Here is a 57,048-nt window from a genome sequence, read left to right on the forward strand (position 1 = left end):
TTTTGTTTATACGCCCCCGGCCGCCAACCGCCCGGGGGGGGGGGCGGGCGGTGTCCCCCCCCGGCGCGCACCCCCGTGCCCGCCGCGGCGCCGCGCCCGGTGGGGGGGGCGGGGCCGCGGCGCAGCCGTGCGTGCCAAACGCCCCGGGGGCGGGCCCGGACAACGGGCCGCCCCCGGGGCGTCGGTGTCGTGCGCGCGGCACGGCGGGCCGGTCAGGCGCCGCGGTCGAAGAGCTTGACGCGCAGCGGCTCCCGGGCCGGTACGTCGACCGGGTCCTGCGGGGAGAGGGTGAGGACGAACCCGCCGATCGCGATGACGGCCATGATGGCGACGGCGAGCGGGACGACGAACTGGGAGGCGGGCAGGCCGGCGGGCAGGAGCCGGTCGTCCAGCCGGACGGAGACGGAGGCCATCCCGGTGTAGTGCATGGCGGTGACCGCGACCCCGGCGATCAGGGAGGCGACCAGCGAGGCGGCGAAGCCGGTGATGTTGAGGGTCATCCACAGCGCCGCGGTGGCGGCGGCCACGGCGATGGCGATGGAGACGGCCACCAGGACGGGGTCGTAGGAGACCACGCCCTGGACCTGCATGGCGGCCATGCCGAGGTAGTGCATGGCCGCGACGCCGCAGCCGGTGACGGTGCCGCCGATCAGCAGGGAGGCGAGCGTCCTGCGGCGGTAGCCGACGTACAGGACGCCGGCGCCGACGACGACGATGGCCAGCAGGAGGCTGCCGAGGGTCTCGGGGACGCGGTAGACGACGGACGAGCCGGTGACGGCGAAGCCCATCATCGCCATGAAGTGCATGGTCCAGATGCCGCAGCCGAGTTCGACCGCGGACAGCAGCAGCCACCCCAGGCGGCGGGCCGGCGGCAGGGTCAGGGCCCGTACGGTGCAGCGCAGTCCGAGCGCCGCGCCGGTGCAAGCGATGAGGTAGGACAGGACCGGGTTGATCCAGCCGTAGTGGAACCCGTCGATGTGGGCGGTGTGGGGATGCATGGTCACCTGGAGTGCGTTCGTGCGGGGGGACGGGCGGAACGCGCTTCTGCCCGGGCCGGTGCGGCGACTGCGGGGGCTGCCGGTCCGGCCGGGGATCAGGATCCGATTCCTGAAGGATCGTATAGCGACGAACAGTTTCCGCGAAATCGACAACCGGGTGAACCGATGAGGATCGGTCAGGTGAATCCGCCGGCGTCCGGCATTTTCCGGCACCCCCGCCGGTCACGCGGGGATCGGTGAAGTCCCTTGCCATGCAGCGGAATTGACGTGGACCCGGGCCCCGGCCAAGGGCGGCGCGAGGCGGCGGAATCCATGATCGACATTACGTCGAGTAATGCGGTTTTCGCAGCGGGTGCATCCTTTTCCCTTTCGGAAAACCCCTTGGATAATCCCGCCCGTCCGGCGGGGGAGACCCCCCGCCGAACGGCAGGGAATACCGCGGAATGCCGCGGAATTCAGCGGCGGCCCGGGATGCCGCCCGGGACGCCGCCCGGCCGACCGCGGCGGGCGGCGAAGACCCAGCGGTTGGCCGCCAGGGCGTCGTCCGGCTCCGGCGCCGGACCGCGGCCGTGCAGGGCGGTGAAGTCGTACGGGCTGCGCACGGCCACCGTCCAGCCCAGGCGGGTGAGTTCCGCAGCGGAGTCGGGGCGGGGGCCGGCGTCGAAGAGGGCGCGCAGATCGATGCCGAGCCGCTCCCGGGCCGCGACGTATGCGGGGGCCGTGCGCACCGCCGGCGGTTCGGCGGCCACGTCCTTGAGCTCGTACGCCAGGGTGCTGCCGGGCGCGCTGAGCCGGTGCACGGCGGCCATCAGCCGTCGCTCGGCCTCGGCGGGGAGGTAGAGCAGCAGCCCCTCGGCGAGCCACGCGGTCGGCTCCGCCGGGTCGAAGCCGCCCTCCAGCAGCGGCCCGGCCCAGTCGCCGCGGAGGTCGGCGGCCAGCGGGCGGCGCTCGGTGGCGGGGGCCGCGCCCGCCGCGTCGAGGACCGCCCGTTTGAAGGCCAGCACCTGCTCGGTGTCGATCTCGTGGAGGACGCGGCCGGGCGGCCAGTCGAGCCGGTACGCCCGGGAGTCCAGGCCCGCGCCCAGGATGACGACCTGGCGCGTGCCGGCCCGCGCCGCGGCCAGCAGGTGGTCGTCCAGGACGCGGGTGCGCAGCCCGAAGTAGCGCCCGAGGCGCCCCCACAGCGGGTCGGCCTCCGCGTCGGGGACCTGGTCGGGGTGGAGGGGCCAGTGCGCCGAGGCGGGGGAGGCGCGCACGAAGTGCTCGGCGAGCGGGTCGCGGGCCAGGGCGTCGGGGCGGTGGGTCTCGATGGCGCGGGCGGCCGCCACCAGCAGGGCGGTACGGCCCACTCCGGAGGCGACGCCGTGCGCCGCGGCCGCGGCCGTCCCGTCCTCCGGTCCGGTCAGGGTGTGCACGGGTCCTCCTCGTGCACGGGCGCCGTCCACGCCGCGGGGTCGTCGCCGGTGGTGGTGCGGGCGCCGTACAGGACGCGCATGAACCGCAGGACCTCGTCGTGGGGCAGGTGCAGGGAGGTGGTGCAGTCCGTCAGGACGGTGATGTGGAAGCCCTTCTGGAAGGCGGTGCGGGCGGTGGAGTCCACGCAGACGTCGGCGTAGAGGCCGGCGAAGACGAGGTGCCCGGTGCCGCCGGCGCGCAGGTGCTCCTCCAGGCCGTCGCCGAGGAAGGCGTCGAAGCAGGCCCGTTTGGTGAAGACCCGCTCGCCCGGGGCCGGGGCCACCCCGTGGAACCGGGCTCCCCAGGTGCCCTCCAGGCACTTCGGCCGCTTGCCCAGCCGCCGGTCCCGCGCGCGCCAGGCCGCGCCCTGGTGGGCGGTGTCGCCGAGGAAGCGGACGAACACCACCTCCACGCCCGCGCGCCGGGCCAGGTCCACCGCCCGGACGCTGTTGGCGACCACGGCGTCCAGGACGGCGCCGTCGCCGCCGAACCGGGCCCTGGCCACCGGCCCGGTGCAGAAGTCGTTCTGCAGGTCCACCACCACCAGGGCCGTTCCCGTCCGGGCGCTCACGGCCCGCCCACCGGGGCGGTGGATCCGGTGGGCGCGCCGGGCAGGTCGAGGACGTCGACCAGCGCGTCGACCACCGCGGTGGTGGAGTGCCGGCCGCCGAGGTCCGGGGTGTGCACGCCCTTGTCGTCCAGGACGGCCAGGGCGGTCTCGACCGCCCCGACGGCGCCGGACACCCCGGCGTGCCGCTCGGCGACGAGGGCCGCGGCGCGCAGGGTGGCCACCGGGTTGACCAGGTCGCGCCCGGCCAGGTCGTCGGCGGACCCGTGCACGGTCTGGTACTCCACCAGTCCGGCCGCGCCGGGGCCGAGGTACACGTTCTCCGTGCAGCGGCTCTCCTGCCGCTGGGCGCCGAAGCGGTCCAGCAGGACCACGTGCATGATGTCGGCCCACTCGTTCCCGGCGATCAGCAGGGTGCGGTCCGGCAGGCCGTGGGTGATGAGGTTGCGGTTCACGGTGTCGGGCTGGAACACCTCGATCCGTATGCCCAGCCGCTCGGCGATGTCGGCGACCCAGGCGTCGAACGCGCCGTCCAGGAGATGGAACTTGTAGGCCATGACGATGCGGTCGATCCGCCCGTCGGGCCATTCGCGCCGGGCCCGCTCCAGGGCGTGGCGGACGACGGCCTCGGTGGTCTCCCGGCTGAAGGCCATGGTGCGGACGACCTCTCCCGGGGTGTGCCGGTTCTCCCCGGTGTAGAAGCCCTGGGCCTGGTCGCGGACCAGGAGCAGTGACGTTTCTCCTTCCCGTAACAGGTCGACCTTGACGGCGCGCAGGCGGTGGCGCACCAGGTACAGGGACTGGGCGTTGATCGCGGTGCGGAAGACGGCCGTGGTGCCGGCGTCGGCGAGGTCTCGGCAGAACCGCTCGTAGTGCTCCGCGTCCTGCCCGGTCAGGTCCTGGATCCCGGCGGGGCCGGCCAGCGAGCGCAGCGAGACGTAGGAGTGGTAGAGGCGCGGGGAGCGGACGATCCGCACGCCCGTGGGGCGGGCGGCGGTGAGCACCCGCAGGACGCGTTCGAAGACGGCGGCGAGCTCGGGGCCGGTGCCCCGGCCCACCGCCAGCCCGATCGCGGGCTGCCCGGCGACGGGCACCGGCGCCGGGCCGGTGCCCTGGTGGGCGGCCGGGGTCACCGGGCCGTCCCGGGGACCAGGCGGTCGCCGGGGATGCCGGCCTTCTCGGGGCGGTAGTAGTCGCGGATGCCCTCCGCCCAGACGGCGACCGGGACGCGGTCGCCGTCCACCGGGCCGAACGCGTCGAACAGGGCCGTGGTGTTCCGGTGGTCGAACCCGATCGCGGTCATCAGGGCGAGGAAGTCGGGGCGGGTGACCAGGCCGTCGCCGTCCGGGTCGCCGAGCTCGGAGAGCGCCCGGGCGAACTCGTCGATGGTGGCGTCGAAGCGCTCCGGGTCGAGCACGACGGCGGTGAACTCCTCGGGGCTGATCCGTCCGTCGCCGTCGGCGTCCAGCTCGGTCACCAGCGTGCGCCAGTAGCGCTGCAGGGCGTCGAGCAGCCGGTCCCTGGCCTCCTCGTCGGCCTGGGGGAGCGCCGCGACGACACGGCTGCCCATCAGGTCGAAGTCGGCCGGTTCGATGGCGCCGTTCCCGTCGGCGTCGAACAGTGAGAACACGAGCCCGACACGGTCGGTGGCTGCGGTGGTGGGCATGGCGGTACACCTCGGTCTTCCGGACGAAGGGCGCCGGGCCCGTGCCTCGGCGACCGCTCCACTATCCGGTCCCGGCCCGGCCGTCGGCGCGCGAAGTACGGCCGGACCACCCGATCGTGGGCAATGCGCCCGCGCGCGCATGACGGGCCGGTCGGTTGGACAGATAGTCAGGCTGGCTCGTGCGACGGCCCGCAGCCACCGCCGGGATGCCGCCCGGCCCCTCGCGCGTGGCGAGGGGCCGGACGACGGGGCCTACGGCGTTGCCACCCGGCCCGTGGGGCCCGGCGAGCGGCCGCCCGGCGGGGCGGAGCGGACGGAGTCGAAGGCCTGCCGCGCCTGGCGCACCGTCGGGTCGGAGGCCTGCCGCAGGCAGGCCGTCACCTCGACCACCGCGGCGGGGCCGTCGCGGTCGATGGCGCGCAGGCCGGTCAGCTCGCGGTCGCCGCCGAGCGCCGCGCACTCCTTGTCGAGGGCCGTGTCGCCCAGCCCGGACGGGTCCGGGCCGAGCTTCTCGGCCAGCCCCTGGCCGTCCACCAGCCGGAACGCGAGGACGGCGCCGTCCACGGCCAGCCGCCCGGCGAGCGGGCAGCGGGCCGCGACCGTCGCGCACGACGGGGCCGCCCCCAGCGGCTGGGTGCCGAGGTAGCCGAACCGCTCCCGGGGGTCGGCGCTCGACGCGGCCAGGGCGTGCCAGTTCACCGGCGGGTCGAGGACCATCTCGGGCAGCCGGGGGAAGAAGACCGTCGCCCCGCTCCCGGCGGACGGTTCCCCCGGCACCGTCGGGGCGGGCGAGACCGACGGGGCCGGCGCCGCCGCCGGGGGCGACAGGACCGGGGCGGACACGGAGCCCGCGGGCCCCGTCGCGGCCCCCCGCACCGGTGCCGGCGCGAGCGCGGGCGCGGCGGCCAGCACGGCGGCGGTGAGTCCGGCGGTGAGGCCCGCGGCGAGCCCGGCCGCCCGCCGGCGGCGCCTGGACCGCTCGACCCGGGCGAGGACGCGCTCCATCCGGTCCTCCGGCGAACCGAGGGCGGGGACGGCCCGGTGGAGCAGGATCCGCAGCTCCTCCTCGTCGTCGGGCCCGCCCTCGCCCGGACCGTACGGGTCGAGCAGGTCAGCGCCGTTCACGGGGTCCCCCGTCCAGCAGGAGTTCCCGGGCCGGCAGCCGGCCGCGCAGGCCGGCCAGCGCCCGGTGCGTCTGGCTCTTGACGGTGCCCGTGCTGCAGCGCAGCACCTCGGCGGTCTCCTCGACGCTGAGGTCCTCGAAGAAGCGCAGCACCACCACGGCCCGCTGACGCGGCGGCAGCGACCGCACCGCCTCGGCGACCACCCGGCCGAGCACCACCCCGTCGTACGGGTCCGGGCCCGGCGGCGGCTCCGGCAGTTCGCCGTGCGGCAGCTCCCCGGTCCAGCGCCGCCGCCACCAGGAGACGTGGCAGTTCACCAGGACCTTCCGCAGGTACGCCTCGGGCCGGTCGGGGGCGATGCGCGTCCATCTGGGCCAGACCTTGGCGAGCGCCGTCTGCAGCAGGTCCTCGGCCTGGTGCGGGTCGCCGGTCAGCAGCCAGGCGGTGCGCAGGAGCTTGGGCCCGCAGGCGGCGACGAACTCCTCGAAGTCCGGCGGTGTCGCGTTCGTCATCCTGCCGTCGTCCCCGCCATGGTGTCCGTGCCGTCCCCGTCTGCCGTGGCGGCCGCCCGGGCCGCGTGTTCGTTCTTGCTCTCACGGCAGCTCGACGCGTCGGGGGGCGGTTCGGGTTGCCTGCGGGCGCGGACCCGCGAGCCGCTCCGGGAGTCGGCCCGGTGCCCCGGGCGGTGCGGGGACCTGGACAGCGGCGCGGCACTCGTCCACGCTTCACCTCCATGACTCTCCCCCCGCACTCTCCCGGTGCCGCGCGCACCGCGCTCTTCGAAGAGGTCACCGCGGTCGGCGACGAGGCCGTCGCCCTGCTCGCCGGCTGCCGCGGCGACACCCGGATCCCCGGCGCCGAGTGGACGGTCGCCGAGGCGGCCGCCCACCTGGCGATGGCCAACGAGCTGATGGCCGCGCTGGCCGCCGGCGAGGAACGGCCGTACGGGGACGGCACCCCGGGCTCGCTGGCCGCGGCGAACGCGGCCTCGCTGGCCGAGCGGCCCGAACGGGACCCGGACGTGCTCGCCGAGGAGATCGCCCGGCGGGCACGGGAGTTCACCGTGGCGGCCGCCCCGCGCGCGGGCACCGAGCCGGTGTCGACCCCGCTCGGCCGGATGGACCTGGACACCCTCGGCGCCTACCTGCTGACCCACATGCTGGGCCACCTCTACGACATCGCCGTCGCCCTCGGCCGCCCGCACCCGATCGACCGGCGCCGGGTCGGGCTGGCGATGCCGTTCGTGCGCACGGTCATGCCGCGGGTGACGGACGCCCGCGCCGCGGCCGGCCACAGCGCCTGCTACCGGCTGCGCGGCCGGGGCCTGGACGGGTTCGCGGTGACCTTCACGGACGGCGCCGCCGCGGTGAGCCAGGACCCGCCCCGCCGCCCGGACTGCACGATCCTCGTCGAACCGGTGGCGTTCCTGCTCATCGCGCTGGGCCGGCGCAGCGCCCCCGGCGCCCTGCTGCGCGGCGAGGTGCTCGCCTGGGGCCGCCGCCCCTGGCTGGCCCCGTCCTTCCCCGGGCTGTTCGCCGCCCCCTGACCCCTGACCCCTGACCCCGCCGGGCGGCCGCCCGGGCCGGGGCCGGGGCCGGGCCGGGTTACGCCGGACCGGGGGCGCGGGCCGCCGCGCCCCCCTCGGCGTCGCGGCACGCCCCGCAGGTGTTCCAGCGCGGCCGGCCGGGCCCGGGGGAGCGGTGCGGGGCGAGGGTCATCTCGGAGGTGCGCAGGCCGCACAGGGTGAGCGGCCCGCAGACGCCCGAGGCCTCCGCGGGGGCGGCGTGCGCCATCCGTACCGGGTTCTCGGGGTCCGCCGGCACGCGGCCGGGGCCGAGGATCCGCACGTTGGTCGGCGTATCGGGTTCGAGCACGATGACGGTGTCCACCTCCACAACCTCGCCGCAACGCCGCCCCCCTGCACCCGCACAGCGGCATCCGGCCCAGCCCCGGCGCCCCCGGACGTCAGGGACGCCCCCGCTCCGGCTGGTTCACGGCGTCACAGCCGGTCGTAGACGGCGGACAGCCGCTGCAGCACCTCGGTGGCCCGGTCGAGGGCGTCGTCGTCGTAGTCGCCCAGGTCGCCGTGCAGGGCGTCGGCCAGCGCCCGCTGGCGCTGGTCGTGCAGGGCCCGGCCGGTGTCGGTGAGGGCGACCAGGACGGAGCGCTTGTCCTCGGGCTGGCGGGTGCGGGTGACGTAGCCGGCCGCGACCAGGCCGTTGACCAGCTGGGTGGTGGCGGCGCCGGTGGTCTCGGTGCCGGCGGCGAGCCCGCCGATGCTGAGGGGGCCCTGTTCGGCCAGGGTGCGCAGGGCCCGGGCGTGGGTGAGGGAGAGCGCGCCGGGGGTGCGGGTGGCGCGTCCGCGCAGCCGGGCGTCGGCGGCGCTGAGGCGGTAGGCGGCGCGGGCCAGGCGGTCGAGCGCCCGGGCGCGGTCGTCGGTGGGTGGCGGCTCGGCCATGGTCGGTCCTCTTCGTCGGGTTGACAGCAGCCTAGCCTCGGGACTTAATAGCTAAGTACTTATTCATTAAGTGCTTAGCCAACTGGATCCCGCCGGGGGGCCCGCAACCGGATCCCCCCGTCGGACCCCGTAGAGGAGACCGTCATGACCGTCCGTTCCACCGGCCAGAGCTGGGCCCTGGACATCGCCCTCGCCCAGGGCGGCTTCGACGCGCTGCACCCCGAGGCCGTCGGAACCATGGAGCAGCTGGGCCACGACCACACCGACTTCGCCAAGGTCTTCGCCCTGGTCAGGAGCGGCGCGATGCTGCCCAAGGCGTGGGCGACGGTGGCCGGCCAGGCCGAGGAGCGCGCCGCCCACCACGAGCGCGGCGGCTTCGCGCAGACCGCCGCCGACCTCTACCTGAGGGCGGCCGTGATGTGGGGCCGGGCGCAGTACTCGCTCTTCGACGCCGCCGACCCGCGCAAGGCGGCCATGCGTGAGCACGCCAACCACTGCGTGGAGCGCCTGGGCGCGCTGCGCGAGGGCCGGGTGCGGCGGGTGGAGCTGGACTTCGAGGGCTCGCGGATCTTCGCCCTGCTGCACCTGCCGGCCGGGCCGGTCCGCAACGCGCCGGCCGTCATCCTCGGCCCCGGGATGGACATGATCAAGGAGGACTACATCTGGGCGGCCGAGCGCTACTACACCTCGCGCGGGATGGTCGCGCTGTCCATCGAGGGGCCGGGTCAGGGCGAGAGCCGCGCCGGCGGGCTGACCGTCGACCTCGGCAACTACGAGCGGGCGATCGGCCGCTACCTCGACCACCTGGCCGCGCTCCCGGAGGTCGACGCCGACCGGATCGGCATGTTCGGCATCTCGATGAGCGGCTACTGGGGCTCCCGGGCCGCCGCGGCCGACGGCCGCCTGGCCGCGCTCGCCGCCTTCGAGGCCGTCACCGGGGACTTCGCCACGATCTTCGAGCGCGCCCAGCCGACCTTCAAGAACAACTACATGTACATGGCCGGGTACACCGACGAGGAGGCCTTCGACCGCGACCTCGCCCACCGCATGCCGCTCGGCGACCTGGTGGCCGACATCGCCTGCCCGGTGCTCCACGGCATCGGCGAGTTCGACGAGCTCACCGACCTCGCCCAGGCCCTGGAGAGCTTCGAGCGCATCCGGGCGCCGAAGGAGCTGCGGGTCTACGAGGACGAGTTCCACCCGCTCGGGGGAGTGGCGGCCGAGGTCTTCCGGTTCGGGGCGGAGTGGCTGGAGCGGGCCCTGGCCGGCGAGTTCACCGACCCCGGACGGGACGTGCGCCACTACGTCCACCGCGACGGCCGCACCACCGACGGCAGCGCCGACCCCACCTGGTGGCTCGGCACCGCCCCCGCCCCGCTCACCGCGCTGCGCCGCGGCTGACCCTTCGCGGACGGACGGCCACGCCCCGGGGCACCTCCACGCCCCGGGGCGTTCCCCCGAGCCCTGCGGCGACCCCGTACACCTCGCTATACATGCCATGTATACATGGTGTGTATAGTCCTTGATCATGTCACTCGGACAGATGCTCCTCGGCTTCCTGGAAGCCCAGCCCCGCCACGGCTACGACATCAAACGCCTCTACGACGAGCACTTCGGCCGCGACCGCGCCCTGCACTACGGACAGGTGTACGCCACCCTCTCCCGCCTGCTGAAGAACGGCCACGTCGTCGTCGAGGGCGTGGAAGCCGGCGGCGGCCCGGACCGCAAGCGCTACGCCATCACCGACGCCGGCGTCACCGACCTCGCCGACTGGCTCGCCCACCCCGAGGACCCGCAGCCCTACCTGCAGAGCACCCTCTACCAGAAGGTCGTGCTCGCCATCCTCACCGGCCGCTCCGCCGCCGACGTCCTCGACACCCAACGCGCCGAACACCTGCGGACCATGCGCGAACTGACCCGCCGCAAACTCGCCGGCGACCTCGCCGACGAACTGATCTGCGACCACGCCCTGTTCCACCTCGAAGCCGACCTGCGCTGGCTCGAACTCACCGCCGCCCGCCTCGACGACCTCACCGCCCGCCTGACGGAGACCCCGCGTTGACCACCGCCGAACCCCTCCTCCACGCCCAGGACCTGCACAAGTCCTTCGGCCCCACCTCGGCCCTCGCCGGCGCCTCGCTCACCGTCGCCGCCGGCGAACTCGTCGCCGTCATGGGCCCCTCCGGCTCCGGCAAGTCCACCCTCCTGCACTGCCTCGCCGGCATCACCCGCCCCGACCAGGGCGCCATCACCTACCAGGGCCGCTCCCTCACCACCAGCACCGACAGCGAGCTCAGCGCCCTGCGCCGCACCGACTTCGGCTTCCTCTTCCAGTTCGGCCAACTCGTCCCCGAACTCTCCTGCCTGGAGAACGTCGCCCTCCCGCTGCGCCTGAACGGCACCCGCCGCAAAGCCGCCGAAGCCCGCGCCGCCGAATGGCTGGAACGCCTGGAAGTCGCCGACACCGCCGCCAAACGCCCCGGCGAGATCTCCGGCGGCCAGGGCCAACGCGTCGGCGCCGCCCGCGCCCTGATCACCGGCCCCCGGGCCGTCTTCGCCGACGAACCCACCGGCGCCCTCGACTCCCTCAACGGCGAACGCGTCATGAAACTGCTCACCCGCGCCGCCCGCGAGAGCGGCGCCGCCGTCGTCCTCGTCACCCACGACGTACGGGTCGCCGCCTACGCCGACCGCGAGATCGTCGTCCGCGACGGCCGCACCCGCGACCTGGCCACCACCCGGTGAGCGCCACCGACCCCCGGGTCCGCCGACCGCACCTGGACCAACTCGCCCTCGGCGCCCGGCTCGCCGTCACCAGCGGACGGGACGGCTGGGGACGCCTGCTGCTCACCGCCTGCGGCGTCGGCCTCGGCGTGGCCCTCCTGCTCTTCACCGCCTCCTTCCCCGGCCTCGTCCACCATCGCGACCAGCGCCTCTACACCCAGAACGACACCTTCCGGGACGAGGACCTGCCCACCCCCGGTGACCGCACCGTCCTCGTCGCCACCGCCGACACCGCCTTCCACGGCACCCCCGTCCGCGGCCGCGTCGTCCAACCCGAAGGCCCGAACGCCGCACTCCCGCCCGGCCTCGCCGCCTACCCGGCCCCCGGCACGATGGCCGTCTCCCCGGCCCTCGCCGACCTCCTCGCGGACCCCGCCAACCACCTGCTGCGCGAACGCCTGCCCTACCCCGTGACCGGCACCGTCGGCCCCGCCGGACTGCTCGGACCCGGCCAGGCCGACTACGTCCTCGGCGGCGACCACCTCTCGGTCGACACCGGCGCCGTCCGGATCACCGAGTTCGGCCACTTCTCGCCGCCCAAAGCCATGGACCCCAAACTGGTCCTGCTCAACGCCGTCGGCCTGACCGTGATGCTCGCCCCGGTCGGCGTCTTCCTCGCCGCCGCCGCCCGCTTCGGCGGCGAACGCCGCGACCGCCGGCTCGCCGCACTGCGCCTGGGCGGCGCCGACCGCCGGATGACCGCCCGGATCGCCGCGGGGGAGTCCCTGGTGGGAACGGTGCTGGGCCTGGCCGCGGGAACGGCGCTCTTCCTCCTCGGCCGGCAGCTCATCGGACGCGTCCGCCTCGCCGGATTCAGCTTCTACCCCGAGGACGTCGCACCCCAGCCCGCCATCGCCGCCGCGATCGCCGTCGTCGTCCCGCTCATGGCCGTCGGCGTCACCCTGCTCGCCATGCGCCGGGCCGCCCTCGACCCGCTCGGCACCGTCCGCCGCTCCGCCCCCGGCCGGCGCCGCATCGGATGGCGCCTCATGCTGCCACTGGCCGGCCTGTCCCTGACGGTCTTCGCCCTCACCCTCTCCGACCCGGCCCAGGGCACCCGCGGCTCGCTCCTCGTCGCCTTCGGCGTGCTGCTCACCCTCACCGGGGTCTGCACCCTCCTGCCCTGGCTCGTCGAAGCCGTCACCCGACGGGCCGGCGGCGGCCCCCTGTCCTGGCAACTCGCCACCCGCCGCCTGCAGACGGGCTCCGGACCGGCCGCCGCCGCCGTCAGCGGCGTCGTCGTCGCCATCGCCGGCGCCATCGCCCTGCAGACGCTCTTCCTCGGCATCAGCACCCAGTACGAGCAGTACGCCCGGCCCCAGCCCACCACCGGCCCCTACCGGCAGTCGGTGACCTTCCCCGGCGGCGCCCCCACCGCCGAGGCCCTCGCCGACCGCCTCGCCCGCAGCCCCGGGATCCAGGCCACCGCCGCCTACACCGAGTTCGCCCTGGAGAGCGCCACGGCCAAGTCCTGGGAACTGCCCTCGGTCCGCATCGCCTCCTGCGCCGTCCTGCGCGGATTCGCCACCCTGCCCCACTGCGAGGACGGCGACTCCTTCGCCCTCCAGGGCCCGACCGCCCGCCCCGGCACCGACCCCGTCCCGCCCGGAACGGCCGTCCACGCCGCCTACTACCGCGGCACCGGCGAACCGGCCCCCTTCCCCCTGCCCGCCCCGACCGCCACCGTCACCCCCGTCCAGGACGCCGACCCCAACGGCCGCATCGGAGCCGGCCTGCTCCTGCTCACCCCCGCCGCCGTCCCCGCCGACGCCCTGCGCGGACAGCCGGCCACCGTCCTGGTCTCACTCGCCGACGCCCTCCCGGACCCGAACGAACACCTCACCACCGCCGTCATGGCGATCGACCCCCAGGCCCGCACCGAATTCCCGCTCGACCCCGCCCCCGACGCCACCTACCTCGCCGTCAAACGCCTGCTGACCGCCGGATCGGCGATCACCCTCCTGCTGGTCGCCCTCAGCCTGCTGGTCGGCCAACTGGAACGCCTGCGCGAACAGCGCCGCGTCCTCGGCGTCCTGAACGCCGTCGGCACCCCCCGACGCGTCCTGGCCCTGTCCGTCCTGTGGCAGACCCTCCTCCCGATGGCCCTCGGCCTGGCCCTGGCCACCGCCGCTGGCCTCCTGACCGGAACGGTCCTCCAGTACTCCTCCGGCGTCCCCCTGAACACCGACTGGGCCTCCCTGCTCGCCATGACCGCCACCGCCGCGGGCGCCGTCCTCCTCACCACCGCCCTCGGCCTGCCCCAACTCCTGCGCCTGATGCGCCCGGACGCCCTGCGCCACGAATAACCCCGCCCCCGGCGGACCGTCCAGGGGCCGTCAGCGTCGCCGGCGTCCGTGCCGGCGACGCTTGACGCCTTCCCGTAGACGGTTCACACCGATCAGGAGGGGGCGGAAGAACGGTACGGCCACCACCAGCAGGCACTGGGCGGCCGCCGCGACCGGCAGCCGCAGGAGGAACAGCCCGTACGCGCACGCCAAGGGCAGCGCTACCGACACCACCGCCACGGCGCGGGCGGCCCGCTTCAGGCCGGGTGTGACCCCGCGACCGCTCTTGTCCGCGGCCCACCGCTTGAGCCCGACGGCGAAGAAGGCGAGAACCAGCGCCACCACCTCCACGGCGGTCAGCACAACGGCCACGAGAACGTCCACCACCAACCGAAGCATCCCGCCATCCTCACCGCGGAACCCCCGGCCCGTCCTGAGCACGGATACTCAACTCCGCGCCCGCCGCACACCCCTGGCCGCGCCCGGCCGGCGTCTACCCCGTGCCGTCGTCCGTCGCGGGACGCTCACTCCCGCAGGCCGACCGCCGGCCGACCGCTGCCCCCGGCTCCCCGGGTCCAGCGTTCAGCGCAGGACGGCGAGTTCGGCCACCACGGCCCGGTGGTCGCTGCGCGGCAGGGCGTGCTCGGAGACGTCGACGGCGGTGAGCGCGGGCCCGTGCAGGACGTGGTCGATCTGGATCACGGCCGGGACGCGGTAGTCGGGGTGGTCCTGGGGCCAGGTGGGGAAGAGGCCCGCGCCGAGCTCCTCGTGGGTGTCGGTCAGGCCGGTGCCGATCAGGTCGCGCATCGGCTTGTGGTCGAGGGTGGCGTTGAAGTCGCCCAGCAGGACCGCGTTGTGGTTGCGTCCGGGCGCGGCGGCGCGCAGGCCGTGCAGGTCCTCGGCCCAGCGGCGGGCGTCGCCGAGCGGGTAGTAGGTGTGGACGGCGACGAGCTGCACCGGGCGGCCGCCGACGTCGACGGTCAGGTTGGTGGTCGGCCAGGCCGGGTCGGCGGCGGAGCCGACGGGCAGCCGGGTGTAGAGCGCGGTGTCGGTGCCGGCCGGCCGCTCCCGGTGGGGCAGCAGGGTGCGGATGCCGGCCGCGTCCAGGGCGTCGGCGGCGGAGTCGCTCTGCTCCTCGACCGCGAGCACGTCGATCCGCTGCTCGCGCACCAGGTCGACCAGGGACTTCGGCGAGACCTGCCCCATGAAGTTGTTGCTGGTCGCCACCCGCAGCCGGGGCGCGTCGGCGGGCGCGCCGGCCCCGTCCGGGACGAACCGGGGCACCAGCCACCACAGTTGCAGCACCACCAGCGCGGCCGCGACCCCGGTCAGCCACCGAGCGCGCAGCACCGCCACCACCGCCAGCAGCAGCACGCTGAGCAGCGCCGCGTACGGCAGCCCGGCCATCGGCAGGGCCAGCACCGTGCCGTCGTCCCACCCGAGCAGCCGCACCACCGCGAGCCCGGCCGGGCCCAGCAGCAGCACCCCGCACCCGACCAGCGCGGCGAGCCGCCAACGGCTCCGGCCGGCGGGCGACGCGCTCTTCGACGTACGGTCCGTCACGGTGCTCCTTCCAGGGCGGCGGCCGGCAGCCATGATCACCGGCCGCCGTCGAGAAGGACGGACGCCCGCGCCCGGGCCCCGGTTCCGCACCACCGGCCGAAGCCGGGCCCCGCGCCGATCTGTACGGCATCATCGGATCCGAACTTTCGTAGCAGGCCTCGCGGCAGAGCCCTCCAGAAGGAAGACGGTGCAGATCAACGGATGTGAGCATGCTTCCGTCGCCATCTCCGGGGAGGAACGCTCCGACACGTGCCGGCGCCCGCATGGATGCCCCGGCTGTGTCAACCGCCCGGACCGGCGTGCAGTGGGATAGCCGATGCTGCACGTGTCTGTGGGAAAGCGTCCGGGTGACGCGGCGCCACATCTCTCACCAGCTCAGAATGCAAAGCGGATCGGTGATCATGCCTGTTCAAGTAACTGACTGCTCCTTCGGCTACCGCAAGGGCTCCCGGGTCCTGGACTCCTTCAGCCTCCGCCTGGGAGAAGGGTGCAGCGTGCTGCTCGGCCCGAACGGCGCCGGCAAGTCGACCCTGCTGGGCCTGATCGCCTCCGCTCTCAGGCCCGAGGCCGGTCGCATCACCCTTGACGGGTTGGACACGAGCAGTTCCAAGGACCTCAAGGCCTACCGTCGGAAGGTCGGCTGGCTCCCTCAGCACGTGCGGCCGGTGCCCGGCCTGCGAGTGCGGGAACAGGCGGCCTACGCGGGCTGGCTCAAGGGCATGTCGCGGAGCGAGGCCTGGGAGCGGTCCCGGCAGGCCATCGAGAAGGTCGGGCTCACCTCGCTCGCGGACCGGCGCAGCGGGGAACTCTCCGGTGGACAGTTACGACGGTTGGGGATCGCCCAGACCCTGGTACACGACGCCCAGGTCGTGCTCCTGGACGAGCCCACGGCGGGACTCGACCCGGTCCAGCGCGGAGTCTTCCGGGAACTGATCGGCGAGCTGCGCCACCTCACGAGTTTCGTCGTCTCCACTCATCAGACCGAGGACCTGGCCGAGACCTACGACTCGGTCGTCGTCCTCGACCAGGGAAAGGTGCGTCATCAAGGGCCCATCGATTCCTTCCTGACGCTCGCGCCGCACGGTGTCCCCGCGGAACGCCGTGCCGAGACCGCCTATGCCGGCATCGTCACCGGGGAGGTGTGACCGTGCCCTGGCGCACCATCTTCCGGATCTCGTCAGCCGTGCGGGCCATGCCCGTCCTGCTCGTGTGGATCACGATGTACAGCGGCAGAATGACCGGCTGGATCACCGACGGCTACTGGCCTTCCGTCACGGCCCAGAGCAGTTTCCTGCTCAGTTTCACAGCGCCCGCCGTCGCGGCCTGCGGGGCCTGGGAAGGCCTCAAGGTGCGCCGGTCCGCGGTCCTCGGTACGGCACCCGCCCGTTCCGCCACCGCCATCGCCCTGTCCGTTCTGGCCCCGACCCTGGCCCTCGGCACGGTCTCCGTCCTGGCCGCCCTGGCCTTGTTCGTTCCGCAGGCCGGTGGGGTTCCGGGCTGGTCCGTCCCCGTCGTCATCCTCCTGGAACTGCTGGTCGTCCTCGCGCACGCCGTGGTCGGCTACGTGCTCGGACAGATGCTGCCGCGGCTGCTCGCCGTGCCCCTGACCCTCGTCGCCAGCTTCCTGTGGATGGCCTACCCGTCGACCCTCGACGCCTTCTGGGTCCGCCAGCTCAACGGCCGCAACCTCACCGAGTGCTGCGCGCTGGACCAACTGCCGGCCACCCGGGCGGTCCTCGCGCCGACCGTCGTGGCTGTCGGGATGGTGGTCGCCGCCTGGATCTGGACGAGGCTGCGCGGGAACTACCGGCTGACCGCCGTCCTGGCACTGGCGGCCACGGCTACGGCAGGGGCGGGGATCGCGGCACCTCTCGGATACCGCGCAGCGCAAGCACGTCCGGAAAGCGAGCAGGCCTGCACCACGGCGGCGCCACGGGTGTGCCTGTGGCCCGAGCAGCGGGCCGACGCCACCAGCATCACCGACTGGGCGGTCGAGGCCCACCAGCGTCTCCAAGCCGTTGGTCTGGCACAGCCCTTGACGGTGGCACCGTTATCCGCCCGGCCCGGTAAGGACGAGGTGCAATCACTCGTCGCGCTGGGGTACATCCCCAACGGGGCTCCCGACTGCGCCAAGGAGTCGTTCGCCCGCTGGCCCGGCGTGGAGGCGGTCGCCCCACTGTCGTCCTGGCTGAAGCTCACGGCCGGAGTCACCCCCAGGACGGTCGAAGGCAGCTACCGGCCACAGGAGGTGCAGCTCGCCCGTCAGGTCATGACACTCCCGCAGGGTGAACAGCTCGCGTGGTTCCGGAAGAACGCGGACACATTGGGTCGCTGCGACGTCAAGCCGGTCCTGGACCCCGCGCAGTACCATCAGCCGGGCGCGCCCTCCTTCCAGGCGGTCCGATGATCTGGTGGCTGCGCATCAGGTACGTGCCCGCCGTCGCCGTCGGCCTGCTCTCCTGCATCCTGCTGGGCAGCGGCGCCGACTCCGTGATGGTCCCCATCCCGGTGGTGATCGGCGGGCTGACGTTCGACCTGCCCATGTCCTCGCTCCTTCCGCTGGTTCCCGTCTGCCTGATCCTGGAGGGCCAGGCCCGTGCCGACGCTGTCGCGGAGCGCGTCGCGGTCCGCGCCGTGGGCGGATGGGACGCGGCCTTCATGGCCGCATGTGTCGTGGTCTGCGCGCTGGCCGCCGTTGTGGCATCCACGGCGGGCGCGGGCAGCGCCGCCACCGTGCTGGCCCGCGACTTCGCCGGCTACCTCGGCCTCGCCCTCATCATCCGCTGGCTCGCGGGAGGGCGAGTCGCCACGGCGGCCACTGCGCTGTTCCCCTTCCTGTGCGCCTCCTTCGGTCTGGTGCACAACAGGCCCGGCATCTGGGCCTGGCCACTGCACGACGCCAGATCAGTTACCGCGTCGATACAAGCTCTGGTCCTGCTTGCCATCGGTGCTCTCTCGCTCGTCGTCCCCCCGTTGCGCTGGCGTGCCGGTGTCGATGGCGACTGACGTCTCGATCGCTGTCGGAGCGGGACCGTCGGATGAAGGGGGCCTCGGTCGTGGCCGCACCGATGACGTGCCCGCCCGAGTCGCGGCAGCGAGCGGTTGCCGCATGACGGGCTGCCGATCCGGCTCAGAGGAACAGGGCGACGATTCCGGCGAGCAGGCCGGCGGCGATGCCCAGGACCGTTACGGCCATGAGCCCGACGCCGGCGCTGGTGAGCAGGATGCTGCCCTCCGGGGCGTGGCCGCGCCAGGCGGTCGTCAGCAGCCAGCCGGCCGACACGGTGCCCAGGACGAGGATCATGGCGGCGGCGATGCCGTACTTGATGGCGGGTGACGCCGACGGTTCGTGGGCCACGCCCTTGGCCAGCCGTACCGGCAGCCGGGTGCCGGCCCGGTGTTTTCCGCTCGTGTCCTGTACCACGATGGGCCGGGCCTGGTCCGCGCCGCCGCCGGCGGGGGTGAAGCGGCCCTTGCAGTTGGTGCCGTCGTTGTAGCCCTCGCTGTCGGACACCTCGTAGCAGTCCTCCACCACGACGACGCCGTCCGGCGGGCCCAACCCCAGGGCCGCGCTCATCCGCTCCGCGGCCAGCGTCCAGGTCAGCGCCGCCGCTCCGGCGAGGAGCGCCACCGCCAGTACCCCCGCCGCGATCCGTGTTGCCGTCCGCACCCTCGCCGCCTCCCTCCCCGTATCCGCGCCCGCTCGGCGGACCGGTCCTGCATCGGCCAACTGATGGTGACAGCAGCGTAGTTGACGTTCAATGCCCGCACCCGCCCGAAAGGTCCCGGGGCCTACCGCCCGACCTGTGGGGCGTGGCGCGCACCCGGCGTGCCGCGAACGCCGACGCCCCCGGCCTGGACAGCCGGGGGCGTCAGCGCGTTCGGGCACGGGACGGGTGCGGCGCCGGCTACTTGACCGCGCGCAGCGCGTTGACGATGCCGAAGCCGTAGAAGCCGTTGACGCGCTTGCCGCCCGCGCAGACGGGGTCAGCGGCGCCGTCGCCGTTCGGACCGGCCGGGCAGCCCGGGTTGTCCGCCTGGGCCTTGAGCAGTGCCTGCAACTGGGCCGGGGTCGCCTCCGGGTGGGCGGACTTCAGCAGCGCGGCCACACCGGAGGCGTGGGGAGTGGCCATGGAGGTGCCCTGCTCGTAGCCGTACTGGTTGTCCGGCAGCGTCGACAGGATGCCGCCTTCCTTGGACGGCGTGTCCGAGGCCTGGTACTGGTCGCCGCCCGGCGCCGCGACGTCGATCACGCCGAGGCCGTAGTTGGAGTAGTACGCCTTCGCGCCCTTGGCGCCGGTCGCGCTGACCGTGACGACGCCCGGCAGTTGCGCGGGCAGGTCCCAGCACCTGTGCGGGTCGACCGTCCGGCTCGCCGGGGTGGAGTCGTTGGGGCTGCCGCCGTCGGTGAAGCCGTCGGAGGCCAGGTCGTGGTTGGCGTTGCCGGCCCCGGCGACGTTGAGGGTGCCCTTGCGCTGCGCGTAGAGCTGGGCGCGGTTGACCGCGTCGACGATGGCCTTCTGGTCGGGGTCGTCCAGGCAGTTGTACTGCCACGGGTCCACGTAGTAGCTGTTGTTGGTGATCTGCACACCGTGGTCGGCGGCGAACACGAAGGCGCAGACGACGCTCTCGGCGTAGATCAGCTGGCGCGGGGTGGGCTGGGAGACGGTGATGCCGGAGACCTTCACCCCGGGTGCCACGCCCGCGACGCCGACGCCGTTGCGGGCGGCGGCGATCGTGCCCGCCACGTGCGTGCCGTGGAAGTAGTTCGCGTCCACCGGCCGCCAGGAGCCGTACGTGGTGTCGGCCTTGCCGCTGGCGCAGTTCGCGGACTGCGAGGGGGAGAAGTTCGGGGCGAGGTCCGGGTGGGTGTCGTCGACGCCGGTGTCGATGACGGCGACCGTGACGTCCCTGCTGCCCGGGTTGATCTCCGCGGCCTTGTCCGCGCCGATCGCCCGCAGGGCCCACTGCTCGGCTTCGAGAGGTTCGGTGCCGCTGCCGGACGCCTTCGCGATCGTCGCCACCTCGGCCTCGGACAGGCGCCGCACGGCACCCGCCTCGGTCGTCCCCGCCGCGCTCAGCGGCGCGGTCCGCGTGGCACCCGCCGACTCCACGCCGCGCACCGCGCGCAGCCGCCCGCCGAAGCCGGGGTCCGCCGAGTGGGCGACGATGACGCCGATCCCGTCGTACGTGACGACGACGGTGCCGCCGGCCGCGGTGATGGCCCGCTGCACCTCGGCGATCGTGCGGTGGTCGGTCCTGGTGTTGACGACGTACGACAGGGTGTGCGCGTCCTCGGCCTGCGCGGCGGACGGTATTCGGGGCGCCGCCGAGGCCGAGGCGGGAAGGAAGCCGAGCGAGGCGGTCAGCGCCAGCGCGACCGGGACGGCCAGGCCGAGCCGGGGCAAGGAACGTCGTCGAGCCATGTGGTCTCCGCATCATCAGGGTGGGGGACCCGCCCGACAGCAGAGTGACGGCCGGGCAGGCACATGAGGGTGGTACGGGAGTAAAGCTGTCCACCACCTCGCCCCGATATGCCGACCGTGCCCAAGACGGCCCGCGCGACCGGGAGTTCCCGCACCGGGCACGCCCCCCCCGGACGCCCGCCAAGGTGCGCTGCCCCGCGTCGAACCGGAGAGCAGGGATCGACAACTGCCCCCGGAACGCCACGGCTTGGTCGCCAGGACGTACACCGTGACCGGGCCCGGGGTCCCGCCCCCAGCCGCACCGCCCGCGAACCCCCCGGCCCGGGGCCGCCCCTCCACCTCACGGAGGACGCGGCCCCGGGCCGGGACGCGGAGGTGGGGATCAGGCGCCGGGCGGGGTCACGTAGCCGGAGATCTTCCACTTCTTGACGCCGCCCTTGGCGGTGCGCGGGTCGATGTGGCGGTGGGCCACCTTGTTGCTGACGTTGCCCTCGACGGTGTCCAGGGTGCCGTCACGGTTCACCGAGACCACCACGCCCACGTGGCCGCCCTGCTCGTAGGCCGGCGGGCCGTAGACGACGAGGTCGCCGGGCTTCGGCGAGCCGGTGTGGAACAGGTGGTGCTCCTGCCCCCACTTGCCGACCCCGCGCCCGAGCAGGGTGGTCGGGACGCTCTTCACCCCGGCGTGCCGCCAGGTCCACTCGGCGAACGCCGCGCACCAGGAGGTGTTGCGGCAGGTCTGGCCCTTTCCGGTGAGGTACTTCTGGCAGGCCGAGCTGCTCTCGACGACCCCGATCTGACCGCGCGCCGCCGCCGCGATCCGGTCCCGCAGGGTGGCTGCCGCCGGCGCCGCGGCACCCTCGCGCAGGGCGTCGGCGTCGGCAGCGGTCCCGCCGGTGACGGTGACGGTGGCGGTGGTGCTGCTGTCGGCGGTGGCGGTGGAGCCGGCGGCGGGCGGGGTCGCCGGGAGGGCGAGCGCGTCCGCCGCGCCGGTCCCGGTGAGCGCGGCCGCCGCCAGCACGGCGAGGGCGACGGCGCGGCCCGTGCGCTGCTTGAGGGCGGGGAGCGTGAGGTGACGGGTCGGGTACATCGGTGACTCCTTCGAGTGCATCCCGTGCCCCGGGGCGGCATACGAATGCCCGGGTACGGGAGGGGGTGGGATTCGCCGGGGGTTTCACCGGCTGGTCGTCAGCGTTGCACGGCCGGGCCGCCGACTCCTACGCTGCGCGATCAGATGGTTACTCATTCGTATGCAGTCGGGTATGCGTGCGCTCCGAGCTGCGGATATGCACGGGCCGAAGGAGAGGGGAGCGGACGGATGCCGGACAGGGGAGTCACCGGGCCGGAGGCGGAGGGCGTCGGGGCCGGGCCGTCGGCGCGGGTGGAGCTGGCGCGGACGCTGCGTGAGTGGCGGGCCCGCGCGGGGGAACTGCCGCAGAAGACGGTGGCCCGGCGGCTCAACATCGCCCAGACCACCGTCTCCCGCTACGAGAGCCCGGACGGCCGGCACCCGGCGCCGGAGGCGGCAGTCCGCGCGCTCTGGTCCTGTTACCGGCTGGCGGAGGGGGACCTCGACCAGGCGCTCGCCCTGCGCGCGCGGGTGGACGAGGAACTGCGGGCGGGGGCGGCATCCGCCAAAGTGGCGGCCCCGGTGCCGGTGGCGGCGGTCGCGGTGGCGGCAGGAGCGGCCGTGGGTGAGGCGGTGGTGGCCGCCGGGGCCGGGGAGCCGTCGGCGGCCCCGGCGGCGGGCCGGAGCCGGCACCGGGTCGCCTGGGTGGCGGTGGCGACGGCGGCCCTGGCCGGGGTGGTCGCGGGCGGGCTGCTGATCCACCGCCTGCTCGCCCCGACGGCGACGACCGGCGGGGCGGACGAGGCCCGCCGGTCGTCGCCCGCCGCCGCGCCTCCTGCCGCCTTCCCGACCACCGACTTCGACATCATCTACGGAAACACCTCCACGAAGGGCACCCTGACCTGGTACAACCGCTCGGTCGGCCTGAGCGGGCAAGGCAAGTCCGAGGACTCGGCCGACTGCCGGGACACCACGGCGACGAGCTACTCCGCCTCCGGCAGCGAACTGGGCAGCATTCACACCGGCGTCGTCTGCGGCGCAAGCGAGAACTACAACGCCGCAATCCCCGCGGATGTTGCCGGCGGTGCCTCCACCGTCAGGATCTGCCTCGACGACGGCGCCACCCCGCCCGCCGTGCTCAAGTGCCAGGATTCCAGGCGCCCCTGAGGCCGACGTCTTCGACATCTGCCGGCTCAACGGCGAGACGGTCAGCGGCGAGACCGTCCCGGGCCCCCGCTGCCCGCGCTTCCACGATCTCGCCGCGCCGGCCCGGTTCACCGGCGGCCACCTGCCCGGTCCCGCGCTGCCGGGAAGCACCCCAGCGCTACCCTATGTGGAGTTAGCCGACACCATGGGACTATGAGGGGGTTCACATGAGACTCGTCCTGGAGGACGTGTCCGAGGACCTGGCGCGTGAGCTCTTCGCGCTGCTGGGCAGGCACGGGGCGGCGCCGGTGCTCCAGGACGCGCAGTGGACCGTCACCAGGGCCGCGCAACTCCTGCGGGACCTGCCGGCCACCGCCGTGCAGATCATCCGCCTCGCCGCCGAAGGCGAGGGCTGGGTCGCCTCCGGCCACCTGCGCGGCCCCGACGGGTCGGAGTCCCTGCGCGGTCGGTCCGGTGCGATCACCAAGGCCGTCAACCGGGGTGCCGCCAAGAAGCGTTGGCCCGTCGGGATGCCGCAGCCCGTCGAGGCCCAGTACGACCCCGAGAACCCCTCCTACCAGCGCACGACGGGCTACGTCATGAACGAGGACCTGGTCCCCGTCTTCAAGGCCGCCCTGGCCCGCATCGACCGGGAGACGGCGGAGCTCGCCACCGCGACCGTCACCGCGGAAGGCGGCGCCTGATGGACCGCAAGACGTACACCGCCGAACTCGCCGGTCTGCGCGAGCTGCGCGCCGGGATCACGGCCGCCGAGAAGCAGGTCGCGGCCGCGCGGAAGGAGTTGGACAGGCTCGCCGCCCAGCGTTCGCGACGGGTGGCCGGGCTGGCGGGGTACGAGGGCGCGAAGGCCGACGCCATCGCGAAGGCCGCGGGCTTGTCGGTCGGCGACGTCGTGCGGATCGCCCCGCTGCTGGACCCGACCCCGGCCGCCGTCCGCACCGCCGCGCCCGCCCCGGTGCCCGTCGCGGAAGTGGCGGAAGCGGAGGAAGCGGCAGATCCGGCGCCGGTTGCCGAGCCACCCGCCGCCGTCGCCCCGGCGCTGACCCGCCCCGCCGCTGTGGTCGAGCAGCCGGCCCCGGCCCCGGTCGAGCAGCCGACCCCGGCCGTCGCCGCGCCGGCCGTCCCAGCGGCCTCGGTACGTCCGGCGGTCGAGGCCGGCCCGCGCGAGCTGCCCACCCTCCCCGAAGGCCCGGCAGGCGCCCGGTTCGAGGCCGTGACGACCGGCCTGCTCTCCAAGCGCCCGAACTTCACGCAGCAGGCCCGCTCCACGGTGTTCCTGGACGCGGCCGCCGGGATGCTCGCGGTCCGCGACCAGGTCGTCCGGGTCGACCTCGGTGCCCGCACCCCCGGGGAGATCCTGGACGCCGTCCTGCACGCCGCGCCGGGCACGGAGCGCGTCTACATCACCGCCGGCGCCCCCTGGCACGACGGCGCCGAGCGCTACTCCACCCTCAAGGACGCCGTCGCCGCCTGGCTGAACACCCCGTCCGAGCGGTGGACCACCGCCGTCGGCTCCGGCCGCGACAAGCTCGCCGGCCACTTCGTCCACCAGCGCCAGCCCGTCGGCCGCTACGCCCCCACCGCGGCCCCGGACAGCGGCACCACCGAGATCCGCTCCATGGGGGAGTGGTTCGACCCGGACGGCGCCGACGTCGTCACCTGCCGTCAGGCGTTCACCCTGCTGTGGCAGGCGCTGCGCCGCCACTGGGACGACGCGGTCCTCATGGGCTCGCCGTCGCAGACCGGCCGGGACCTGTGGTCGCGCACCGTCCCGACCACCGGCAAGTGGGCCGGCGGCTACCCGGTCCTGTCCGAGGAACTGCGAGGCCTGCTGCACGCCACCGGCGGCCAGGGCCGCACCGAGCTGGTCCTGCCCCCGCGCGTCCCGCAGCAGCTGCCCGCCCTGGTGGAGTACGACCGCACCTTCGCCTACGCCAAGCACCTGTGGAAGTCGCCGGTCGGCACCCCGCGCCGGATCACCGCCGCCGCGTTCGCCGCGATGACCGGGGCAGAGCAGGTCAAGGCGCTGATGTCCTGCTCGCACTGGAACGTCAAGGTCACCGTCCCGCAGGGCTGGAACCACGTCGGCCTGCTGCCCGCGCCGGTGACCGGTGACCGCGCCTGGGTCTACCCGTCCGAGCCCGGCACCACGTTCACCACCTGGGCGGGCGGCGCCGAGGTCCACCTCGCCCTGGCCAACCACCTCGCGCCGTGGCGGATCGAGGTCCTCGGCGGCCTGCTCTGGGAGGACGGCAAGCCGCTCGACGAGTGGGGCAAGCGCCTCAAGTCGGCGTGGGCGGACCTGACCAACCTCTCCCGCATGCACGGCGACGACCGCCAGCGCACCGCCGCCTACCTCGCCTCCCGCGCCGTCCGCGCGGTGCTGCTGTTCGGCCTCGGCGGCTTCGCCCAGCGCCCGCGCCTGGTCTCCGGCACCACCCCCATCGGCGAGACCCTGCCCGCCGGGGTCGAGATCCTCGGCCGGGACGACCAGGTGGTGACCTGGCAGCGGCAGGCCGGCTTCTCCCGCGACCCGTACGCGCACCCCGAGTGGGCCGCCTACGTGTGGTCCGGGGCGCGGGCGGCGCTGCTGGACATGAGGTACCGCCAGGGCAAGGAGGTCATCGGCCACGCCGGCGCCCTGCACGCGAAGCCCGGCACCGTCGTCTACTTCGGCACCGACGGCATCGCCCTGACCGAGCGCCAGCCCTGGCCCTACCGCGGCGAGCCCGGCGACTACCTCCTCAAGGGCCACCTCACCGGCCCCGTCGAGCACCCCACCAGCCAGGAGCAGTACCTGAAGCTGCGCGGCCTGGGCCGCGCCGAACTCGCCGCAGAGGAGACCCGGTGAGCCCGGCCGACCCGAACCAGCCCAACGAGGCCGCGCGGCTGACCCAGCAGCTCATCGACCACGGCTACACCAAACGCCAGGTCGCCGGGATGCTCGGCCGCGACGCCTCCCTCGTCTCCCAGTTCTTCACCAAGGGCAAGGGCGCGAGCATGGTCGGCGCGCTGCGTCAGCTGGTCCGGGCGGTCCGCGGCGGCGAGCGCGACGAGGAGACGCTGTCCGGGATCGCGGAGGCGAACACCAGCCGCCGCCGCACCAGGACCGGGCAGAAGGCCCGGGTCCGGGGCAAGGACACCGTCGGCGAGGCCGGCGGGTCGATGGCCGGCCGAGCCGGGAGACAGGCCATCAGGTCCGGCGCCGGCCACCTCGCACCCGTGGTGCACGAGACCGGCCGGGCCGGCGGCCGCCTCGCCTTCACCGTCCGGATGAAGGCCGACCAGTACGTGTACTCGGCGGGCTCGGAGCAGGACTCCGGCGGCATCCGGCGCGGGTTCGTCCCCCGCGCGGACGGCACCGAGGAGCGAACCTACGGCTCCGCCGGCACCGGGGGCTTCGACGCCGCCGAGTGGTCCCGGCGCGTCGCCGACCACCACGGCGACGTCACCGAGGCCATGAAGGCCTGGCTGGTGGAGACCGGCCGCGCCATCGCCGACGCCGACATCCAGTACCTCGAAGTCCGCGGCTGGATCCCCGGGGAGAACCGGTGAGCGCAGGACATCCGGACCGGCACACCGCACCGGACCCCGACCGCCCCGCATGGTTCGCCGGCTCCGACGAGAAGCTCACCGTGCTGCGCCGCGCCGCCGAGGCCCGCGGCGTGGCCCTCGACCCGGCCACCCCGCCGAGCGAGGAGGACGCCCAGGAGCTGACCGACCGACTCGCCGACATCCTCCTGGCCGAGGGCGGCTTCGACGGCGACTGGCGGACCACGCCGTTCGGCGACCTGGTCGAAGGCCTGATCGACGCCCTCCACCGCTACGCCTACCCCGACGAGCACTGACCCCTCCCCCCGGCACCCGGCACACGAATGGAGACACCCGCGTCGTGGAGAGCACCACCGCCACCGCCGAGCAGGACGCGCCGGCCGGGCCGCCGCTCCCGGCGCAGCCGCTCGGTATCGCCGTGGCGAACCCGCTGCCGCTGCACGGGTTCCAGAAGGACGCCGTTGCCGCCGCCGTGCGCGAGGTGAAGGACGGCGGCCGCGCGACGGTCGTCGCGGCGACCGGCTCCGGGAAGACCCTGATCGCCGCCGGCTGCGCCCGGCGCCTGGCGGCGAGGGGCCGGGTGCTGGTGCTGGTGCCGACGATCGAGCTGCTGGAGCAGACCGCCGAGGCCTGGTCCCTGCGGGGCGGACGCCGCGGCCTGGCGGTGGCGGCCTGCTCGCGGGAGGAGGCGCTGGAGAGCGCGGAGGCCGGCGGCCGCGTCCACTCCCGGGTGACCACCCAGGCCCCGCGGATCGCCGACCTCGTCGCCGGCGCCCCCGACGACCAGCCGGTCACCGTGTACGCGACCTACGCCTCGCTGGAGCGGATCGTCCAGGCCCACCGCGAGTTCGGCCTGCCCGCCTGGGACCTGGTCGTCATCGACGAGGCGCACCGGACCGCCGGCGCCGAGAGCAAGGCGTGGGCGGCCGTCCACGACGACGCCCAGGTCCCCGCCGCCCGGCGGCTCTACTTCACCGCGACCCCGCGCATCGCGGACGACCGGCGCGCGAAGGACGGCCTGGCCGACCTCGCCGACGCCGACGGCCAGGCGCTGCCCGCGCTCTGCTCCATGGACGACGAGAGCATCTACGGCCGGACCGTCTTCACCTGGACCCTCGGCCAGGGCATCGAGCACGGCTACCTCGCCGACTACCGCGTCCTGGTCCCCGTTGTCACCGACGAGGACCTGCGTGAACTGCTCCGCCTCCCCGCCGTCGCCGACCTGCGCACCCAGCGCTCCAACGAGGAACTGCTGCGCCTGGCCCTGCAGATCGCCGTGCTGCGCGCCGTCGCCGACCTGGAACTGCGCCGCGTCATCACTTTCCACTCCCGGGTCAGCGCGGCGCGGGAGTTCGCGGACACCCTGCCGGACGCCTCCCGGCTGCTGGAGGACGCGGAGCGCCCGGAGCGGATCTGGGCGAAGGCGGTGGCCGGCACGGACCGCCTCCGCGACCGCCGGGCCGCGTTCGCCGAGTTCAAGGCCCACACCGGCGAGGACGGTGAGGAGTGCGGCATCCTCTGCAACAGCCGGCTGCTGACCGAGGGCATCGACGTCGCCGCGGTGGACGCCGTCTGCTTCGCCGACCCCAAGAGCTCGGTCATCGACATCGTCCAGGCCGTGGGCCGCGCCCTGCGCCAGTCCTACCGGCAGGGCAAGGTCTCGTGGATCGTCATCCCGGTCTACCTGCCGACGCCTCAGGTCGGCGACGACACCGCCACCGCGCACCCGTCCGAGGTCCACGACGCCGGCGAGGCCGTGAAGGCGGAGGCCGACACCGAGATCGAGGCCTCCAGCTTCCGTACGATCTGGCGGGTCCTGCGCGCTCTCGCGGCGCACGACGCCCGGGTGGTCGGCCGGATCACCGAGCTGCGCGCCCACCGCTCGCAGCCCGCCGCGCACACCACCGCGGCCAAGCCGGCCGAGGGCGATCAGCAGCCGGCGGCCCCGGTCGAGTCGCCGGTCGAGTGGTTGAAGGTCGACGCTCGTCGGCACGCCGCACGCATCCTCCAGACCGTGAAGCTGCGCGCGTTCAACCCGCGCGCGGTCGAGTGGCAGCGGATGCACGCCGTCGCCGCCGGGTTCCATACCGGGCACGGTCACCTCGACCCCGTCGACAAGACCAGGAACGCCGAGCTGATCTCCTGGCTCGCCCGCCAGCGCCATCTCCACGGCCAGGGCCTGCTCGATGCCGCCCGGGTCAGCGAGCTGGACGCGCTCGGCATGATCTGGTCGAAGAACGCCAACGCCTGGGAACGCGGCGCCGCGTACGCCGCCGCGTTCCACCGCCGGCACGGCCACCTCGCCATCCCCGCCACCGCGAAGCTGGACGACTACGCGGTGGGCGCGTGGATGCGCCGCCAGCGCAAGGCAGACAACCTCGACCCCGGCCAGGTGGCGAAGCTCGACGCGCTGGACGAGCTGTGGCGCCTGGAGCCGGACTGGAACCGCTCCTACCGCCGCCTGCTCGCCTACCTCGCCGCCGGCGGAGCCCTCGACGGCCCGGTGAACCGCACCGGCGGCGAGGCCGACCCGGCCTTCCGCCCCGGAACCTGGCTGCGCAAACAGGACAAGGCCCGCACCGACGGCAAACTGACGAATCGTCAGATCATGCTCCTGGAGGCCCTCCACCGGCACGCCGAGACCCCCACCGGCGGCCGGACCGGGTGATGCTCCACCGAAGGGCGGCCCGCGGAGCCGCCCTTCGGCGAGCGCACGTCCGACGTGCGCCGTGCGTCCCCCCGACGGTCCGGAGAGCCGACCGTCCCGGGCGCCGGCGGTGCCGCTACTTCTGCCAGCCGACGGTCTCGGGCAGCGGGCTGTAGAAGATGGCGGCGCCGACGTTGGCGAGGCCCTTGCGGATGCCGTAGGTGGAGGGGCCGCTGTAGAGCGGCAGCAGGGAGTACTGCTGGAGGGCCTTCTGCTCGACCTCGTTGACGGCCGCGATCTGCTGGCCGAGGTCGGCGATCTCTCCGGTGGCGCGGATCTCCTTGTCCAGTTCGGGGGTGCCGGCTCCGGTGATGTTGGAGTCGCGGTCGGAGCAGTAGAAGTCGCACAGGTACCGGGCGCCGAAGGGGTCCGTCGAGCGGTTGCCGGAGATGAACAGGTCGAAGCGGCGGTCGCTGAGGACCTTGGAGAAGTCGTTCTCGGAGACCTTGTTGACGTCCACCTTCACACCGACGGTCTTGAGCATCGCGGTGAACGCACTGGCGGTGGCCTTCTCGATGGGGCCGTCGCCGAGCAGGGTGTAGCCGATCGCGAGCTGCTTGCCGTCCTTGGCGCGGATGCCGTCGGCCCCGGGCTGCCAGCCGGCCGCGTCCAGGGTCCTGCGCGCCTGCTCCGGGTCGTACTTCAGCACGGAGGCGACGTTGTCGCGGTAGCCCTGCTGGAAGCTGTAGAGCACCGACGAGCCGGGCAGTGGCTCGGTGTAGTCGAGGCCCTGGAACCGGATCTTCGCTATCTGGGCGCGGTCGATGCTCTCCTGCACGGCCTTGCGGACCTGGACGTCGCCGAGCAGCGGGGACTTGGTGTTGAGGTACAGCGAGTACTCGAAGGGGCTGCCGCCGCTGCGGATCTCGGCGTCCTTGACCGTCTTCACCTGCTTGAGGTTCTCCGCGGTCCCGACGGGTGCGTAGTCGAGTTCGCCGTTCTTGAAGGCGTTGATCGAGGCGGCGCTCTCCAGGTTGACGTAGACGCGCTTGTCGAGCTTGCCCGGCCGGCCCCACCAGGTGGGGTTGCGCACGAAGGTGATGTTGCCGGAGTGGTCGTCCCAGGTGCCCACGGTGTACGGCCCGGTGCCCCACTCGGGGTGGGCGGTCTTGACGTACGCCTTGTTGAAGTTGTCGACGGTGGCGGCCTGGGGGTGCAGGAAGGTGGTGAACAGCGCGGACCAGGAGGCGTTGACGCCCTTGAAGGCGATGACCGCCTGCTTGTCGTCCGCGCCCCGGGTGACGGAGGTGATGCGGTCGTAGCCGTCGGTGGAGGAGGCCGCGTACTCCTTGTCGGAGCCGTTGTTGGCCTTCCAGGTGGCCTCGATGGCCCGCCAGTCGATCGGGGTGCCGTCGTTGAACACGGCCTTGGGGTTGAGGGTGATGACGACCTTCTGGTCGCCGCCCTCGACGGAGACCTTCACGTCGCTGTAGTAGTCCGGGTTGTACTGGACCTCGCCGGTGGGCGAGTAGGTGATGGCGTCGGCGTTGTACCAGGACCAGACCCGCAGCGCGTTCAGGGTGCCGTTGACGTTGAACGGGTTGCCCTGCTCGTCGAAGGTCCCCGCGGAGGTGTAGGTGCCGCCGTCCTTGATGTTCTCGTACGGCTGGGGGTTGTAGTCGGTGACGGAGGACGCGACCTTGGCGGCGTTCTTGGCGTCCTGCCCGGGGGAGGCGCCGGTGGAGCCGCCGGAGGGGGACGAGGAGGAGCAGGCGGTGGCGGCGACCGAGACGGCCGCGGCGAGCGCGAGGGGCAGGGCGAGCTTCCGACGCATGGGGTGTCCTTGGTGGGATTCGGTGAGACGGGGAAGAGAAGGGGGCGGTGTCAGACCGCGTGGCAGGCGTACCGGTGGTCGGAGCCGTCCGGGGCGCCGACGGTCGCCGGCCGCTCGGTGCGGCAGCGCGTGCGTACGGCCTCGTCGGCCTCCCGGTGGAGCGGGCAGCGGTCGACGAACACGCAGCCCTGCGGCAGCCGGGCGGCGCTGGGCTGCTCGCCCGCGAGGACGATGCGCTCGCGGTGGCGCTCGCGCTCCGGGTCGGGGACCGGGACGGCCGACAGCAGGGCCCGGGTGTACGGGTGCCGGGGCCGGGCGAAGATCTCCTCGGTGGCGCCGGACTCGACGACGTGTCCGAGGTACATCACCGCGACGCGGTCGGAGAAGTAGCGCACCACGGCCAGGTCGTGCGCCACCACGAGGTAGGCCAGGCCCAGTTCGCGCTTCAGCCGGGCGAGCAGGTTGATGATCTCGGCCTGCACGGAGACGTCCAGGGCGGACAGCGGCTCGTCCAGGACCAGCAGCCTCGGCTCGCGGGCCAGGGCGCGGGCGATGCCGACGCGCTGGCGCTGGCCGCCGGACAGGGCGGCGGGGAAGCGGTCGCCCATGGCGCGGTCCAGGCCCACCAGGTCCAGGAGTTCGGTGACCCGGGAGCGGACGGCGGTGCGGTCGGCGCCGGCGGCCTGGAGCGGTTCGGCCAGCAGGTCGAAGACGGTCAGCCGGGGGTCCAGGGCGTCCGTCGGGTCCTGGAGGACGATCTGCACGTGGCGCCGCAGCTCGCGCACCTCGGCGGCCGAGCGCAGCGTGGCGACGTCGGTACCGGCCACCTCGATGCGGCCGCCCTCGGGGGCGCGCAGCCGCAGCACCTCGCGCAGCGTGGTGGTCTTGCCGCTGCCGGACTCCCCGACCAGGGCCAGGGTTTCGCCCGCGCGCAGTTCGAAGCCGACGTGGCTGACCGCGTGCAGGGTGCCCACCCGGCGCTTGAGCAGGGCGCCCTTGGTGACGGGGAACGTCTTGACCAGGTCCTCGACGCGCAGGACCACCTCGCCGGCGGTCCGCTCGGCGGGGCCGGCCGTCGGCACGGGAGGGGCCGCCCCGACCGGGTCGAGGCTGCCGTCGGCGATCTCCCGGGCGCGGTGGCAGGCGGCGCGGCCGGGCCGCCCGGCCGGCGCCGGTGCGCTCAGGTCCGCTGAGGTCAAGTCCGGTGCGGCCAGGCCTGGTTCGGTGGTCCGGCACACGTCCACGGCCACCGCGCAGCGGGGCGCGAAGGGGCAGCCGCCGGGCAGGGCGACCAGGGACGGCGGCTCCCCGCCGACCGGGACCAGGGGCCGCGGGACACCGCTGTCCACGGTCGGGACGCTGGCCAGCAGGCGGGCGGTGTAGGGCATCGTGGGGCGGCGGAAGAGCTCGTCGACGCCCGCGTGCTCGACGATCCGCCCGGCGTACATGACGGCGACGTCGTCGGCGTGGCCGGCCACCACGCCCAGGTCGTGGGTGATCAGGACGAGGCCGGCTCCGGTCTCGCGCTGGGCCAGGCGCAGCACGTCGAGGATCTGCGCCTGGACGGTGACGTCGAGCGCCGTGGTGGGCTCGTCGGCGACGAGCACCGAGGGCTTGTTGGCGATGGCCAGGGCGATGACGACGCGTTGGCGCATGCCGCCGGAGAACTCGTGCGGGAAGGACTTGGCGCGTTCGCGCGGGTCGGGGATGCCGACCAGGTCGAGCAGTTCCACCGCCTGCTCCCAGGCGTCCTTCCGGGACAGCTCCCGGTGCACGCGCAGGGCCTCGGAGAGCAGCCGGCCGACGCTGAAGATGGGCGTGAGCGCGGACATCGGGTCCTGGAAGACCATGCCGATGTCCTTGCCGCGCACCCGGGAGAGCTCCTTGTCGTCCATCGCCGCCAGGTCGCGGCCGCCCAGCAGGATCCGGCCGCCGATCCGCGCGGTGGGCGGCAGCAGGCCCATGACGGCGAGGGCGGTGGCGGACTTGCCGGAGCCGGACTCGCCGACGATGCCCAGGGTGCGCCCGGGCAGCAGGTCGAAGTCGACGCCGCGCACGGCCTCCACCGGTCCGGCCTCGGAGGGGAAGGAGACGCTCAGGCCGCGTACGGACAGGACGGGTGCGGGCCCGGCGGGGCCGGCGGGGCCGGTGGACCCGGTGGGGTCGGTCGCGGGCCCGGTGCGGGGGGCGGGTGCGAGGGTCATCGTCGGGCTCCTGCCGCGCCGGTGGTGGACGTGGGGTCGAGGGCGTCGCGCAGGCCGTCGCCGACGAAGGTCATCGAGACGGTGAGCAGGACGGTCAGCCCGGCGGGGAAGGCGAACAGCCAGGGGGCGCTGGTGATGGTGCCCGCGCCGTCGGCGAGCATCGTGCCCAGCGACACGTCGGGGGTCTGGACGCCGAAGCCGAGGAAGGACAGGGCGGTCTCGCTGAGCACGGTGGAGACCACGCCCAGGGTGAGGTTGACGATGAGCAGGGAGCCCAGGTTGGGGATGATGTGGCGCAGCACGATGCGCAGGGGGCGCACGCCCATGTACTCCGCGGCGCGCACGTAGTCGCGCTCGCGCAGGGACGTCGACACCGACCAGACCACGCGGGCGGTGGACATCCAGCCGAACACCGTCAGGACGAGGATGAGGACCCGCCAGTCGCCCGCCAGCCGGTGCGAGACCAGGGCGAGGACGAGGAAGGACGGCACGACCAGCAGGAAGTGGATGAGGGCGAGGGTCGCCTTCTCCACCCGGCCCCCGACGTAGGCGGCGCCCGCGCCCACGACCGCGGCGAGGGCGACGGTCAGCAGGGAGACGGTCACCGCGATCACCAGCGAGCGCTGGAGGCCGTGCACGGCGGCGGCGTAGACGTCGTTGCCGCCCTGGTTGGTGCCGAACCAGTGCTCGGCGCTCGGGGCCTGGGTGAGGGCGGAGAAGTCGGTGTCCGCGAAGCCGTACGGGGTGAACAGGCCGCCGAGCGCGCTGAACAGCACGAGCAGCAGGAAGATCACCACGCCGGCGACGGCGGTCCGGTTGCGCAGGAAGCGGCGCAGGTAGAGGCGGCGCCGGCCCAGGTAGCGGCCGTCGTGCTTGTCGTGCCCGTCGTGCTTGTCATGCTCGGCGGCCGCGTCGGGACCCACAGGGGTCACATCGGGACTCACGGGGGTCACAGGGGTGCTCATCTCAGCTCACCCGCACCCTCGGGTCGAGGAGGACGGTGGCGATGTCCGCGAGGATCGCGCCGACCGCCGTCAGGGCGGCGGCGAACGCGGCGGTCGCCACGGTGCCGTGCACGTCGTTCTTGCTGATGGTCTGGATGAAGTACTGGCCCATGCCGTTCCAACCGAAGATCGTCTCCGTGAGCACCGCACCGGTGAACACCGCCGGGATGCCGAAGGCCACGGACTGGGCGGTGGGGATCAGCGCGGTGCGCAGGGCGTGCCGGCGGATCGCCTGGGCGCGGGTCAGCCCGGTGGCCCGGGCGGTGCGCACGAAGTCGGAGCCGATGACGTCCAGCAGCAGCGAGCGCTGGGTGAGGTGGTAGCCCACGTACCCCGTCAGGGTCAGGGTGATCGTCGGCAGCACCAGGTGCAGCAGCCGGTCGCCGACCGTCGCCCAGAACCCCTCCACGCCGGGCGAGTTCTCGCCCGCGACGTACAGGAAGTGCCAACCCGCCTGCTCGTTCAGCCGGATGGCCAGCAGCACCAGCGCGAGGGCGGCGATCGACACCGGGACGTTGAACAGCGCCATGGACAGGGCCTGGGCGGCCCGGTCCCGCCAGCCGTACTGGCGCGAGGCGGTGTGCACCGCGAGCGCCACACCGACGACGACCGACAGGACCGTCGCACCGGTCACCAGCTCGGCGCTGACCAGGGAGCGGTAGCCGATCTCCCCGTTCACCCGCACCCCGACCGGGGAACGGCCCCAGTCGAAGCGCAGGACCACCCCGGTCAGCCAGTCCCACCAGCGGTGCAGCAGCGGCTCGTGCGGGTCCAGGTTGTACGGGGCCAGGGCCCGGGAGATCTGCTCCTCGGTGCGGACCGGGCGCAGCTCCTTGAAGTTCGAACGCGGGTCGAGGAACCAACTGGCCAGGAAGTAGGTGGCGTTGGTGGCCACGGCGATCACCAGGAACCAGCCCGCGGCCCTGCGGGTCACGTACCGGAGCACGGACGCCACCTCCCCACCGGATGCGACGGGTACGGCCGGGGAGCGCCGGGTCTGGGGGAGTTGGGCATGCGGGTGGAACTTCCTCGATCCAAGGGGTGGTTGCACGACCGTGCAGAGGCCAGTCTGTGTGCGAGCGACACCCGGCACCAGGGACCAGGGCAAGTGGACACGAACACGAAACGCGCCCGCAGCACATGGACGCGTTCGCGTCACAATTCGTCGAATCCGCAGGTCGCAGGGGCCGCGGCAGCCACCGGTCCGCGCCGTCGCCGAGCGTCGGCGGGCGCGCCGCCGGCGGCGGACCACCCGCCGCCGGGAAACAATCACGCCATGGACAAGGACATCACCCGCACGGTGGACGCCCTGTGCGAGGCCGACGACGCGGACGTCTCCGTGCTGCGCGCCGAGGTCGAATCGCGGGTCGCCACCGGCGAGTTCGACTGGGCCGGCGGCCTCGCGGCGGAACTCGCCGCCCGCACCGCCGCCGGCCGGGACCGCCAGGGGCACTGCGCCGCGGCCCTGTACTGGACACTGAACGCCCTGGCCGCCCGCCCGGGGCCGCAGAGCCTGCGCGCCCTGGTGCGCGTGCTGGACTCGCCGCACCCCGGCGTCTCCCCGCGCTACCTGGCCGCGGTCGTCGCCCACGGGCACCGCATCGAGGACATCGCCGACGAGGTCTTCGACCGGGCGCCCGAGACCGCGGACGCGCGCGAGTTCGCGGCCTGCCTGCTCCACGAGACGGTGCTCGTCACGGACGCGGTCAACGGCCACCCCGCGCTGCGCGCCTTCGCCGACACCCTCCTGGCCGAGGGCCACCCGCTCGCCGTACTGCCGCTGGCCCTGCTGCCCGAAGAGCACGGGCTGCGGCGCCCCGCGGAGGCCGCCGACGACTGGACCTGGACGGTCCCGGCCGTGTGGCCGGAGCCGGGCGACGCGCTGGAGGCCACACCGGCGACGCGGCAGCGGGCGGCCGCGGCCGAACCGACCGAGACCGGCGTACCCGCCACGACGGAGGCCATGGGCGCGGCCGTCGCCCACTGGCTCGCCCAGTCCAACGGCAAGCTCGCCGCCCAGGAGTTCTGGCTACCCGACCCGGTCACCCCCGAAGACCTCCCGGCACTCCTCGCGCTCCTGCCGCTCACCCCCTGGCCGCCCGGCCAGACCCCGGCCCGGCTCCACCCCTCCGACCCCGACCTCGCCCTACGGACCCTGCTCACCGCCGCCCTGCGCGCACCGGCCTACGGCCACGGCAACTACGGCGCCTACGGCAGACTCGCCGCCTGGCGCTCCCTGGCCGCCCTGACCGGCACCCCCGCCGACGCGCCGATCACCCGGACCGCCGACCGCGTGCGGCAGACGACCTGGCTCCGCCTCGGCACCGCGTCCGCCCCCTGGTTCCACAACGTCGCCTGGGACCTCGCCCTCGCCGCCCTGCACCCCGACGGCCGACACCTCGCAGTCCTGGCCGCCACCGACACCGACTGACCACGCGCCACCCCGGCCGCCAGCCCCGCAGCCGCAACCCGTCCTCCCCCCGGCCGAGTTCGGGGCTTCACCGGACGAACGCCGGCGCCGGCAGCGGCGGCACCGCCCTCGACCAGGCCCTGCGACCCGACGTCCACCGGCGTGCCGCCGGCTGACGTTATGCTGTTCGACGCTCTGCGGAGCGTGTCGAACAACATGGGGGGAATATGGGCAGCGACGGTGCGGTGGCCGCCGCGATCACCGTCGACCGGCTCGGCACGCTGCCGCGGGCCCTGACCTTCCTCGGCGAGACCGTCCGCGCCGGCGGCACCCGCTTCGCGGCCGCCCTGCCCGAACCGCTGCCCGGACCGGCCGCCACGGTGGCCCGCGGCTGGCTGGAGGCAGCCGCCATGGTCGTACAGGACCCCACAGGGGACCAACTGGTCGCCCGCTGGCTCGACGCCGTCGCCGCCGTCCTGGCGCTGCGCGTCACCCACCGGGAAGCGACCCCGTGAAGCGCAGGTGGCGCCTCGTCCTGCTGGTGGTCGTCGCGGCGCTGGCCGTCCCGGCCACCATGCGCGCGGTGACCGTCCACCGGAAGACCACCGGCAAACTCGATCACGGCACCGTATTCACCCAGACCTCGGGACAGATCACCGTCAAGCCCGGCGAGCTGTTCTCCGTGGAGGTGCCCGCCCACCGGTTGGCAGGCGACGTCTGGAGCATGGCCGCTCCAGCCCCCGACCCGGCCGTCGCGAAGGCCGCCGGTGACGAGTACGTCCACAACTTCGACGTCAGGGACCTGTTCGACTTCGGCGACATCGGAAACACCGGCTCGGGCGGCCGCTACTACTTCACCTTCCGCGCCCAGAACCCCGGCCGTACCACCATGACCGTGCACATCGCCTACCGCGACGAGCTCGGCGGGGACTGGCCCGGAGGGCCGGACCAGATCAAGCGCCAGTTCACCGTCGACGTCAGCTCCGACGCCCCCCGCTGAACCCCCGTTCCGAGGAGGCCGGTGACCCGGGCCTCGGCCTGGTCGGCGGCGGTGGGGTCGACCAGCGGGTAGCCGGTGACGCGCTGGTCCGGCAGGCCCTCGATGCCGGTGTACTGCCGCAGGGCCTCGGAGGTGGCCGGGGCGGTGGCCCGCTTGATCAGGGTGACGTCCCGGTCGGCGGAGCGGCATCGGAGCGCCTCGCGGGCTCGGCCACCGACGGTCACTCAGACTTCGGCCGCCTCAGGTCCATCGACCACCGCGACAACCGCTCGACCGCACTCCAGGTCAGGCCCACGCACGGATCGGTGTCGACCAGCAAGGTCGCGGCCGCGCGGCCGTCGGCCCAGGCCCGCGCCTGCGGCGTCAGCGCATCGTCCACCCAGGCCGCTGCCCGTTCTCCGACGAAGGCCGCCACCGCCGGCACCTTCTCACACGGTTCGAACGGCTTGGGCGGGAAGAAGACCACCGGCAACCGTTCCAGCCCCAGGAACGGCGCGAGGATCTCGTTCGCCTCCTCTTCCCAACCCGTCGCCCAAACGATCTCGAAGTGCTCGGCAAGTCCGTTCAGCCACCGCCCGTGGACCCGGTTCAGACGCACCGGCTCCTCACCGGGGAAGAACCCGTACTCCTGGTAATCCGCCGGGCACACCGCCGCGGCGAACGGGTTCAGCACCCCGTCGACGTCCAGAAGCAACAACGGCAGGTCGGCAGTCACGACGACTCATCCTGCCGCCGTAGGACCCCCGCCACAACGGGAAGCGACCGCCGCGAACACGGGAAACGATCCACCACCTGTGCATGTGCGGGGTGGTGCGGCCTTGTCCACCCGACCTGGAGGAGCGGCGTCTGCCCCGGACACCACGCAGACGACAAGCTCCGGCTTCATGCCCGAATCCCGCGGCAGGCGTGCGGCGCCGCCACGGTCCGGGCTCCACGCGCCCCGGTTCCCGCCTCCGCCCCCGCCTCCTCCGCGGCCTCCGCGTCGGCGATGCGGCCGCGCACCATCGCGTCCATGACCGCCATGTACCGCTGCGTGCGGGGGCCGCCGAGGAGGAAGGGGTTCGCGGCGCCGGGCGGTTGGCGCCGCAGCTGTTCGGCTCGTTCGAGGCCGTGGTCGTTCGGGTGGTTGGAGAGCTCGACCTCCACGTTCGTCCGGCGCATGACGGCCCGGAAGGAGTGGACGGAGGCGAGGAGGGTGCGCAGTTCCGCCACCGTCGAGGGCGGGTTGAGGCCGCCCCACAGCATCGCGCTGTGGTACCGGCCGCCCGCCCGGACCGGGATGACCGGGGACACGGTGCCCGGGGTGTGGCCCGGGGTGTGGTGCAGCTCGATCGTCGTGCCGCCCAGGGTGAGCTGCGCGCCGTCCGCGATGTCGAGGTCGCGGACGGGGGCGCCAGCGGGACGGGTGCGGGCGAGGAGGTCCCAGTCGGCCGGGGACATGTGCACGCGGGCGCCGTAGCGGTCGGCGAGGGTCTGGGCGCCGCCGAAGTGGTCCGGGTGGCCGTGGGTCACGACGATGTGCCGGATCGCCGCCGGGTCGGCGCCGACCGCCCGCAGCCCGGGGACGACGACGCCCTCGGCATCGGCGGGTGAGGTGAGCGCGTCGATCAGCACGATGCCGTCGTCCGTCAGCACCGCCATCGCCGAGACCCAGCCCGCGCTCAGCAGCACCAGGTTGTCGAACAGCTTGACGGGCGCGGGCGCGGGCAGCGGGGGAAGGACGGAGCCGGGCGTCAGCGCCGTCACCAGGGCCCGCAGCACGGGGTCGTCGGCGGCGAGGCGGCGGGCGCGGTCGTAGTGCGGACGGCCGGCGGACGACGCCTTCACCGAAGAGGGGACGGCGGCCGAGGCCGTGCCCGGAAGGGCGGCCGGCGAGGCCCCGGCGGCGAGGCCGAGGACGGCGAGCTGGGCGAGACGGCGCCGGGTGAAGTCGGCGTCCGTGTCGGCCCGGCGGGTGGGTCGGATCATCGCGGTCGGGGCTCCTGGTCGGTCGGGAAGGGGCGCTCCTTCGGGAGGGGATGCTCCTTCGGGACGGATGCGGATACGGACGTCAGCCGAGGGCGCTGACGACGGTCTTCGTCGCCTGGGCGATCAGGGCGTCGTCGGAGGTGGCGTCGGCCTTGCCGCGGTCGGTCAGGACGACGATGACGATCGGGGCGCGCCCGCCCGACGGCCACGCCACGGCGACGTCGTTGCGGGTGCCGTAGCCCGCGTTGCCGGTCTTGTCGCCGATCCGCCAGTCGGCGGGCACCCCCGCGCGGATGTACGGGCCGCCGGTCGTGTTGCCGACCAGCCAGTCCGTCAGCAGCCCGCGCCGGCCTTCCGGGAGGACATCGCCGAGCACGTAGCGGCGCAGGTCGGCGGCGAGGACGCGCGGCGTGCTGGTGTCGCGGGTGTCGCCCGGGGTCGCCTCGTTGAGGGTGGGTTCGGTGCGGTCGACGCTGGTGGTCGAGTCGCCCAGGTCGCGCAGGGACTGCTGGACGGCCGCCGGGCCGCCGAGTTCGGCGAAGACGAGGTTGGCCGCGGTGTTGTCGCTGTACTGGATGGCGGCGGCGGCCAGGTCACGCAGCTTCATGCCGGTCGCCACGTGCTGCGAGGTGATCGGTGCCCACGCCAGCACGTCCTCCTGGCGGTAGGGGACGACCTTGTCCAGGTCCGCGTCGGAGGCCTTGCGCAGCAGGGCCCCGGCGGCGAGCGACTTGATCGTGGACGCGAACGCGAACCGCTCGTCGGTCCGGTGGACGACCTCCCGGCCGCTGCCGGTGTCCACCGCGTACACGCCGAGACGGGCGCCGAACCGCTGCTCGAGTTCCGCGAAGGCCGCGTCCGCCGCGGCGGCGGAGGCCGCCCCCGCCGCTGTCGTCGTTGTAGTGGCGCCGGTGGCCGCCGCCGTCGAGGCGCCGTCCGCCCGGCCGCACCCGCCGACCAGCGCGGCCACGAGCAGGGCCACCGCGGGCAGCGCGGTGCGGGTGCGGGTGCGGACGCGGGTACGGGTGCCGGTACGGCGGAGGTCGGGCGTCATCAGTGGTCTCTCCCCAGGTGGTTCGTGTCATCACGGTCGCGCCCCGCGGCGGTGGTCCACACCGCCGCGATCCGCGCGATCACGCTCAGCTAAACAGGCCGCGGGCCTCCCAGTCCAAGACCGCAATCGTGAAGTGAGCGATAAGAAAACGCCTATGATTGCTGGCCATGGACCTGCTGGGGCACCTCCGCCACTTCCGCGCCGTCGCCGAGGAACGGCACTTCGGCCGCGCCGCCGAGCGCCTGCGGATCGCCCAGCCCTCGCTCTCCCAGCGGATCCAGCGCCTCGAACGCGAACTCGGCGTGACCCTCTTCGACCGCGGCCCGCGCGGCGTCGACCTCACCCCGGCTGGCCGGCTGCTGCTCGCCGAGGCCGAGGAGACCCTGGACAGCGCCGCCCGCCTCCTCGCCACCGCCGCCGACCTGCGCAGCGGACGGGCCGGCACCCTGCGCGCGGCCGTCCCGCCCGAACTCGGGCCGGCCACCCTCGCCGCGCTGCTCACCGGCTTCGAGACCGCCTCCCCGGGCACCCGGCTCGAACTGCGGGAACTGCCCGTCGCGGCCGTGGTGCGCGAACTCGCCCAGCACACCGTCGACGTCGCCGTCGTCCGCCACCCCTGCCCGGCCGACGGACTGGCCTTCGGCCCCGTCCTGCACCAGCCGCTCGGCGCCCTGCTCGCCGCCGGCGGCCCGCACGCCGACCGCCCCGAGCTCGCGGTGGCCGACCTGACCGGCCTGCGCCTGGTCCTCTTCCCGCGCGCCACCGCCCCGGCCCTGTACGACGAGGTCCTCACCACGCTGACCAGGCACGGCTGCACCCCTGAAGCCGTCGTCGACCCGCCGGGACCGGACGTCGCGGGCGCGCTCGTGCTCACCGGCAGCGCCATCGCCCTGGTGCCGCGCACCACACCCCCACCGGGTACAGTCTGGCGTCCGCTCACCGGCACCCCGCTGGCCTGGCGGACCTCCACGGCCTGGCCGACCGGGCGGGGCGGGCCCGCCGTCCGGCTGTTCGCCCAGGCCGCCCACGAGGCGCTGACCGGACCCGGCGGCCTGCTGCCCCAGCCGCCCCACCGCCCCCCGCTCTACCCCCGGCCCGCAATGGAGTTCCCGCTGTGACCAGCGACCGCACCACAGCCGACCGCCCGGCTCCTGACCGCCCGGCCGCCGACCGGACCGCGGCCGCCGACCGGACCCCGCACGGCCGCGCCGCGCGCACCCGCATCGCCGCGGCCTTCGCCGACGCCGGCGTCACCGGCCGACTCCACGCGCGCGACCTCGACACCGGCGCCGAGATCGGCCTCGGCGCCGACACCGCCGTCTCCACCGCCAGCGTCCACAAGCTCTGCCTGCTCGTGACGCTCTACCGCGAGGCCGCCGCCGGACGCGTCGACCTCACCCGGCAGGTCGACGTCCCCGCCGCCGGCCGCACCCCCGGGTCCACCGGCCTCGGCGCCATGCTCGACGACGCCCGCCTCTCCCTGCGCGACCTCGCCTACCTCACCGCCGCCGTCAGCGACAACACCGCCGCCGACACCCTGTGGGACCGGATCGGCCTCGACACCGTCAACCGCACCATGGCCGACCTCGGCCTCACCCGCACCGTCGCCGTCCACAAACTCCGCGACCTCATCGCCGCCCTCGCCGAGGACACCGGCCCCGACTCCCCGGTCGACCCCGCCGTCGTCGCCCGCCTCAGAGTCCTCGACCCCGCCTTCACCAACCACAGCACCCCCCGCGACATGACCACCCTGCTCGCCGCCCTCTGGCACGGCGACGCCTGCCCCGGCGACCACGGCGCCGCCCTGCGACGCCTCCTCGGCCTCCAGGTCTGGCCCCACCGCCTGGCCTCCGGCTTCCCCTACGACGACGTCCGCGTCCACGGCAAGACCGGCACCCTCCCCACGCTGCGCCACGAGGTCGGCGTCGTCGAATACCCTGACGGCGGCCGCTACGCCCTCGCCGTCTTCACCCGCGCCGCCGCCACCACCATCACCCTGCCCGCCGCCGACGCCGCCATCGGCACCGCCGCCCGCCTCGCCGTCGACGCCCTCCGGGCCCAGGCGGCAGCCGGCCGGGCGCGCTGACCCGGCCCACCCCGGCCCGGCCTCCGCCATCGCGCACTCGTCGGCGGTCGCCTGACGGCCCGTACGCCGAAGGGCGTCCCGACCCGGGCCCGAGGGCCGCGCCGCCAACGGCACGACGGGCAGGACGAAGGCGACGGCCCACAGCCACGGGTGCCGCCACCGCGCGCGCCGGGCGCCGGTCACCGTCCCCCGGGGGACTCGTGACCACCAGGGTCGGGAACCACGCCGCCACAAAACCGCGGCCCACGGGGAATCGCGTGACCGCCGACAGCCGACAGCCGACAGCCGTCAATCCGGTCGACCCCCTCCTCACGCGTACCGGGGAAAATCCGCCCCTTCACCGGCCACGCACCGCGCCGGAGCGCTACGTTGACGGCCGCCGACCATGGGGAGAACCGCTGACATGACCATCGACAGGGCCGCCCTCGACAGCGCGATGAAGGCGGTCGTCGCCGCCGCGCACGCCGACGACCCGGCCACGCTGTACCAGGCCGTGATGCCGCCGGCGGGCACGGACACGCCCCCGGCCGAGGTCACCGCCTGGTTCGGGACGCTCCTCATCCACCTGGCGCTCTCCGCCGCGACCACCTCGAAGCTGGAGCGCGGCTGCCCCCGGGAGGCCGTCTCGGGGTGGATCGGGGAGACGCTGGGCCCGCCGCCCACCCCGGCGCTGCTGCGCGCCGCGGATCCCGGCCGCATCGACCACGCCGAAGCGGTGAGCGCCGCCGCGGACTACTCCCGGTGCCACGAGTACACCGTCGACCTGATTCGGCTGGGCCTGGCCGAGCCGAACGAGGCACCGGACGAGCGGGGCGTCGACGCCCACTGCGCGGCGACGAACGACAGCAGGACGCGGATCACCGTGATCGCGATGCTCGGCCGCCTCGCCCCCGTCCCCGGCGGGCGGGCCTGACGCCGCCGCTCCGGCAGCGCCGGGCCGCCGGGCCGGTCGAGTCCGCCGCGCCCGGGCGCCCGCCGGTGCCGGGGGAGGGCCGGAGCAGGACGACGAGGGGTCAGGGAGCGCGCTGATGCCCTGCCCCCGGCGGCGCGGCCATACGTTCGTATGCTTGCGCACGGGCGGTGGCGGCACCCCCGAACCCCGGACGGCGCCGCACGCCGCGGACAGCGGAAAGGGGCGCGGGTATGCGGAAGCGGACGAGGCGTACGGCCTGGTCGCTCATCTACTTCCTGCTGGGCGGCGCGTGCCTGCTGATCGCCGTGGTGATGGCGACGGGCCTGGTGACGACGGGGGCCGCGCGCGGGTTGGGACCCCTGATCCCGGTCCTGGTCCTCGGTATCCCGGGTGCGGTGCTGACGTTCCGCGCGCCGGTGTTCGGCGTCTCCTACGGGCCGGCCGGGGTGAAGTACTCCGGGCTGCTCGGAGCGCGCTCCTATGCGTGGGCGGACATCCGGGAGGTACGGGTGGCCGTCCTGGAGGGCAGGGTCTACACGTCCGACGTCCCGGAGCTGGTGCTGGCCTCCGGCGGGACGGACCCGCTGTACATGCTGGCGGGCCACAGCTCGGGCCGGACCAACAAGCGGGTCAAACGGCTGGTGGCCGAACTCGAGGCGGCGCGCGCGGCCGCGTCCTGACGCCGGTCCCCGTCCACCGGCGGCACGCGGCACCGACATCTCCCGGCAAGGCCTCCCGACAGGTCCCGACGCCGGTCACGGCTGCGCGGAGTCGGTGGTGCCGTCGCCGTTCGCGCTGCCCGGGCCGGCTGCCGGGACCGGGGCCGGGACCGGGGCCGGGCGGCGAGCGGCGTGCTCGTGCCCCGGAGACGGCGGTGTCGGCGGGGTGAAGCCGAGAGAGGTCAGCAGGCCGACCGCCGCGTCGCGGTAGTGGGCGGGCAGTTCGCGGTAGATGGCGAGGGCCTCCTCCCAGGAGCGCAGGGCGTCGGCGCCGCGGCCGAGCGCCTGCTGGGCGGCGGCCAGGGCGGTCAGGGAGTTGGCGCGCTGGTCGACGTACCCGGTGATGGTCCGGCCGACGGCCAGCGAGCGCTCCAGGTGGACCAGCGCCTCCTCGGGGCGGCCGGCGGCATAGCGGGCCATGCCGACGACGTTCAGGAGGCTGCACTCCGGGACGCCGCCGAGCCGGCGGATCTCCGGTGCGAGCAGCCGCTCGGCCAGGGCCTGCGCCTCCTCGGCCCGGCCGAGCATCAGGAGGCTGCTGGCGAGGTTGGTCTCGCACAGCAGGACCGTCCACCGGGCGGCGCCCGGACCGTCCGCGGCCAGCAGGCGCAGGGCGCGTTCGAAGTGGTCGGCCGCCCCGGCGTAGTCCGCGCAGTTGAAGTGCGAGACCCCCAGGCTGGCCAGCACCAGTGCCTCGACGGCCCGGTCGCCGGCCGCGCGGACGAGCTCCAGGGCCTGCTCGTAGTGCCGGCGGGCCTGCGGCAGATCGCCCGCGGAGCCCCAGGCGTGCCCCTGGTCGTTCAGGCTGAGGCCCAGGGCGAGCGGATCGTCGAGCCGGCGGGCCGCGGCCACCGCGGTCCGGCTCACGGCCAGTCGTTCCGCGTGCGGCCCGGTCCGGTGCAGGTAGGGCCACAGCAGTGAGGGGAGCTTCCAGGCGACGTCGTCGTCCTCGTGCTCGAAGGCGTGGGCGGCGGTGGCCAGGAGGTTGGCCCGCTGCTCGTCGCACCACCGCAGCGCCTGGGCGGGGTCGGCGAAGGTGACGGTGCCCAGGTCCCGGGGCGGCGGTGGCAGCGCCACGTGGGGCCGCCCCGGCACCAGCGTCCGGGTGGCGGTGCAGGCGTGGTGGAGGCACCAGGCGTACCAGCGCTCCAGGCAGAGGCGGCGGGAGCGTCGGCTTTCCTGCCGCGTGCCCTGCTCGGTGGCGAACAGGCGCAGCAGGTCGTGGAAGCGGTAGGTGTCGGCGCGGTGCTCGGTGAGGAGGTGGACGTCGGCCAGCCGGCGCAGGATCCGCGCGCCGCTCCCGCGCTCCAGGCCGCCGAGCACCTCGGCGACCGGCGCCGACAGGTCGACGGCGGGGCTCGTCGCGAGCAGCCCCAGCAGGCGTCGGGCGGGCCCGTCGAGCGCGCGGTAGGAGAAGGAGAAGGCCGTGCGCAGGCAGGCGGACCGGTCGTCGCCGTCCGCGCTGAGGACGTCGAGCCGGTTGCCGGCGAGTTCGGCGGCGAAGTCCGTGAGGTCGTGGTGCGGGCGGTCGCGCAGCCGGGCGGCGGCGAGCGCGACGGCCAGCGGGAGGTGGCCGCAGGCGTCGAGCAGCCGGGCGACGGCCTGCTCCCGGGCCTCGACGCGTTCGGCCCCGAGCACCCGGCGCACCAGGGCGCGGCCCTCGTCCGGGCTGAACTCCGCCAGCTCGATCCGCTGGGCGCCCTCCCGTACGACGAGGCCGGTGAGCCGCTCACGGCTGGTCACGAGGACCGCGCAGCCCCCGGCGCCGGGCAGCAGCGGACGGACCTGCGCGGCGTCCAGGGCGTTGTCCAGGACGATCAGGACCCGCCGGCCGGCCAGCGTGGACCGGTAGAGCGCCGCCGTCTCGTCGAGCCGGGCGGGGACGTCCTCGGCCGGCACGCCCAGGGCGCGCAGGAAGGAGCCCAGGACGGCGTGGGGGTGCTGCGGGCCGGTGGACGACCAGCCGTGCAGGTCGGTGAAGAGCTGGCCGTCGGGGAAGCGGTCCCGGGTGCGGTGGGCCCAGCGCAGTGCCAGGGCCGACTTGCCGGCCCCGGGGGCACCGGTGACGAGCGCGATGGCCCCGGGGGCCGGGGCACGGCCGCCCGGCCCCCCGGGGCCGACCAGGTGGCGTCCGATGGCGCGAAGCTGCGCCTCGCGGCCGACGAAGGCGGGTGACTCCCAGGGGAGTTGGGCGGGCCGCGGCAGGGTCCGCTGTACCGAGGCGGCCGGCCGCCTCGATGCGGCGGGCTCGCGGGGCGGGGCCGGGTTCGGCGCGCCGGAGCCCAGCAACTCCTGCTGGAGGCAGCGGAGTTCGGGCGACGGGTCGAGGCCCAGCTCCCGCGCGAGGTCGGCCGCGTACCGCCGGTACGCGGCCAGGCCCTCCGCCCGGCGCCCGCTGCGGAGCAGGGCCGTCAGCAGGTGCCGCACCAGGCCGTCGCGCAGGGGAGTGGCCCCGACCAGGCCGATGAGCTCCGGGATGATCCGCTCGTGCCGGCCGGTCGCCAGTTCCAGCTCGAAGAGCCGCTCCAGGGCGGCCATCCGCTGCTCCTCCAGGCCCGCGGCGATGGTGGCGAGGGCGCGGCCCGGCAGGCCGTCCAGGGCGGGGCCGCGCCACAGGTCCAGGGCCTCGCGCAGCAGGGGCGCGCCGTCGGCGCCCGCACGGGCGGCGGCGTCGACCCGGGCGGTGAACTCCCGCGCGTCGACGCGGACCCCGTCCGCGGCGAGGAGGTAGCCCGGCCCGTCGGTACGGATCGGCGAGGGCCGCCGCGGGCCGGGTGAGAGCGCGCGGCGCAGCAGTCCGACCATGTTCCGGACCTGGCGGTCGGCGGTGGCGGGCGGGCACTCGTCCCACACCGCGTCGACGATCCGGGGCACGGACACCGTCCGGCCGACGTGGGCCACCAGCACGGCCAGGAGCGCCTGTTGGAGCCGGCCGCCGACGGCGAGCGGGCCGGAGTCCCGGGCCCGCACCTCCAGCGCTCCCAGGATCCTGAACTCCACCCCATGGCCTCCGACGATCGAACGGTGCCGTGCGTCGTCCTGCGCCCCGAGCCCCCGTGACGGGTGCGGCAGGGCCATCCTCACCCGGGCGCGGCGGCGTGTCCATGGCGCCCTGGACGCGGCGCCGCGCTCCGGGGCGCCCTCCCGCGGCGTGATGGGGTCGTGAGGAATTCATGACGGCCTTGCGCAGGATCGTCACCGGGCCGGACGGCATCCCCCACGACGGACCGTCCCACCGCCCCACCGTTCCCCGCCCGCACCAGCACCGGCACGGTTTCGGCCGCAGGGGTGCGGCCCATCCACCAGAGCACGGAGGAGAACAGATGACCCTCGTCCACCGGCCTCGCCGACGGACGGCGACGGCCGCGGCCGCCGCCACGATCATCATGACCCTGCTGGAGATCGGGGGCATCGGGGCCGGCACCGCCCACGCCGGCACCCGCCCGCCGACGGCGAGCTGCAACCCCGCCGTGGACCAGACCTGGCTGGAAGTGACGTCCCTCCAGGTCGACCCCGTCGTCACCGACTTCCTCGCGGTCTACGTCGCCCCGGGAACCACCGGACAGCGCACCGAGACCCTGAGCCGGGTGGACTCCGTCACCACCGTCGTCAACCGCAGCACCGAGATCAGCGCCTCGGCGAGCGTGCTCTTCGTCAAGATCGAGGCCAAGGTCGGCTTCTCCGTCCAGAAGACCACCTCGACCACCACCAGCACCACCGTCTCGACCACCTGGAACCTCAACCAGCCCGGCTACTACGGCCTCTACCGCGGCACCCGCCGGGTCCAGGGCGAGTACGCCAAGTTCGTCTGCGCCCAGACCGGCCCGACCAGCGGCGTGTGGATCAACGCCTTCCCGGACGGCGGCGGAGGGAGCTTCACCACCTACGAGCTGCCGGAGATCGGCAGCGTCAACTGCGCCCAGACCGAACCGGCCGGCACCCTGCGCCGCACCGCCCAGATCCGGCTCTCCTGCTGACCCGCCCACCCCACACCACGACGGAGGAACCCATGACGAACCCGCTACGGCGCCGGACGACGGGCGCCCTGCGCACGCTCGGCGCCGGCATCCTGGCCGCGCTGGCCGGCGGCACGCTGCTCGCCGCTCCCGCGTCCGCCGACACCCCGCCGAAGTTCGGCTGGTCCGACTGGAACGGCTGGAGCTGCTCGGGGTACTACCGGATCAACACCCCGGCCGGGCAGGTCCTCGACATGAGCCAGGGCGGCACCTTCTTCGACGGAGCGCTCATCCAGTACCCCTGGAACGGCCAGCGCAACCAGCAGTGGGGCCTGTGCCGGTGGCCGGGCGCCCCCGAGGACACCAGCAGCTACGTGCTGCGCAACCGGCAGAACGGCGACTGCATCGGCAGCTACAACAGCGGGAGCGTGGACGCCTCCTGGATCAGCGTGTTCGACTGCTCGGGCTACATCGGCCCCAACCAGAAGTTCTGGAAGACCGTGGACCCGGCCTCCGGCGCCTTCGTCCTCAAGCTGCAGCACTCCGGCAACTGGCTCGCGGTCGCGGAGGCCGCCAACGCCAACTCCATCGTGGCCCAGTACTCCTACCGGGCGACGGCCTTCACCCTGCAGCAGCTGAACCCGTGACCCCCCGCCCGCCGGCCCGGCCACCGGCCGGCGGGCGGCCACGGGGGAGTCAGGGGACGTAGAGGCTCCGGGCGCCGGTGGCGCTCTCGTCGTCACCGGCGCTGATGCGGCCGAGCTCCTCTCCGTCGCAGTCCGGCCCCGAGTAGAGGGTCACGGCCGTGTCGGTGTTGTTGTCGACGATGCTGGAGTCCTCCAGGGGGTAGCAGCCGGAGGGGTCCGTGTAGACCTCCGCGTTGTTGAGGTAGAGGTTTCCGGTGGCCGCGGCGGCCGGGCCGACGGGCAGGACCAGGGCGGCAGCGGCCATCAACGGGACGCCGAGGGCGGCGCGGCAGGTGATTCTCATACCCTGCGCATATCCATTTCGAGCCGGTGCCGTGGCCGGGACGGGCAGGCGTCGCCCTTGGAGGGCGGGCCCGATGGGCCGAATGCCGGACACCCCGCGCCGCCGGCGGCCTCGTACCCGGCGATACCGAGGCCGGTCGGCCGGACGTCCACGGCGGTCACGACGCGGCACGCAACTCAACCCGTAGGGGTGGCTCCGGCATGATCGGGGCCCGGAGCGGGTGCCGGAGCGGGAGACTGCCGATCATGGGGGTCCTTGCACGGCCGCGATTCCACATGCCGTTCCGGTCCAGGCTCAACCCGCACGTCGATCAGGCCCGCGCACACGCCAGGGAGTGGGCCGGGCGGATGGGCATGTTCGACGAGGAGTACCTGGAGTGGCCGGAGCGATGGAGCGAGGACGCGTTCGGCCGGGCGGACTTCCCGCTGTTCGTCGCCCTGACCCACCCGGACGCCGGCGCCCACGAGTTGGAGCTCGTCACGGACTGGCACGTCGCCTTGTGGTTCGTCGACGATCTGTTCCTGCCGCTCGTCCGGCGCGACCACGACCGGGCGTCGGCCGAGGCCCGGGCGGAACGGCTGATGCGGTTCCTGCCGCTGGACGGCCTCCCACGGCCGCTCGTCCCGGACAATCCGGTGGAGCGGGCCTTCGCCGACCTGTGGTCCGGCACGGCCGCGACCATGACCCTGCCCTGGCGCGACCGGTTCGTCGGCAGCGTGCGGCGCTTCCTGGACGGAGTGCTGTGGGAACTCGACCACGTCGACCACGCCGTGACCGACCTGATCGAGTACCTCGGGGCCCGCCGCGACTTCGGCGGCCTGCAGTTCACCGCCGTGCTGATGGAACACGCGGTCGGCGAGCTCCCGCGGCACGTCCACGGCCGCCGCGAGTTCCGCACCGCCCTGGACGCGTTCGTGGACGGCGTCAGCCTGCACAACGACATCGTGTCCTACGACCGGGAGGCCGCCGAGGGCACGGTCGGCAACAACGGCGTGGAGGTGACCCGCAAGGTCCTCGGAACCGACCGGCGCGGCGCCGAAGACATCGTCAACGCCCTGCTGACCGCCAGGGTGCACACCCTCGCCGGGGCCCCCGGGACCGTACCCCCCGACGCGGTGGAATTCGTCGGAGCCCTGCAGGAGGCACTGGCCGGTTCCTACCGGTGGCACGAGCTGACCGGCCGCTTCGGCCGAACGGCCTTCGGAGCCCTCGCGAAGCCCCGCGGGCTGGGCACCTCGGCGGCCTACGCCTTCCGGCCCGCGTCCTCGGCCGGGCCCCGGTCGACGTCGCCGTCGTCGCCGGCCGCGATCCCGTAGTCCTCGCCTACCGGTGGTCCTGCTGTCCCGCCGGCACCGTCGCCGTCTTGCCGGGCGCCCGCGGGCCCAGGAGCTCGCGAGCGCCCGGCAAGAGGGCGGGAAGACCACACGACCCTTCGGACGCGCGTCGGGTCGAGGCCGTGACCCGTGATCGACAAGGTCGTTGGTGATCCTCAGGGCAGGACGGGGGCCACATCCGTGAAGGCCGTCGCAAAGGCGTGCCCCCTTCGCCGGCTGTCCGGTCGAACGCGCACCGGACCACTTCCAGGGAGGTACAAGCATGTTTCCACCACGCGCTGCCACCGGCCCGGTTCGGACCCCTGTGGGGCTGTGAGGCCGAGGCCGCCGTCCTGGCCCTCTGCGACGACCTCGCCGCGGCCCTGACCGGCCCGGTCGCCCCCGCCGCGGCCGCGCGTATCGGCGCCCTGTGCGACCAGGTCGGCCTCCGGGCGGCCGAACCGCATTCCCACTCCGTCCCCTCCCCGCTCGACGCGCCCACCCCCTGCTGAACCGCCGGTCGTCCCCGTACGCCCACGACGTACGCCCGTGACCCGGGTATCCGAACACCCACCCGCGCCCGCCCCGTCCCCGCGAGCAGCCGTCGGCCACGAGCAGGCAGCAGCACCTCCGCAGGAACCCGGACGAACGACCGCACCGTCCCCCGACACCGCACGCCGGCCCCGACCCCGCCCACGTTCCCGCCGCTGCTCGCCCGTCCCGGAGAACTCGACGTCACCGCACCCGAGTCGGCGCGCACGCTGGAGCACGCCGGGCGGTTGGTGTGCGACTTCCACGACGGGATCGACGAGGGCCCGGCCCGCCACGACGGGCCCGATCCCGCGCTCCTCGCCGAGCTGTCCGCCCCGTCCACGGAAGGGCCGAACGATGCGCGGCAGTTGATGTCACCGCACCCCCGGCAGCGACCGGCGGGTCCGGCGCGGGCATCGTCCCGTAGGGCGGGCAGGGACTCCTCGAGGCGGCGTCGGCGGCGTTCGGGCCTGGCGGCAGGCGGGGCAGCCGACGACTGTCCTCGGCCGGGGGCCGCAGACTCACGGTCCGCGGCCGGGCGAGCACCGTCGCACGGTCGGGCGCGGCCCGGAACAGCGTCAGCGGAACGGCGAGCAGGGCGAACCCGCGTCGGCGACTGCCGCGTTCGCTGCTGGAGCTCACCGACGCCGCCACGCAACCCGTCCACGAAGCGGACGAGATGTTCGCGGCCATCGGCGCGCTCCAGGGCGCCCGCCCGGGGCCTCGAGCCCCGGCGGCGATCATGCGCGAAATAATCTTGGAAGGACACCGTCAAGCCGGGTACGATCCGCCGAGTACGAATCCGGGGGACTACACGGAGCTATCGGCTCGAGGTTCTTCTGCCGGGACAGGTGGCAGTGTGCCCGAAGCACGGGTGCCACGTCCTGACCGGCGGCGACCAGAGGTCCGGTTGGCACGCCGTGCGTAATGGGGGATGAGTCATGGCTGAAACCTGGACCGCGATGAGCCATGGGCTTCTCCGGCAGGCCGGCTTCGCACTGGACACACTGGATCCGTTGGCGCACGACCTCAGCGCCGAGCTGTCGGCGGCGCGAGCCGCGACGGACCACGCGGCCGAACTGGCCGACCAACTGGCGAAGATGATCCGCCAGGGTGACGTCGACGGCCGGCAGCGAGCGTTGTCCCGGCTCGGGCTGTTACGCGACCTCGCCGAAGAGGACGCCGCCGGGCTGCCGGCCGAGTTCGCCGAGCCACTGACGGGATATCAGGATGCGCTGCGGGGCCTGAAGAACAGTGTTTCCGCACTAGAGCAGCGGTACGCGGCAGCGCTGGAGGGGTCCCGGCGGTACGTCGCCCGGCTGTTCCGCGAGGACACCGCGCTTCGGCAGGTGCTTCTGCTCTCCAACGAGGCCCACTACCCGCGTTTCGCGTCCTGGCTGGACCGGGACGGCGCGCTGTCCGACCGGACCGGCCGCCGGATGACCGACCTGCTCACGATGTACCTGCAGCGGGTCGCTTCGAAGAACGAGACCACCTCCCACTTCGGGCCGGTGAGTGTGGGCTCCCTCGCGCTCGAAGCGGGCGATCGGGACACGGCGGACGGTCTCACCTGGACGGATGGCCCGATCGAGCGCGTCGCCTTCTTCAGCCACTGGGCGGCGGAGCGCCTCGCGGAGACCTTCAGCGCCGACCCGCGGCTGCGCGGCCGGGTCCGGCCCCGCCTGCGACCGCTGGCCTTCCGGGACGGCGACCGGATCGACCTGTTCGCCTTCCGCACCCGGACCGGCATGCCCGGCGACTGGCGATTCGTGGTGGTGGGCAGCTCCGCCGTGGACGAGGCGGCCGACTGGCTGTGGTGCCACTGCGACGCCCGGCGCACCGTCGACGAACTCCACCGGGAATGGGCGGCGGGCACCGGACGCCCGGGCGCCGAACTGGACGAGGCGCTGAGCCGGGCCGAGGCGGACGGTTGGCTGGTGACGGCGGCGGAGATCCCGATCGGCGCCGTCAGGCCGCTCGACACGCTCAGTGAGCTGGTGGCAGAGGCGGACGGCGACGCCGGTGACCTCCACGCGGCCCTGGAACGCTTCGACCGCTTCCTCGCGGAGTTCCCGCTCGCCGCGGCGGCTGATCGGGCCGCGCTCCTCGCCTCGCTCAAGTCCGACTTCGAGGCGCTGACCGGTGGGGCCGCCGAGCGCCCCGGCGGCACCCACTACGCGGACCGGTCCCTCTTCTACGAGGAGGCGCACGGACCCCAGCGTGACCTGGTCGTCGGCCCGGGCCTCACCGACTTCGTCACCGGCGAGCTGACGCCCGTGTACGGGCTCGTCCTGCTCGCCCCGCGTCTGCGGATGCGGCGGGAGCGCGCGATCCTGACGCGGTGGGCACAGGACCGCTTCGGTATCGGTGTGGACGTCCCGTTGCACCACTTCTACCAGGCGTTCTTCGCCGACCGTCCGGAGCTGGAAGCCGCCTGCGCCGAGGTGGACGACGAGATCGCCGCCGTGGAGCGCGAGCTCAGGAAGGTCCTGCTCCCGGACACGGGCGAGGGCGCGGACCGGCGCGAGGTGCAGGTCGACCGAACGCGCCTCGAGGAGCTGATCGCCCGGCACTCGGGCGATGTGCCGGCCCTGTGCAGCCCCGACGTGATGCTCGCCGCCCGGGACGTCCGGGCCCTGGCCGATGGGGACTTCACGGCTGTGGTCGGGGACTGCCACGCCCTGCGTGACCCGCTCACCCACTCCAGTCTCGCCCCGTTGCTGGCCGCCCGCGCCGACGGCATCGTGGCCGAGGCCCAGCAGCGGTACGAGGAACTGCTGGATCCCGACGAGATCATCGTCGACCTGGCGCGTGCCCACCTCGACAAGACCGGTGCCCAACTGACCTACCCCTGCCCGGACGTCGAGGTGCACGGGCGGTCCGGCAAACCGCGCGACCAGGTCGTCCAGCCCGCACAACTGTCGGTGACGGTGGCGCCCGAGCACCTCGAGCTGCGAGCCCGGGGGGTGTCCGGCCGGCTGCGGCTCAAGTCCCCCTTCGCCGGTGGTCCGGGCATCCGCCACGATCCGCTTTCGGTGTTCGCCTTCCCCCGCCACTTCGGTGGAATCGGCATCCGCACCGACGACCTGGCGCACGTTCCCCGCATTCGCTGCGGCCGGGTGGTCCTGAGGCGTGAGAGCTGGCGGGTGCCCGTCTCCGACCTGCGCCCGTGGTCGCCCGGCGGCCACGCGGTGGCCGCGGACACGGCGGCGCACCTGGGGGCCGTACGGCTGCGCGAGCGGCTCGGGCTGCCCCGGTACTGCTTCGTGAAGATCCCCGGCGAGCCCAAGCCGGTCTTCCTGGACTGGGAGGCGCCCCTGCTGGTGCGCCAGCTCGTCCGGCTCGTCAAGGGCGCCGAGGGGGCGCTGGAATTCAGCGAGATGCTGCCCGGGCCCGACGGGCTCTGGCTGGAGGTGGACGGCCGCCGCCACACCAGCGAGCTGCGCTGCACGGTCTTCTCCCGGACGGACGCGCCCGCGTAGCCCGGCCGTTCCCCGAGCGCGGGCTGACGCGCCCGCCGGCCCGCCCCTCCACCCCCTCCACGCGCGCCCGCGCCTGCCCTCGCCCGCCTGTCGGCAGGGCCCTCGGCAGGCCGCGGTGCCCAGCCCGTACGGGCTCCCACCCTCCCACGAGCCGAGAGGTTCTCTTGATGGCGACCACGGACAGCCCGAGCCCGCCGGCCCGGTACTCCCGTTCCCCCCTCGCGTCGGGCCGACCCCGGTGGTCACTGGCGCCCACCGCGCTCGTCCGCCAGGCCGGCTTCCCGCTCGAACTGCTCTCCGGTCTGGTCGACGAGGGCGCCGACGCCGAGGCACGCGCCCTGTTCGACCGGTACGCCGCACTGCTGGAGGCCGCGGCCGCGGCGAAGGAGGAGCTGAAGCGGCCCCCGGTGGCCGCCGACGAGGCCCTCAGCAGGGCCGTCGGCGACGCGATCGGCAACGCGATCGGCATGCTGCGGCCGCTGACCGAGCCGGACCTGGCCGCGGCCACGCGCGAACTGGGCCCACGGAGCGGTCCGTTGGCCGGTTTCCAGAACCAGGTCACGGAACTGCGGCGGGCCTGCCGGGAGTTCGCCGAGAGTCACGCGCAGCGGATGTGGGAGGGGCGACTGGCCGTCGCCGAGGTCTTCGCCGACGAACGGCTCCGGGACGTCCTGCTGCTGTCGAACGACGCCGCCGCACCCCAGTTCCTGGCCTGGCTGGACGCCTTCGACCCGACGGTGACCGGTCGTCGGCGCGCCCACGCACAGAAGATGACCGACCTGCTCACGATGTACCTCCAGCGAGTCACCACGAAGAACGAGACCCACTCGCACTTCGGACCTCTGAACGTCGCCCGGGTCGCAGGCGGGGGGACACTCGACTGGACCGACGGATCCGCCGTCCTGCGCCGCGCCTACGTCAGCCACTGGGCGGCGGCCCGGCTGGCCAGGAAGCTCGGCGAGGACCCCGCCCTGCGCACGCTCGTCCGGCCCCGCCGGCTGCCGTTCGCCTTCCTCGACCAGGGCGACGGCGCTCACACAGGCGTCGACCTCTACTCGTGCGGCGTGGAGTCGGCCCCGGGTGTCGACTGGCGCTTCGACCGGATCGGACGCGTCGCCGTCGGTCCGGCCCAGGACTGGCTGCTGCGCCGACTCGACGGCGTCCGGACGCTGGAGGAACTGTCCGCCGAGTGGCACGGCAGGTTCGGGGCCTCCGCCGACGGCGACGGCGACGACGGCCCCGGGTTCGACGAGGCGCTCGCCGACCTCGCCGACCGCGGCCTGGCCACCGCCTGGCCGGAGGTACCCGTCGGGGATCCCCGGCCGCTCGCCGCACTGCGCGCGCAGCTCGTCGCCGCCGACGCCGGAGACCACCCCGCGATGGCGTGGACGGCTGAGCTGGAAGCCGCCGTCGCCGCCTTCGCCCAGGCCCCGTACCCCGAACGGCCGACCGCGCTCGCCGCTCTGAAAGCCCGCTTCGAGGAGCTCACGGCCGGCCCGGCGAACCGCTTCGGAGGCCACCACTACGCCGACCGCAGCGTGGTGTGGGAGGAGGCCCACGGCGAGCTCGACGACCTGCGGATCGGCTCGGAACTCGCCGAGGTCCTCAGCGAGGAGCTGGCGTTCGTCTACGAGATCGCGCTCGCGGCCCCCCGCCTGCGGCTGCGCCTGGAGACCGACATCCTCACCCGCTGGTTCCGCGACCGTTTCGGCCCGGACCGCCCCGTTCCGCTGGCCGACTTCTACCGTGCGTTCGTCGAGGACCGCGAGCAACTCGCCCTGCGCTGCTCCGACGTGACGACGGAGGTGGCCCGGCTGCGGGCCACCGTGGCCCGGCAGCTGCTCGGCACGGCCGACCCGGCGGCCCGCGAGATCGTCGTGCCCGACGAGCGGATCGATGAACTCAGGGCCGGTCTCCCCCAGGGGCCCGCCGCCTTCTGCAACCCGGACGTGCTGCTCGCCGCGAGCGGGCCGCAGGCCCTGGCCGCAGGAGAGTTCCAGGTCGTCGTCGGAGAACTGCACGCGGGCCGGGACCTGCTGACCCACAGCAGCCTCTCGGTCCAAGCCGTCGAGCGCGCGCCCCGACTGACCGAGGAGATCGAAGCGCGGTACCGGACCCTCCTGGCCGAGGACGAGATCCTCGTGGACGTGCTGCGCGGCCATCAGGACAAGACCGCCTGCCAGCAATCCTTCCCGGGACCGGACCTGGAGATCCTGGGCCGCTCGCCGAAGGACCGCGCCGATGTCCTGCACCCCTCGGACCTCCACCTGCTCCTGAACGGCCCCCGGCTGGAGCTACGCACCCAAGGGCGACCGGAAAGGATCCGGCTGCTCGCACCCCCCGCCGGCGGCTACACCCTCATGGACGACCCGCTGGCGCCCTTCGCGTTCCCGCGTCTGCACGGCGGCAACGGCCTCGACCTCGGCGAGCTCCCGCACGTTCCGCGCATCCGCCACCGGCGCACCGTCCTGCAGCGCGAACTCTGGCGGATCCCCGCCTCGGAGCTGCGCGGGTGGTCGCCCACCGGCAGTCCGGTGAAGGCCGACGACGCGGCCGAGTACCTCACCGCCTGCCGGCTGCGCGCCCGGTACGGGTGGCCGCGCCGAGTGTTCGCGAAGCTGCCCGGCCAGCCCAAGCCCGTCTACGTGGACTGGGACGCCCCTCTGATCGTCCGGCAGTTCTTCCGGCTGGTGCGCGGGGTCGAGGGAACGGTCGTGATCTCCGAGCTGCTGCCGTCCACCGAGCAGCGCTGGCTGCGGGTGAACGGAGCGTCGTACACGAGCGAGCTGCGCTACGCCGTGTTCGCCCCGAACGACGGCGGA

At 74.3% G+C, this 57,048-nt stretch carries 50 protein-coding genes (2 of these 50 cut by a window edge); 27 read left to right on the forward strand and 23 right to left on the reverse strand.

Going from position 1 to position 57,048, the window contains the following annotated elements; translation table 11 throughout:
- Window positions 1–212: 212 nt before the first annotated feature.
- The 7 genes from ACFCY1_RS24655 to ACFCY1_RS24685 all read right to left on the reverse strand — a co-directional run bounded on the left by ACFCY1_RS24655 (window position 213) and on the right by ACFCY1_RS24685 (window position 6,323).
- The gene (locus ACFCY1_RS24655; protein ID WP_049659004.1) at window positions 213–998 is read right to left on the reverse strand and encodes an MHYT domain-containing protein; all 786 of its coding nucleotides are present in this window, start codon (window positions 996–998) and stop codon (window positions 213–215) included.
- A 455-nt stretch (window positions 999–1,453) separates the two neighbouring features.
- Window positions 1,454–2,404 (reverse strand): SAM-dependent methyltransferase, encoded by a 951-nt coding sequence (locus ACFCY1_RS24660; protein ID WP_074005439.1) that lies wholly within the window; start codon window positions 2,402–2,404, stop codon window positions 1,454–1,456.
- Window positions 2,401–3,024 carry a cysteine hydrolase family protein gene (locus ACFCY1_RS24665; protein ID WP_049658999.1) on the reverse strand — a complete coding sequence of 208 codons (624 nt, stop codon included), beginning with the start codon at window positions 3,022–3,024 and terminating at the stop codon, window positions 2,401–2,403. Before ACFCY1_RS24665 ends, ACFCY1_RS24660 begins: the two co-directional genes overlap by 4 nt.
- Complete coding sequence (locus tag ACFCY1_RS24670) at window positions 3,021–4,154, reverse strand: isocitrate/isopropylmalate family dehydrogenase (protein WP_375876072.1); 1,134 nt, start codon at window positions 4,152–4,154, stop codon at window positions 3,021–3,023. The genes ACFCY1_RS24665 and ACFCY1_RS24670 overlap by 4 nt, the downstream gene beginning before the upstream one ends.
- Window positions 4,151–4,687: an EF-hand domain-containing protein gene (locus ACFCY1_RS24675; protein ID WP_074005404.1), complete on the reverse strand. Its 537-nt coding sequence runs from the start codon at window positions 4,685–4,687 to the stop codon at window positions 4,151–4,153. Before ACFCY1_RS24675 ends, ACFCY1_RS24670 begins: the two co-directional genes overlap by 4 nt.
- Before the next feature lie 252 nt (window positions 4,688–4,939).
- Window positions 4,940–5,812: a hypothetical protein gene (locus ACFCY1_RS24680; protein WP_375876074.1), complete on the reverse strand. Its 873-nt coding sequence runs from the start codon at window positions 5,810–5,812 to the stop codon at window positions 4,940–4,942.
- On the reverse strand, window positions 5,799–6,323 hold the full coding sequence (locus ACFCY1_RS24685; protein WP_049660912.1) for a SigE family RNA polymerase sigma factor: 525 nt from the start codon (window positions 6,321–6,323) through the stop codon (window positions 5,799–5,801). The genes ACFCY1_RS24680 and ACFCY1_RS24685 overlap by 14 nt, the downstream gene beginning before the upstream one ends.
- Window positions 6,324–6,544: 221 nt before the next feature.
- Here ACFCY1_RS24685 and ACFCY1_RS24690 point away from each other — a divergent pair, with 221 nt between their 5' ends.
- The gene (locus ACFCY1_RS24690) at window positions 6,545–7,357 is read left to right on the forward strand and encodes a maleylpyruvate isomerase family mycothiol-dependent enzyme (RefSeq protein ID WP_074005407.1); all 813 of its coding nucleotides are present in this window, start codon (window positions 6,545–6,547) and stop codon (window positions 7,355–7,357) included.
- Between the two features lie 58 nt (window positions 7,358–7,415).
- Here the strand turns inward: ACFCY1_RS24690 and ACFCY1_RS24695 are convergent, their stop codons facing one another.
- Window positions 7,416–7,700, reverse strand: a complete 285-nt coding sequence (locus tag ACFCY1_RS24695; protein WP_117484918.1) for a hypothetical protein — start codon at window positions 7,698–7,700, stop codon at window positions 7,416–7,418.
- A 110-nt stretch (window positions 7,701–7,810) separates the two neighbouring features.
- Window positions 7,811–8,269 (reverse strand): MarR family winged helix-turn-helix transcriptional regulator, encoded by a 459-nt coding sequence (locus ACFCY1_RS24700; RefSeq protein WP_049654428.1) that lies wholly within the window; start codon window positions 8,267–8,269, stop codon window positions 7,811–7,813.
- A gap of 144 nt (window positions 8,270–8,413) precedes the next feature.
- Between ACFCY1_RS24700 and ACFCY1_RS24705 the strand changes: the two genes are divergently transcribed.
- The 4 genes from ACFCY1_RS24705 to ACFCY1_RS24720 all read left to right on the forward strand — a co-directional run bounded on the left by ACFCY1_RS24705 (window position 8,414) and on the right by ACFCY1_RS24720 (window position 13,359).
- The gene (locus tag ACFCY1_RS24705; RefSeq protein WP_375876076.1) at window positions 8,414–9,670 is read left to right on the forward strand and encodes an alpha/beta hydrolase; all 1,257 of its coding nucleotides are present in this window, start codon (window positions 8,414–8,416) and stop codon (window positions 9,668–9,670) included.
- A 127-nt stretch (window positions 9,671–9,797) separates the two neighbouring features.
- Window positions 9,798–10,331, forward strand: coding sequence for a PadR family transcriptional regulator (locus ACFCY1_RS24710; protein ID WP_117484913.1), 534 nt, complete (start codon window positions 9,798–9,800; stop codon window positions 10,329–10,331).
- Window positions 10,328–11,014: an ABC transporter ATP-binding protein gene (locus ACFCY1_RS24715; protein WP_375876077.1), complete on the forward strand. Its 687-nt coding sequence runs from the start codon at window positions 10,328–10,330 to the stop codon at window positions 11,012–11,014. Before ACFCY1_RS24710 ends, ACFCY1_RS24715 begins: the two co-directional genes overlap by 4 nt.
- Window positions 11,011–13,359, forward strand: a complete 2,349-nt coding sequence (locus tag ACFCY1_RS24720) for an FtsX-like permease family protein (RefSeq protein WP_375876078.1) — start codon at window positions 11,011–11,013, stop codon at window positions 13,357–13,359. Before ACFCY1_RS24715 ends, ACFCY1_RS24720 begins: the two co-directional genes overlap by 4 nt.
- 30 nt (window positions 13,360–13,389) lie before the next feature.
- Here ACFCY1_RS24720 and ACFCY1_RS24725 read toward each other — a convergent pair whose 3' ends face one another.
- On the reverse strand, window positions 13,390–13,725 hold the full coding sequence (locus ACFCY1_RS24725; protein ID WP_375876079.1) for a hypothetical protein: 336 nt from the start codon (window positions 13,723–13,725) through the stop codon (window positions 13,390–13,392).
- A 195-nt stretch (window positions 13,726–13,920) separates the two neighbouring features.
- Window positions 13,921–14,901, reverse strand: a complete 981-nt coding sequence (locus tag ACFCY1_RS24730) for an endonuclease/exonuclease/phosphatase family protein (protein WP_375876080.1) — start codon at window positions 14,899–14,901, stop codon at window positions 13,921–13,923.
- 401 nt (window positions 14,902–15,302) lie between these two features.
- Between ACFCY1_RS24730 and ACFCY1_RS24735 the strand changes: the two genes are divergently transcribed.
- Genes ACFCY1_RS24735 through ACFCY1_RS24745 form a run of 3 tightly spaced genes read left to right on the forward strand, consistent with a single transcriptional unit; the run spans window position 15,303 to window position 17,907 of the window.
- Entirely contained in the window at window positions 15,303–16,046 is a 744-nt protein-coding gene (locus ACFCY1_RS24735; protein ID WP_375876081.1) for an ATP-binding cassette domain-containing protein, read from the forward strand.
- Window positions 16,047–16,048: 2 nt separating this feature from the next.
- A complete protein-coding gene (locus ACFCY1_RS24740) occupies window positions 16,049–17,308 on the forward strand; it encodes a hypothetical protein (RefSeq protein ID WP_375876082.1) in 1,260 nt (419 codons plus the stop codon).
- Window positions 17,305–17,907, forward strand: coding sequence for a hypothetical protein (locus ACFCY1_RS24745; protein ID WP_375876083.1), 603 nt, complete (start codon window positions 17,305–17,307; stop codon window positions 17,905–17,907). Before ACFCY1_RS24740 ends, ACFCY1_RS24745 begins: the two co-directional genes overlap by 4 nt.
- A gap of 124 nt (window positions 17,908–18,031) precedes the next feature.
- Here ACFCY1_RS24745 and ACFCY1_RS24750 read toward each other — a convergent pair whose 3' ends face one another.
- The 3 genes from ACFCY1_RS24750 to ACFCY1_RS24760 all read right to left on the reverse strand — a co-directional run bounded on the left by ACFCY1_RS24750 (window position 18,032) and on the right by ACFCY1_RS24760 (window position 21,417).
- Window positions 18,032–18,571, reverse strand: coding sequence for a hypothetical protein (locus ACFCY1_RS24750; RefSeq protein ID WP_375876084.1), 540 nt, complete (start codon window positions 18,569–18,571; stop codon window positions 18,032–18,034).
- Window positions 18,572–18,809: 238 nt separating this feature from the next.
- Complete coding sequence (locus ACFCY1_RS24755) at window positions 18,810–20,327, reverse strand: S8 family serine peptidase (RefSeq protein WP_375876085.1); 1,518 nt, start codon at window positions 20,325–20,327, stop codon at window positions 18,810–18,812.
- Window positions 20,328–20,709: 382 nt separating this feature from the next.
- A complete protein-coding gene (locus tag ACFCY1_RS24760) occupies window positions 20,710–21,417 on the reverse strand; it encodes a CHAP domain-containing protein (protein WP_375876086.1) in 708 nt (235 codons plus the stop codon).
- Window positions 21,418–21,645: 228 nt separating this feature from the next.
- On the opposite strand from ACFCY1_RS24760, the gene ACFCY1_RS24765 reads away from it, so the two are divergent.
- The 6 genes from ACFCY1_RS24765 (at window position 21,646) to ACFCY1_RS24790 (ending at window position 28,783) form a co-directional block, all read left to right on the forward strand.
- Window positions 21,646–22,563 (forward strand): helix-turn-helix domain-containing protein, encoded by a 918-nt coding sequence (locus tag ACFCY1_RS24765; protein WP_375876087.1) that lies wholly within the window; start codon window positions 21,646–21,648, stop codon window positions 22,561–22,563.
- 206 nt (window positions 22,564–22,769) lie between these two features.
- Window positions 22,770–23,246: a hypothetical protein gene (locus tag ACFCY1_RS24770; RefSeq protein WP_074005426.1), complete on the forward strand. Its 477-nt coding sequence runs from the start codon at window positions 22,770–22,772 to the stop codon at window positions 23,244–23,246.
- Window positions 23,246–25,414, forward strand: coding sequence for a hypothetical protein (locus ACFCY1_RS24775; RefSeq protein WP_375876088.1), 2,169 nt, complete (start codon window positions 23,246–23,248; stop codon window positions 25,412–25,414). The genes ACFCY1_RS24770 and ACFCY1_RS24775 overlap by 1 nt, the downstream gene beginning before the upstream one ends.
- Window positions 25,411–26,118 (forward strand): helix-turn-helix domain containing protein, encoded by a 708-nt coding sequence (locus ACFCY1_RS24780; protein WP_375876089.1) that lies wholly within the window; start codon window positions 25,411–25,413, stop codon window positions 26,116–26,118. Before ACFCY1_RS24775 ends, ACFCY1_RS24780 begins: the two co-directional genes overlap by 4 nt.
- Window positions 26,115–26,411, forward strand: coding sequence for a hypothetical protein (locus ACFCY1_RS24785; RefSeq protein WP_049649263.1), 297 nt, complete (start codon window positions 26,115–26,117; stop codon window positions 26,409–26,411). The genes ACFCY1_RS24780 and ACFCY1_RS24785 overlap by 4 nt, the downstream gene beginning before the upstream one ends.
- Before the next feature lie 44 nt (window positions 26,412–26,455).
- The gene (locus tag ACFCY1_RS24790; RefSeq protein ID WP_375876090.1) at window positions 26,456–28,783 is read left to right on the forward strand and encodes a Helicase associated domain protein; all 2,328 of its coding nucleotides are present in this window, start codon (window positions 26,456–26,458) and stop codon (window positions 28,781–28,783) included.
- Between the two features lie 115 nt (window positions 28,784–28,898).
- Here ACFCY1_RS24790 and ACFCY1_RS24795 read toward each other — a convergent pair whose 3' ends face one another.
- From ACFCY1_RS24795 to ACFCY1_RS24810, 4 genes are read right to left on the reverse strand one after another with little or no spacing between them, the layout of a single operon-like run.
- Window positions 28,899–30,596 (reverse strand): ABC transporter family substrate-binding protein, encoded by a 1,698-nt coding sequence (locus tag ACFCY1_RS24795; RefSeq protein ID WP_375876091.1) that lies wholly within the window; start codon window positions 30,594–30,596, stop codon window positions 28,899–28,901.
- Between the two features lie 50 nt (window positions 30,597–30,646).
- Complete coding sequence (locus ACFCY1_RS24800) at window positions 30,647–32,800, reverse strand: dipeptide ABC transporter ATP-binding protein (protein WP_375876092.1); 2,154 nt, start codon at window positions 32,798–32,800, stop codon at window positions 30,647–30,649.
- Window positions 32,797–33,765, reverse strand: coding sequence for an ABC transporter permease (locus ACFCY1_RS24805; RefSeq protein WP_375876093.1), 969 nt, complete (start codon window positions 33,763–33,765; stop codon window positions 32,797–32,799). Before ACFCY1_RS24805 ends, ACFCY1_RS24800 begins: the two co-directional genes overlap by 4 nt.
- 1 nt (window position 33,766) lies before the next feature.
- Window positions 33,767–34,750, reverse strand: coding sequence for an ABC transporter permease (locus ACFCY1_RS24810; protein WP_074006116.1), 984 nt, complete (start codon window positions 34,748–34,750; stop codon window positions 33,767–33,769).
- Window positions 34,751–35,080: 330 nt separating this feature from the next.
- On the opposite strand from ACFCY1_RS24810, the gene ACFCY1_RS24815 reads away from it, so the two are divergent.
- From ACFCY1_RS24815 to ACFCY1_RS24825, 3 genes are all read left to right on the forward strand, one after another.
- Window positions 35,081–36,235 carry a DUF6183 family protein gene (locus ACFCY1_RS24815; protein WP_375876094.1) on the forward strand — a complete coding sequence of 385 codons (1,155 nt, stop codon included), beginning with the start codon at window positions 35,081–35,083 and terminating at the stop codon, window positions 36,233–36,235.
- A gap of 206 nt (window positions 36,236–36,441) precedes the next feature.
- Window positions 36,442–36,729: a hypothetical protein gene (locus ACFCY1_RS24820; protein ID WP_375876095.1), complete on the forward strand. Its 288-nt coding sequence runs from the start codon at window positions 36,442–36,444 to the stop codon at window positions 36,727–36,729.
- On the forward strand, window positions 36,726–37,214 hold the full coding sequence (locus tag ACFCY1_RS24825) for a protease inhibitor I42 family protein (protein ID WP_375876096.1): 489 nt from the start codon (window positions 36,726–36,728) through the stop codon (window positions 37,212–37,214). The genes ACFCY1_RS24820 and ACFCY1_RS24825 overlap by 4 nt, the downstream gene beginning before the upstream one ends.
- Window positions 37,215–37,434: 220 nt before the next feature.
- Here ACFCY1_RS24825 and ACFCY1_RS24830 read toward each other — a convergent pair whose 3' ends face one another.
- The 3 genes from ACFCY1_RS24830 to bla all read right to left on the reverse strand — a co-directional run bounded on the left by ACFCY1_RS24830 (window position 37,435) and on the right by bla (window position 40,236).
- Window positions 37,435–37,929 carry an HAD domain-containing protein gene (locus tag ACFCY1_RS24830; protein WP_375876097.1) on the reverse strand — a complete coding sequence of 165 codons (495 nt, stop codon included), beginning with the start codon at window positions 37,927–37,929 and terminating at the stop codon, window positions 37,435–37,437.
- Between the two features lie 167 nt (window positions 37,930–38,096).
- Window positions 38,097–39,182, reverse strand: a complete 1,086-nt coding sequence (locus ACFCY1_RS24835; RefSeq protein ID WP_375876098.1) for an MBL fold metallo-hydrolase — start codon at window positions 39,180–39,182, stop codon at window positions 38,097–38,099.
- An 82-nt stretch (window positions 39,183–39,264) separates the two neighbouring features.
- Entirely contained in the window at window positions 39,265–40,236 is a 972-nt protein-coding gene (bla, locus tag ACFCY1_RS24840) for a class A beta-lactamase (RefSeq protein ID WP_375876099.1), read from the reverse strand.
- 167 nt (window positions 40,237–40,403) lie between these two features.
- On the opposite strand from bla, the gene ACFCY1_RS24845 reads away from it, so the two are divergent.
- From ACFCY1_RS24845 to ACFCY1_RS24860, 4 genes are all read left to right on the forward strand, one after another.
- Window positions 40,404–41,354, forward strand: coding sequence for a LysR family transcriptional regulator (locus ACFCY1_RS24845; protein WP_375876100.1), 951 nt, complete (start codon window positions 40,404–40,406; stop codon window positions 41,352–41,354).
- 104 nt (window positions 41,355–41,458) lie between these two features.
- Window positions 41,459–42,322, forward strand: coding sequence for a serine hydrolase (locus tag ACFCY1_RS24850; protein WP_375876142.1), 864 nt, complete (start codon window positions 41,459–41,461; stop codon window positions 42,320–42,322).
- A 403-nt stretch (window positions 42,323–42,725) separates the two neighbouring features.
- Complete coding sequence (locus ACFCY1_RS24855; RefSeq protein ID WP_375876101.1) at window positions 42,726–43,235, forward strand: hypothetical protein; 510 nt, start codon at window positions 42,726–42,728, stop codon at window positions 43,233–43,235.
- A 230-nt stretch (window positions 43,236–43,465) separates the two neighbouring features.
- Complete coding sequence (locus tag ACFCY1_RS24860; protein ID WP_375876102.1) at window positions 43,466–43,915, forward strand: hypothetical protein; 450 nt, start codon at window positions 43,466–43,468, stop codon at window positions 43,913–43,915.
- A gap of 75 nt (window positions 43,916–43,990) precedes the next feature.
- Here the strand turns inward: ACFCY1_RS24860 and ACFCY1_RS24865 are convergent, their stop codons facing one another.
- Window positions 43,991–46,954, reverse strand: coding sequence for a BTAD domain-containing putative transcriptional regulator (locus tag ACFCY1_RS24865; RefSeq protein ID WP_375876103.1), 2,964 nt, complete (start codon window positions 46,952–46,954; stop codon window positions 43,991–43,993).
- A 323-nt stretch (window positions 46,955–47,277) separates the two neighbouring features.
- Here ACFCY1_RS24865 and ACFCY1_RS24870 point away from each other — a divergent pair, with 323 nt between their 5' ends.
- Both ACFCY1_RS24870 and ACFCY1_RS24875 read left to right on the forward strand, forming a co-directional pair.
- Window positions 47,278–47,931, forward strand: a complete 654-nt coding sequence (locus ACFCY1_RS24870; RefSeq protein WP_375876104.1) for a hypothetical protein — start codon at window positions 47,278–47,280, stop codon at window positions 47,929–47,931.
- 32 nt (window positions 47,932–47,963) lie between these two features.
- The gene (locus ACFCY1_RS24875; protein ID WP_375876105.1) at window positions 47,964–48,557 is read left to right on the forward strand and encodes an RICIN domain-containing protein; all 594 of its coding nucleotides are present in this window, start codon (window positions 47,964–47,966) and stop codon (window positions 48,555–48,557) included.
- Window positions 48,558–48,606: 49 nt separating this feature from the next.
- Here the strand turns inward: ACFCY1_RS24875 and ACFCY1_RS24880 are convergent, their stop codons facing one another.
- A complete protein-coding gene (locus ACFCY1_RS24880) occupies window positions 48,607–48,900 on the reverse strand; it encodes a hypothetical protein (protein ID WP_049649250.1) in 294 nt (97 codons plus the stop codon).
- Window positions 48,901–49,247: 347 nt separating this feature from the next.
- Between ACFCY1_RS24880 and ACFCY1_RS24885 the strand changes: the two genes are divergently transcribed.
- Window positions 49,248–50,216, forward strand: a complete 969-nt coding sequence (locus tag ACFCY1_RS24885) for a terpene synthase (protein ID WP_375876106.1) — start codon at window positions 49,248–49,250, stop codon at window positions 50,214–50,216.
- 1,469 nt (window positions 50,217–51,685) lie between these two features.
- Complete coding sequence (locus ACFCY1_RS24890; RefSeq protein WP_375876107.1) at window positions 51,686–54,226, forward strand: lantibiotic dehydratase; 2,541 nt, start codon at window positions 51,686–51,688, stop codon at window positions 54,224–54,226.
- A 167-nt stretch (window positions 54,227–54,393) separates the two neighbouring features.
- On the forward strand, window positions 54,394–57,048 hold the 5' portion of the coding sequence (locus tag ACFCY1_RS24895) for a lantibiotic dehydratase (RefSeq protein WP_375876108.1). Its footprint extends 24 nt past the window's final position; 2,655 of the gene's 2,679 nt are visible here — the first part of the coding sequence; its start codon is at window positions 54,394–54,396; the stop codon falls past the right edge of the window.
- Window positions 56,976–57,048, forward strand: the beginning of a protein-coding gene (locus ACFCY1_RS24900; protein ID WP_234348177.1) for an MFS transporter. The gene runs 1,265 nt beyond the window's last position; 73 of the gene's 1,338 nt are visible here — the first part of the coding sequence; it begins with the start codon at window positions 56,976–56,978; its stop codon lies off the right edge, out of view. Before ACFCY1_RS24895 ends, ACFCY1_RS24900 begins: the two co-directional genes overlap by 97 nt.

Origin of the sequence: Kitasatospora sp. NPDC056273 (assembly GCF_042268845.1) — a bacterium.
Taxonomy (GTDB): domain Bacteria; phylum Actinomycetota; class Actinomycetes; order Streptomycetales; family Streptomycetaceae; genus Kitasatospora.

Coding starts and splice junctions, on each gene's coding strand:
- ACFCY1_RS24655 (WP_049659004.1), bottom strand. CDS start 998: ATGCATCCCCACACCGCCCACATCGACGGGTTCCACTACGGCTGGATC.
- ACFCY1_RS24675 (WP_074005404.1), bottom strand. CDS start 4,687: ATGCCCACCACCGCAGCCACCGACCGTGTCGGGCTCGTGTTCTCACTG.
- ACFCY1_RS24685 (WP_049660912.1), bottom strand. CDS start 6,323: ATGACGAACGCGACACCGCCGGACTTCGAGGAGTTCGTCGCCGCCTGC.
- ACFCY1_RS24690 (WP_074005407.1), top strand. CDS start 6,545: ATGACTCTCCCCCCGCACTCTCCCGGTGCCGCGCGCACCGCGCTCTTC.
- ACFCY1_RS24700 (WP_049654428.1), bottom strand. CDS start 8,269: ATGGCCGAGCCGCCACCCACCGACGACCGCGCCCGGGCGCTCGACCGC.
- ACFCY1_RS24705 (WP_375876076.1), top strand. CDS start 8,414: ATGACCGTCCGTTCCACCGGCCAGAGCTGGGCCCTGGACATCGCCCTC.
- ACFCY1_RS24710 (WP_117484913.1), top strand. CDS start 9,798: ATGTCACTCGGACAGATGCTCCTCGGCTTCCTGGAAGCCCAGCCCCGC.
- ACFCY1_RS24735 (WP_375876081.1), top strand. CDS start 15,303: ATGCCTGTTCAAGTAACTGACTGCTCCTTCGGCTACCGCAAGGGCTCC.
- ACFCY1_RS24745 (WP_375876083.1), top strand. CDS start 17,305: ATGATCTGGTGGCTGCGCATCAGGTACGTGCCCGCCGTCGCCGTCGGC.
- ACFCY1_RS24755 (WP_375876085.1), bottom strand. CDS start 20,327: ATGGCTCGACGACGTTCCTTGCCCCGGCTCGGCCTGGCCGTCCCGGTC.
- ACFCY1_RS24760 (WP_375876086.1), bottom strand. CDS start 21,417: ATGTACCCGACCCGTCACCTCACGCTCCCCGCCCTCAAGCAGCGCACG.
- ACFCY1_RS24765 (WP_375876087.1), top strand. CDS start 21,646: ATGCCGGACAGGGGAGTCACCGGGCCGGAGGCGGAGGGCGTCGGGGCC.
- ACFCY1_RS24770 (WP_074005426.1), top strand. CDS start 22,770: ATGAGACTCGTCCTGGAGGACGTGTCCGAGGACCTGGCGCGTGAGCTC.
- ACFCY1_RS24775 (WP_375876088.1), top strand. CDS start 23,246: ATGGACCGCAAGACGTACACCGCCGAACTCGCCGGTCTGCGCGAGCTG.
- ACFCY1_RS24795 (WP_375876091.1), bottom strand. CDS start 30,596: ATGCGTCGGAAGCTCGCCCTGCCCCTCGCGCTCGCCGCGGCCGTCTCG.
- ACFCY1_RS24800 (WP_375876092.1), bottom strand. CDS start 32,800: ATGACCCTCGCACCCGCCCCCCGCACCGGGCCCGCGACCGACCCCACC.
- ACFCY1_RS24805 (WP_375876093.1), bottom strand. CDS start 33,765: ATGAGCACCCCTGTGACCCCCGTGAGTCCCGATGTGACCCCTGTGGGT.
- ACFCY1_RS24815 (WP_375876094.1), top strand. CDS start 35,081: ATGGACAAGGACATCACCCGCACGGTGGACGCCCTGTGCGAGGCCGAC.
- ACFCY1_RS24820 (WP_375876095.1), top strand. CDS start 36,442: ATGGGCAGCGACGGTGCGGTGGCCGCCGCGATCACCGTCGACCGGCTC.
- ACFCY1_RS24835 (WP_375876098.1), bottom strand. CDS start 39,182: ATGATCCGACCCACCCGCCGGGCCGACACGGACGCCGACTTCACCCGG.
- bla (WP_375876099.1), bottom strand. CDS start 40,236: ATGACGCCCGACCTCCGCCGTACCGGCACCCGTACCCGCGTCCGCACC.
- ACFCY1_RS24845 (WP_375876100.1), top strand. CDS start 40,404: ATGGACCTGCTGGGGCACCTCCGCCACTTCCGCGCCGTCGCCGAGGAA.
- ACFCY1_RS24855 (WP_375876101.1), top strand. CDS start 42,726: ATGACCATCGACAGGGCCGCCCTCGACAGCGCGATGAAGGCGGTCGTC.
- ACFCY1_RS24860 (WP_375876102.1), top strand. CDS start 43,466: ATGCGGAAGCGGACGAGGCGTACGGCCTGGTCGCTCATCTACTTCCTG.
- ACFCY1_RS24870 (WP_375876104.1), top strand. CDS start 47,278: ATGACCCTCGTCCACCGGCCTCGCCGACGGACGGCGACGGCCGCGGCC.
- ACFCY1_RS24875 (WP_375876105.1), top strand. CDS start 47,964: ATGACGAACCCGCTACGGCGCCGGACGACGGGCGCCCTGCGCACGCTC.
- ACFCY1_RS24880 (WP_049649250.1), bottom strand. CDS start 48,900: ATGAGAATCACCTGCCGCGCCGCCCTCGGCGTCCCGTTGATGGCCGCT.
- ACFCY1_RS24885 (WP_375876106.1), top strand. CDS start 49,248: ATGGGCATGTTCGACGAGGAGTACCTGGAGTGGCCGGAGCGATGGAGC.
- ACFCY1_RS24890 (WP_375876107.1), top strand. CDS start 51,686: ATGGCTGAAACCTGGACCGCGATGAGCCATGGGCTTCTCCGGCAGGCC.